Here is a 57,671-nt window from a genome sequence, read left to right as displayed (position 1 = left end):
TGGTCGACGATGATCGCGCCTTGCTGGACGACCCGTCAGCTTTGGCGCGCGCCAACCGACGGTTCCACAAGCAGATACATCTGGCGTCGCATAACCGGTTTCTAGTGCAGCAACTAGATTTGGTGCACCGCTCCATGGCGCTGATGGCGACCACGTCACTGGCAGCAGATGGCCGGGGAGAGATTGCCTTGGCAGAGCATCAGGCAATCGTGGACGCGATCGCCGCGCGCGACGAAGACGCGGCTTACCAAGCGCTGCGTGACCACATTTCTGTGGCCTTTGTGACCCGTTTGAAGCTGGATTCGCAAACGTCAGATTAGGGTTCGTGCGTCGTGTGAATGTCGCCGCCGATAACGTCGGGTTCTGACACGCCGTGTTGGGTCTTGTCCCAGTAGAATGGCTTTATCACCAGTTCTGACAGGGCTTTGTAGACAGCAAAGACCCCGAGCGGAAAATAGAACATCATCATTGGCACCCACTGCATCAGCTTGTCATGCTGCGTGCGGGCGACGGCCACAAATCCGATCAGCAAGGAAACCAGTTCGGCAAAAAGAAAGAGGCCCAGAAGGCCTCCTGTCACCCCGTTTGGCAGGATTTCGGTAAAGGGCGTCGCGATGCCGAAACAGACCAACCAGAAAGACCAGAGCGCCGGCGCCAGGGTGAATTGCAAAATCGTGGTCAGGAAGAAGAACTGAAACCCCAGAAACTTGCGTGGGCCAAGATCCTTAAGCAAGCGCCAGGGTCGCCGCATGTGGACACGGTAGGTGATCATATACCCCTTGAGCCAGCGGGACCGTTGCTTGATCCACGGGATCACGCGGTTGTTGGCTTCTTCGCGGGTGACGGTCGGCAAGAGGATCGTTTTATACCCGAACCGCGCCAGCCGGATGCCGAGATCAGCGTCTTCCGTGACGTTGTGAGCGTCCCAGCCGCCGACATGCTGAAGCGCAAACCTGCGGATGAACACGGTTGTGCCGCCAAGCGGGATGGGAAAGCCAAGGCGCGCAGCCCCGGCCAGCACGATGCGGAACCATGTGGCGTATTCGATGGTAAAGCACCTGGAGACCCAGTTTGCGTGCGGGTTGTAGAAATCAAGAATGCCCTGCGCGCAGACCACGTCCTTGGGGGCCGCGTGAAAGGCATCGACCACGCGTTCGATCTGGTCGGTGGCGGGGGCATCTTCGGCATCCAGAATGCCAATGATATCGCCGCGCGTGTATTTCAGTGCATAGTTCAGCGCCCGAGGTTTGGTTTTCAGATCGGCATCCGGCACTTCGATCACGCGCATCCAGCTTGGCAAAGATTGCGCGGCCAACATTTGTCTGGTTTGCGTGTCCTTGGTTTCGAGCACAAGAACCACGTCCAGCAAGGACTTGGGATAGGTCAGGCGCGACAGGCGCTGGACCAGCGTATTGGCGATGGCCGCTTCGCGGAACATCGGCACCATGAGGCTGACCACCGGTCGCTCTGACAAGGGGACATCAACGACGATCTTCGGAGGTTTCTTGTAGCCCGCCAGAAAAACGCAGATTTTGAAGATCAGGCAGGCAATCAGGTTGGTGACAGCGACGGCTGTGATGCCGACAAAAAACGCATTCGGAAAGACGTAGAAGATGCCGATGCACACGCCAAAGAACAGGCTGGCCATGATCCCGCGCCGCCAGGTGAGCTTGTTGATGTCCCGGCAGCTCAGATCATCGGGCACCTGGCGTTCCGCCAATTCGGCCAGCCTGTCGGCGTGGCGCGCGGTGACAAAGTCATGGATATCCGCTTCGCTTGCATCGCCAAACAGGATCGGGCCCAGTTGATGTTCCAACATATCCCGCAATTGGGTGCGGTCACCTTCATGGGCTGTACCAACAAGCAGCGCCTGTCCCAGCCGTCCCCATGGCAGGACCCGGTGTTCGATGCAGAATTCTGGTGGCAAGCGATCGCACACATCAGGATCAGGCGGGTTGGTGATCGGATCAAGCCGTCGGGCCTTGACGGCCAGACGTGTTGCGCTTTGCACCGTGCGTTCGGTGGGGTCGCTTGCAGGTGTAGACCGACGCGGTTGCACGAAGGGCAAATCAGCGATCGGTGATGTGTTCTGCGCCATAAGCCCCTCGGATGCGGTCCGGGGGTAATAAACCGTTAAACGGTTAAGCGGTTGTTAACGCGGGTCAGGCGGACACGGCTTTCGCGTCGGCCATCGACGCGGCGAAGCGTTCAAACAGGTAATAGCTGTCCTGCGGACCGGGGCTGGCTTCGGGGTGTTGCTGAACCGAAAACACCGGGCGGTCCGACATGCGGATCCCGCAATTGGACCCGTCAAACAGCGACACATGGGTCTCCACAACGCCGTCAGGCAGGGTTTGGCTGTCGACCGCAAAGCCATGGTTCATCGACGTGATCTCGACCTTGCCGGTGTCCATGTCCTTGACCGGATGGTTCGCCCCGTGGTGGCCGTGGTTCATCTTGATTGTCTTTGCGCCCAAAGCAAGCGCCAGCATCTGGTGGCCCAGGCAAATGCCGAACATCGGCAGGTTGGTTTCGGTCAGGATGTGCTGGATCATCGGCACCGCATACGCGCCGGTTGCGGCCGGGTCGCCTGGGCCGTTGGACAGGAATACACCGTCCGGGTTGTGGGCCAAAACCTCTTCCGCCGTCGCGGAGGCGGGCAGAACCGTGACATCACATCCGGCGCTGGCAAGGCAGCGCAGGATGTTGCGTTTCGCACCATAGTCGATGGCGACGACCTTGTGCTGCGGGTTTGTCTGGCGGCTGTAGCCTTCAGGCCAGGCCCACCGCATTTCGTCCCAGCGATAGGACTGCGCGCAGGTGACGTCCTTGGCAAGGTCCAGGCCTTCCAGCCCAGGGAATCCGCGGGCTTTTTCGACCAACGCGGCGATGTCGAATTTACCGTCCGGATTGTGCTCCAACGCGACATGCGGCGCGCCCTGCTGCCGGATTGCGCGGGTCAGGCGGCGCGTGTCGATCCCCCCGATTGCGATCCGTCCACGGGCGGCCAGCCAATCGCTCAGTTCCTGCACGGCGCGCCAGTTCGAACTTTGCGTCGGCATCCATTTCACCACCATGCCTTCGGCCACAGGATCGGCCGTTTCATCGTCGTCCGGATTGACGCCAACATTGCCGATATGGGGGAATGTGAAGGTGACGATCTGTCCGGCGTAGGACGGGTCGGTCATGATTTCCTGATAGCCGGTCATCGCGGTGTTGAAGCACAGTTCGGCCACCGATGTGCCCGTGGCCCCGAAGCCCTGACCGTAGAAAACCGTGCCATCCGCCAGCGCGAGGCATGCCGTCGGTGTGTCGTTTGAAAGCTGGGACATGGCGCGACTCCGATGGGTAAAATCTGCCGGAACCTACGGCTGTGTCGGCCTGCGGTCAAGGGAAGGTTGAAATTGCGTTATTGTTTGAATTCAGTGGTTTAGCTGTTCCTGCAAGAGCTTGCGTCTTGCAGCCAGCTTTCGTACTGTGCCCGCTCGTTTAACCATGAGGATGGGACATCATGGACCTTCGCACTCGGATCACTTCGTCGATCAAACAGGCCATGCGCGACAAGGACAGCGCGCGTCTCTCGACGCTTCGGCTGATCAATGCGGCGATCAAGGACCGCGACATTGCCGCCCGCGGGGAGGGCGTTGAGGATGGTGTCGGCGACGATGAAGTGCTTGGTATTCTTGGCAAAATGGTAAAGCAGCGCAAGGACACGGCCAAGACCTATGAAGAGGCGGGGCGGCTTGATCTGGCAGAACGCGAACTGTCCGAGATCACCATCATAGAAGAGTTTCTGCCGCGAAAACTGTCGGATGACGAGGTCGTCAGTGCCATCGACACGGCTGTGTCGGAAACGGGCGCGTCTTCGATCCGCGACATGGGCCGCGTGATGGGCGCGCTCAAGGCGAAATACACTGGTCAGATGGATTTCGGGGCCGTGGGCCCGATGGTCAAGGACCGGTTGGCGAACGCCTAGCGGAGCCTAAGGCGCAAGCGCGAAATCGGCTCGAATGGTGTGTAGCCGGTCGTCATCGGTGATCTTGTAACGTTGGACAAACCGCGTCTTGTATCCCACGCGCCCACGCCGCGCGCCAAAGTTTTCGCCGTGGTTCAGCATGTAAAGCACACTGGGTTGCGAGAGCGGAGCAAGCGATTGCCCGGCCAATTTGGCCAGATAGGGAAACATCCTGTGTTCGTGCTGGGTCATCTCGGTGAGGAACCGGGTTGAGGCGTGTTCATTTGGCGCATGGTAGAGCGCGGCACAGCTTCCGCAGAGCTTCCAGAACGGTTTGCGCATCGGCGCGCTGAAACTGCGCCTATCGGCAAGAGCGATGTCACCGGTGCTGACATCCATCACAAGCCCGGATTGCACAAGGTACCCCCCCGGTTTTTGCCGCCGGAGCATTTCGGACACGACGCCTTGCCGCAACAGATCGTCGGCATCAAAGGACATCACGTAACCCGGACGCTGAACCAAACGTCGGAGCGTTTCGCCCAGGACCCGCAGCTTGCGCCACTTGTCATTTCCGGGCGCAGGGTCGTCAAACGGGACAAACACGATACGCGGATCGTCGGGAAGATCCGGTTTCTCCTGACAACACACCGCCGCGATCCAGTTCGGATTGTCCTGCATGATAAAGGTTTGAAGCGTGGTTGCCAGCCGTGCCACGACGGCGGGCCAGTCGCCCACATGATGCGGTCCGACAAGCGGAATGAGGAAGGTGACCTGCTCGGACGTTTGCTGTTCGATGCCGATTGCGCGCAGTGCAAGCGCGGTTTTTTCAGACGCGACCATATCCGGGGTTGGGGCATGATTGCCGAACACGGAGGCCCGCAGCAAATGCTGCGCGCGTTTGAGCTTTGGAACGGCGGGTACCTGTGCCATGGGGCCTCGGATCAGGGGCGGGCGATGCGCCGAACCTTTTCATCGAGCTCTGCGTAAAGCGACTTACGTTCGTCTTCGCTCAGAAACGCGCCGATCTCAACCTCTCTTCCGGCACCGGACAGCGTGACATAATGGGGCACGGGGCCGCCCTTTTGATGCATGTTCACCTGCGTCCAATAGGGGTTGCACCGCCATTCCTGCGCGTCGCCTTTGCGGGTCTGACGGGTCAGGTGCAGATCGTCAGGTGTCAGGGTAAGCACCTCGATGATGTCCAGATCGCGGTTGTTGCGTTGCAGCGCGTACCACATCGCACCCAAGGCAAGCAGCATGAAAGGCAGCACCCCCCACAGCAGAACCGTCCCAATCAAACCATAAAGCGGGATCGTGGAGAGCGTGAAGATGCCCAGAATGGTCGCGGCGAACCCGTGGGCGGGCAGAGATCTGTGAGGCCACAGCCGAAGTTCGGACGTATCGGCCGCGTCTTTGGTCCAGGTGTAGGGCATGTGCATATCGGTGTTGACGGGTGAACAGGATGGTAATGCGCCTGGCGATGAAAAAAAGGCCCCAGAACTGTGCTGGGGCCTTTTTCGGAGTTCAGATCACGCCGTTTAGTGCGCGTGTGTCTTTTCCCAGTCTTCGCGCTTTGGAAGCTGCTCGAAGGTGTGCTCCGGGGGAGGGGACGGCAGGGTCCACTCCAGCGTGTCCGCGTACTCATTCCATGGGTTCTTCGCGGTTTCCGCACGACCCTTGGCAAGGCTCCAGATGATCACACCGATGAAGAACAGGAACGATGCAAAGGACAGGAACGCACCCCAGCTTGAGACATAGTTCCAGAAGGCAAATGCTTCAGGGTAGTCAATATAGCGCCGTGGCATACCCTGACGGCCCAGGAAGTGCTGCGGGAAGAACGTGATGTTTGTGCCGATGAAGAAGGTCCAGAAGTGCAGCTTGCCTGCCCATTCCGGGTACATCTTGCCGGTCATCTTCGGGAAGTAGAAGTAGATCCCCGCAAAGATCGCAAACACCGCACCCAGGCTCATCACGTAGTGGAAGTGGGCAACCACGTAGTACGTGTCGTGGTATGCACGGTCCACGCCAGCCTGTGACAGAACGATGCCGGTCACACCACCAACGGTGAAGAGGAAGAGGAACCCAAAGGCCCAGAGCATCGGCGTTTTGAACTCGATCGAGCCGCCCCACATGGTGGCGATCCAGCTGAAGATCTTCACCCCTGTTGGCACCGCGATCACCATGGTGGCCAACATGAAGTAGGACTGCTGTGTCAGCGACATACCCACGGTGTACATGTGGTGCGCCCACACGACGAAGCCCAGAGCACCAATCGCGATGATCGCCCAGACCATTGGCAGGTAGCCAAAGACCGGCTTGCGGCTGAAGGTTGCGATCACGTGGCTGATGATGCCAAAGCCCGGCAGGATCACGATGTACACTTCCGGGTGGCCAAAGAACCACAGGATGTGCTGGTAGAGAACCGGGTCACCACCGCCTGCGGGGTCAAAGAAGGTTGTCCCGAAGTTACGGTCGGTGAGCAGCATGGTGATCGCACCCGCCAGAACCGGCAGAGCCAGAAGGATCAGCCAGGCTGTGACAAAGATCGACCATGCGAACAGCGGCACCTTGAACAGCGTCATGCCCGGTGCGCGCATGTTCAGGAAGGTGGTGATGACGTTGATCGCACCAAGGATCGAAGAGGCACCCGACACGTGGACCGCGAAGATCGCAAGGTCCATCGACATGCCGCCTTCATTGGTCGACAGCGGCGGATAGAGCACCCAGCCCACCCCAGAGCCAAGCTGACCGTTGCCGCCCGGTGCAAAAACCGAACAGATCGCCAGCGTCGTACCCGCAACAAAGAGCCAGAAAGACAGGTTGTTCAGACGCGGGAACGCCATGTCCGGCGCGCCGATCTGCAAGGGCATGAAGTAGTTGCCGAAACCCCCGAACAGGGCCGGGATCACCACGAAGAACATCATCAGGATGCCGTGACCGGTGATCAAAACGTTCCAAAGGTGGCCGTTCGGCGTACAATCGCCAACCGCAGCGGCGGTCAAACGTGCACCTTCCATACACATGTACTGAACCCCGGGGTTCATCAGCTCCATGCGCATGTAAACGGTGAAGGCAACCGAGATGAAACCGGCAAGACCGGCTGCAATCAGGTACAAAATCCCGATGTCTTTGTGGTTTGTGGACATGAACCAGCGCGTAAAGAACCCGCGGTTGTCCTCGTGTTCGTGGCCGTGAATGGCGGCGTCTGCCATATCTGCCTCCTGAATGTGACTGTCGATAAGGCACAGCTCTTACAGGCTGCACCTTTGTTCCCACGCCGTTGTAAGAGGTCGGCGTGTTGTCAGCAACGGATGTAATTGACGTAGATCAAACTTTATTGTCGCAGTTCGAAAGTTGCAGCAGGCGACTACTTGTAGGAATTGTTCGAACTATTTCAATTATTTGACTATGATTATTCATGCAAAATCGTGAATTTGACCAAAATTTTGTGGGTCTGGCAGGAGCAATTTTTCTGCCCTTTACGGGGCCATCCACGTCCTGCCGCAACATCTTTTCTTGCGGTGATTCAAAGCGTCAGGCGCCCCTCCGTTCCATGCCCGGAGGCTTTTTCGACCCTTACGGGACCCACGTCGCGTCGCAAATCTGTGAAGGGCTAAGCTGGTGGAGACGTGTCACACGCCAGTGGCTGACCAGTGGTCCTGCGCATGGTTGTGTCGAAACTGCGCTTGAGGGCGACGTCCACATCCGCCATCGTCACGGGCATGCCCAGATCGACCAATGATGTTACGCCGTAGTCGGTGATTCCACAGGGCACGATCCCGTCGAAGTGGCTCAGATCCGGTTCGACATTGATCGACAGGCCATGAAAGCTTACCCAGCGGCGCATCCGGATGCCAATTGCTGCGATTTTATCTTCGGCAACCTGACCGTTTGGAAGTTTGGGCCGATCAGGGCGTTCGATCCAGACACCCACGCGACCATCTCGGATATGGCCGGTCAGGCCGAACTCTCCCAAGGTGGCAATCACCCAGTTTTCCAGATCCTGCACGAAGCACCGTACATCATGCCCGCGTTCGCGGACGTTCAAGAGCGTGTACACCACCCGCTGGCCGGGCCCGTGATAGGTGTATTGCCCACCGCGTTTCGTGGCGTGAACGGGAAAACGGTCGGGGTCTTTGAGGTCCTGCGGGTCTGCACTGGTGCCCGCAGTGTACAGCGGCGGATGTTCAAGCAACCAGATCAGCTCGTCCGCCTCACCTGCCGCAATCGCGTTGACTCGCGCCTCCATCGTTGCGACCGCGTCGTCGTAATCCGTCAGACCGTCAGAGATTCGCCATTCAACCATGTCATTCAGGGCAAAAGCCCTGCCTCTTTCAATTTCGGTAGGTTTGACCGGCTGACCGGCACATCAAGCCCGGTTTTCATCGTTAGCGTCGCGCGGTCATTGTGTTTCGTGACTTTGGCGATCTGGTCGAACGCCGCCCAATGCGACCGGTGCACTTGTGTGCCGGGGGTTGTGCCCACTTCCCGGATCGCATCGGCCAGTCGCATCAATAGCATGTCTTCGCCGTTTGTCGTCCGCACGCGGACGTAGTGATCTTCTACAGACAGCGCCACCAGCGCCCCGCGTTTGTCAAAGGGCAGCCGATCAAGAAGCGGGGGCACCTCGTCGCGGGCCGGGGGCGGTGTCGGGGCGACGGACAGGTGGCGGTTAAACAGATCAATCACCGCCATGACGATCATCGAGATCGCAACCGTGGTTCCAACACTGATCGGCAGGTCAGGCAACGTGGGCCGCAATCCGAAGACAACCGCGTTCAGAAGGATGACCAGTGTGCTCATTGCGATGCCGGTCAACACGCCGGCGATGCACACGCGCATGATCCGGGCAAAAGAATCGGTGGAATTGCGCAGCAAGGCGTAGCTGATCGCGTATCCGACCACATAGCCCGCCACCACGAGCAGGCCCCAATAGGCAGCGCGTTCCGGCAAGGACAGCGACAGGAGTGTTCCGAAAGGGCCCACCAATGCCAGCACAGCGGTGACCCCGGCCTGCGCCGTAAGCGTCAGCGGATGCAATAAATGCTGCCGCCATTCACGAAGCGTGAGCTGCAATGGGCCGTTGGTCACGAACGCATTCCTGTCACTGGCGCATCTCCTCTGTTCGCCGTCTGCGTTTTGAAAAAGGTGGTGCCGTATCCCCGGCAAAACAACAAGAGGACGCCATGACGCTTACACCGTTTCTTTCCGCACCGTTCGAGATTCAGGTTCATATGGTCTGTGCCATTATAGGGTTAAGCCTTGGACCGTTCGTTTTGTACCGCAGTCGGCGCGATAGGGTCCACAAGGTCCTGGGCTATGTCTGGGTCAGCGCGATGGCGGTGCTTGCGATCAGCTCTTTCGCCATCCCTTCGTTTTTCACGCCCATCGGGATCGGGCCGCTGCATCTATTTGCGATGATCACGCTCTGGTCGCTTTGGACAGGGGTGCGCTATGCGATACAGCGCGATTTCGATGCGCATCAGGCGGTCTTTCGCAGCCTGTATACCAACGGGTTGATCATCGCGGGCGCGTTCACGTTTCTTCCCGGGCGCACGATCAATCAGATGGTCTTTGGTGAGCCGTCACACCTTGGCTGGCTGGTGATCGCGGGGCTTCTTGGTTTGGTTGCCATACGTGTCTTCGGACCGCGCATCGGGTTTGGTCTGCGCACATGAGAGAACCCGCATTTTTGTGCTTGCCCCTGTTTGTCCCATTCGCTAATGAGCCGCGTACCAAGTCAAGACAGTGCGGTCGTGGCGGAATTGGTAGACGCGCAGCGTTGAGGTCGCTGTGGGGTAACTCCCGTGGAAGTTCGAGTCTTCTCGACCGCACCATTTTCCTGAAAAGCTGGCTAAGATTGCGGCGTTACCATCTGTCGAAGATGCGTGCGGCCAATGGTGCGCCGATGATGACTGCGAAGATCCGCAGGATGTGATGGGCCACAACAAACGCGATGTCCGCACCGACGATCAGCGCCAGAACGGTGAGCTCTGCTTGCCCGCCGGGCGCGAAGGCCAGCAGGGCCTCCATGCCCGACGCGAGACCCAAGGCATAAATCGCTTCGACGAAAATCAATGTCAGGACGATCAGGATCAGGCAGAAGCCCAATCCCGCCGTCAGGTCTCGGCGGACCTCGTCTAGCGTGATTCCTGCGTATTTTGTGCCGATGCTCATGCCAATGAAGAACTGCGCGGCCCAAATGGCCTCGGCAGGCGGGCGATGATGCAGGCCATCGGCGAGGGTCAACAGCGCGGTCAGGATCAGCGGGCCTAGTATGGACGCTCCGAACAAGCCAATGCGTTTCGCGACGCGCCAGCCAACAAGGCCGCAGATGCACATCAAGCCCAGTTCGTGCAACGGGATGTCCGTTACCGGTTCGCCCGGAGGATTGGACAAATCCGCGTCCCAGACGCCAATGAGCAGAAAGGGGAGGGCCACAACGATCACCATCACCCGTGTCGCGTGGATCAGGCTGATGGCGCGGACATCGCCACCGGCTTCTTCGCCAAAGACGATCATGTCCTGCAGACCGCCTGGCATGGTGGAATAGTAGGCGGTGGGAAAATCAAAGCCGCAGATGCGCTGGAAATAGGGCACGCCGATGACGCCAATGCAGGCGATCATGACCGGAACCAGCATCAGGGTTGGCCACATCGCCGGAAAGGTTGCCAGAACGGCAGGAGTGAGCGTGGCACCCACCGCTACACCAAGGATGGTGCGCATGCTTTCGTTCAAGAGCCGGATTCCGCCCATGTCGAACCCGGCCAGTGCCGTGATCAGGCACGCGGCGATGGGGCCCAGCAACCACGGCAGCGGCAGTGCCAAAACGTGAAACACAGCGACACCGAAGGCAGCGCTTGCAAACGTGGTGGCGACGGGGATCAACGCGACTGGCCCCGCAGTCGGTAGCGCAGGGATGTTTGCAAATGCGCTTCGGCAGCGGCTTCTGCGGCGGCGCCATCGCGATTGCGCAGCGCGGTGATGATGTCGTTGTGCTGGTCCACCACAACGGACATTCGGTCCGGGTCCAGATAGGTCGTGCGCCCCAGCAAAAGCAACGCGCTGTTGATGGTCTGGGCGGATGACAGCAGGAACCTGTTGCGCGCCGCCAGATACAGCGTGCGATGGAAATCCTGATTGATCGCTGCTCCGACGGACGGTGCATCGCGGCGGGTGTCGATTTCCCGGTTCATGGCGTCGAGCGTGTCGAATTCGGCGTCCGATCCGTGCTGCGCCGCCATGCGGGCGGCGGTCCGCTCCAGCACGATCCGCATCTCGTAAAGCTCGACGATTTCGGTGTGCGACAGGCTTCGGATCACGGCGCCGATGCGGGGGCGATGTTCAACGATGCCACCTGCTTCCAGCTTGCGCAGCGCTTCGCGGACCGGCGTGCGCGACAGGTTCAACTGCTGGGCAACATCCTCTTCCCGCAGGCGGTCCCCGGGGGATATCGCCCCGCTGCGTAGCAAATCAAGCAACGCATCGTAGGCGGCATTGCCGCTGGATTTCGCGGATAGGGAAGAGTGTGTCATTTTGTATCCGTTTGGATACAATCCTTTAGGCCAGTATGGTCCGGCTGTCAAAGTGCAGGATACGAGGAATCAGGGAAGCGTTCCCAGCCACAGCCACGCAGTGACAATCGACAGGGCGCTTGCCAAAAGAACCGAGGAGGCGGCGACACGTTTGGCCCGACCGTACATGCTTGCAAACACGTAACAATTTACGCCGGGTGCCATTGAGGCCGTGATGACAGCACTGCGAAAGGCGTCGTCATCCAGCGCAAACTGGGTGCCCAGTGTCCATGTGATCGTTGGGTGCAGCACAAGGCTGATTGCACAGACAAAAAGAATGACGCGCATGTCACCTTCGGGCCGGTAACGATACAGAACCCCACCCAAAGCAAACAACGCGGCAGGCAAAGCCGTGCGCACCATCATGTCCAGCGCCGTGCCAAATGGGGTTGGAAGGGTCACCCCGAACACGTTGAACACTGCGCCCAGGACAATGCCAATGACCAACGCGTTGCGGAACATGGCCTTGATCACGATCAGCGGCACATCACGATCCGATGTGCCGGAACTGCGCGCACGCACGAATTCCATCACGGTGATGCCAAGCCCATAGCAGAAGGGCGAATGCAGAGCGATCAGCGCATAATTCGCCGTCAGCGCGTCAGGACCATAGGCGCGTTCGGTGATGGCAAGCCCCAGCAGAACGGCATTTGCGAAGAGGCAGCAAAAGCCAATGGCAACCGAATCTTCCCAGCATCGCTTGAACAGGTATCGGGCCCCAAACAGGCCGCAGCAGAAACAGGTCAGCGACCCGGTGTAAAAGCTGATCAAAAGCGGGATCGAAAAGCTGTCGCCAAGATCCAGCATCCAGATCGCGCGGAAGAGCAGGCAGGGGATGGCGATTTTTTGCGTAAAAACCATCACCCCGTCGACAACGGACTCACTTACCAAACCGCGCCACGCCACGAGATAGCCAAAGCCGATGACGATAAAAACGGGCAGGATGACGTCAATCAGCGCCTGCATGTCAAAGGGATCGGCGGAAGTAAGAAATCGGGCGCATACCGGCAGACTGTATTAGAATGGGAGCCGGGCGCAAACACATCCTGTCAGGCGGGCAGGGTGATCACCATGCCGTCATATGCAGGTGTGATGTGGTCCGGCGTTTCGGCATCCACGGTGGCATAATCAAGGTCAACATGCATATTCGTCAGCACGCCACGTCGCGGCTTGGCGCGCTCCATCCATTCCAGCGACTTGGCAAGATGCGCATGGGTGGGGTGGGGGTCGCGGCGCAGAGCGTCCAGCACCCAGACATCAAGATCCTGCAAATGGGTGTTCCAGACCTCGTTCGGGATCGTGGCGACATCGGGCAGGTAGACCAGGCCGCCAATACGGAACCCCAGCGCGTCAATGCTGCCGTGGTTCACTTCAAACGGGGTCAGCGTCAGCGTGCCCCCGGCGCCGTCTACGGTGAACGAGCCACGGATCGTGTTCATTTCGCAGATTGGCGGGTAGGGGCTGTCGGAGGGTTGCACAAAGGCATAGCCGAACCGCGAGAACAGATCGTTTTGCGTATCGCCATCGGCCCAAACCTGAAGCCGTTTCTTCATGTTGAAAACGATCATCCGCAGGTCGTCCAGACCGTGAACATGGTCTGCGTGGCTGTGGGTGTAGACCACCGCGTCCAGTTCTCCGACACCCGTGCTCAAAAGCTGGGCCCGCATGTCTGGCGATGTGTCAATCAGAACCCGTGTGGTGCCGCTATCCGTCACCCGTTCGACCAGCATGGAACAGCGGCGTCGCACGTTCTTGGGATTGTTGGGATCACATGCACCCCAGATGCCTCCCAGACGTGGCACGCCGCCGGATGACCCGCAGCCCAGGATTGTGAAGCGCAGTTCAGCCATTACGCCGCAGCCTTGTACTGGGCGGCCTTGGAGAACAGGCGGTCGAAATTGGCTTCAGTCTGACGGGCGAACGCCTCGTAGTCCATGCCAAACACGTCGGCCCCAACGCGTGCGGTATGTGCGGTATAGGCCGGTTCATTGCGTTTGCCGCGATGGGGCGGCGGGGCAAGGTACGGGCTGTCGGTTTCCACCAGGATCCGGTCGACCGGGGCGTCGGCAAAGATATCGCGCAGGTCCTGGCTTTTGGGAAACGCGGCGATGCCGGACATGGACAGGTAAAACCCAAGGTCTAATGCGGCACGGGCAAGGTCGGCTGACGACGAAAAGCAGTGCATCACGCAAGAATAGGGTTGGGTCGCGTAGCCGTCACGCAGGATGGTCGCCATGTCATCATCCGCCGCACGCGCGTGGATGATGAGCGGCAGCCCGGTGGCTTGCGCCGCTTCGATATGAACCCGAAGGGACTGTTTCTGAATATCGGCGCTTTCGGCGGTGTAGTGATAATCCAGCCCGGTTTCGCCGATGCCCACGAATTTCGGATGCTGCGCCAGCGCAATCAATTCATCCACGGTGGCCAGCGGTTCGTCTGCGGCACTCATCGGGTGGGTTCCGGCGGCATAGAAAACCGGGTCATGCGCTTCGGCAATCGCACGGACCTGGGGTTCGAGGCGCAGCCGGGTGCAGATTGTGACCATGCGATGCACGCCTGCCTCCAGCGCACGGCTGACAACGTCCGGGCGTTCTTCGTCGAAGTCCGGGAAATCCAGATGACAATGGCTGTCGGTGATCCGAGGTATAGACATGCGCGTGGTATCGGGGATGCGGGCAGGGGCGTCAAGACATCCCGGCGTCAGCGCGGGCAGCCGTCCCGCAGGGCAAGGAAACTGGACAGCAACAGCGATCCCGCTTCCACGTTCACCGCGCGACCATGGCGCAGCTTGTCGCCTTCGGTTTGGGCAAGGTGCGCCCATTTTTGCGCCGCGTGTTGCGACGGGCACAACCGCAAAAAGGTCTCGGCTTCGGCGGGGGATGTGGGCGGCTCTGGCGCGGCACCCATTGCGCCCGTGCGGGCCAAACGGGCAAGCGCCCGATCAAGCAGCGTCAGCACAAGATCCAACCGGTTTTCCTTGCCGCGCCCCGCCGCGCTTTCGGCGAGGGCGATGGCGTGCGGGCGGCTCAGGTCGGGTAGGGTGGAGAAGAGCTTGACGATATCTTCGTAGAGTTCCAGCCCATCCTGCTGCAATAGCCGGACGGCCTCGCCAATGGACCCGCCCGACAACGCGGCGAGCGCGTTGGGGTCTGCGTCAGACGCGTCGATCCCGGCTGCCTGCAAAGCGCGGGACAAATCCTCACTGCTTAAGGGATCCAGACGCAATTCGCGGCAGCGCGACCGGATGGTCGGCAACAGGCGCGACGGTTGATGGCTGACCAGCAGCAGGGTTGTCCGGGCAGGGGGTTCTTCCAGCAGTTTCAGGATCGCATTGGCGGCGTTGACGTTCATGTCGTCGGCCGCATCCACAATCACCACGCGACGTCCCCCGTCAGTCGCGGACAGCGCGAAGAAATTCTTGAGCTTGCGCACTTCGTCCACCGTGATCTGCGCCTTGAGCCGCTTTGCCTTGTCGTCATAGGGACGTTTCAGTGCAAACAGGCCCGGTTCGGACCCGGCCAGAAGGCGATGCGCCACGGGATGTTCGGGATCAATCTCCAGATCCGTTGGCGGCGGGGGCGCGCCGAACAGGCCATCATCCTGATCCAGTGGTGTCGCCAGCAGAAACCGCGCGATGCGCCAGGACAGTGTGGCCTTGCCCACGCCACGCGGGCCGGTAATCAGCCAACCGTGATGCAACCGATCCGAGGTGAAGGCCTGCAGAAAATCTGCCTGCGCCGCGTCCTGTCCAAACAGCTGGGCTGTTTCGCGCGGATGTGGGGCACCATCAAGACGATCTGGTTCTGGAAGCTGTGTGTCGCTCATTTCAGATGAGGGCTTATCGCAGCCCAGACATCCTCTGCAACACTGTCTGGGGGCTGCGCACCGTCGATCACGCGAAACCGGTCTTTGAATTCATCGGCCAGAGACAGGAATCCGTTGCGCATGGCGACCTGCAGGTCCTGACCGAAATCTTCGAACCGTTCTTCCACCGTGTTGCGCGATTTCGCCCGGCGCAGCCCGGTTTCCGGGTCCATATCGATCAGGATCGTCACATCCGGTTCGATGCCGATCATCAACGCGTGCAACTTGTCCACCTGCGCCCGTAGATCGCCCCGCGACAATCCCTGATACATCCGCGTGCTGTCAGCGAAGCGGTCGCAGATCACAACTTTTCCGGCGTCAAGCGCCGGGCGGATCGTGCGTTCCAGATGATCCCGGCGCGCCGCGGTGAACAGCAAAAGCTCGGTTTCGGCAGACCAGCGATCCGGATCGCCTTGCAACACCAAGGCGCGGATTTCTTCGGCCCCGGGGCTGCCACCGGGTTCCCGCGTGGCGATCACGTCGTGGTTCAATGCGCGCAGGCGGTCTTCCAGAAGACGCGCTTGTGTGGACTTGCCCGATCCGTCGATGCCCTCGAAACTGATGAACAGCCCGGTTTGGCTCACATCGTATCCTCGGGGGATGTTTGCATCCGTCCCAACAAAACCTGAGAGACATTCATCATGCGGGCCACAAAGCCGCTTGCCGGAACTTCCGTTGCCGCAAAAAGCGGGATGCGGTGTTCGGGCAGCCCTTCGGGGCTGATGATCAGTTCAGCCAGTTGGCGGCCTTGCACAATCGGTGCCTCAATCGGGCCGGTATAAACCACTTCTGCCTTGACGGAGCTTCCCGGCGTGTTGGGCAACAGCAAGGTGACGTCGTCTTTTGCGGCCAGTCCAACCGTGTCTTGCGCCCCCATCCAGACATCGGCCTCGGCGATCACAGCACCGGCCTTGGTGACGGTACGTTCGGCGAATTGCCGGAACGCCCAGTTGACGATCGACTCCGATTCCTGCGCGCGCGCGGCGGCTGTGCCCAGGCCGGTGATCGTGAAGATCACGCGCCGGTCGCCCTGTTTTGCGGACCCGACCAACCCGTAACCGGCCTCTTGGGTATGGCCGGTTTTCAGACCGTCGGCGCCGATGCCCAGTCCCAGCAATGGGTTGCGGTTGAAGCGGTTCTGAGATTCCTGTTCATCGAACAGAAACTCTTTTTCCGCAAACATCGGGTAGAACTCGGGGAAGTCCTCAATGATGCGCTGCGCCAACAGCGTCAGATCGCGCATCGACATGCGGTGCCCATCCGCGGGCCAACCGCTGGAGTTCTTGAAGGTCGAATTTGTCATGCCGAGCTGTTGTGCGCGTTGTGTCATCATGCGCGCAAAGCCCCGTTCGCTGCCATCCGGCGACAACGCTTCGGCCAACACAACGCAGGCGTCGTTGCCCGACAAAACAATGACGCCGCGAATAAGGTCTTCCACCGACACGCGTTCGCCTTCTCGCAGGAACAGCGTTGACCCGCCAAATGAATTTGCATGCGCGGACACGGGCAGCCGTTCGTCCAGCTTCAGCCGCCCGTCGCGGACCGCCTCAAACGCGATGTACAACGTCATCAGCTTGGACATGGACGCGGGCGGCAACGCCATGTCCGCGTTCTTGGCCAGCAGCACGGTGCCGGTCTTTTCATCCAGCACAAAGGCAGCGGTTGCATCTGTGTCAAAGGCTGCAAGCGGGTTGGCCGCAAGCAGCAGGGCCGCAGCACTGGCGGCAATCAGGGAACGGGAGTGGCGGAACATGGCAGGTCTCCTGTCATACCTCGTCCGGAGGATCAGTTCGTGACGGCGTAGGCGTCTGTAAAGCCCGTCTCTTTGACCTTCGCAAGAAGCGAACTGCGCTCTGCGCGGGTCTGCGCCGGTCCGACAACCACGCGCCAGAATTTCTTGCCGCTGGAGGATTGCTCAAGCACCGTAGGGATCATGCCGGCCTGGCGCATCGCGGTCGCCGTGTTGTTGGCGTTCTGCTCAACGCTGAAGATGCCGATCTGGATAAAGGGCTTCTCCAAGGACGACGTCGCAGGCCGCGCCGGTGGGGCCGCCGCGGGCGTGTCGTTCAGTGCGGCGGCGGCAGTTTCGGCAATCGGGTCCAGCGTTGCCTCGGCCACGTCTGCTGGCGCGGCCAGCGTTGTGTCTGTCGTCGGCGCATCCTGGGTCGGGGCCGCGACCGCGTCGTCGGGCACCTCTTCGCGGCGCAACGCCACCACATTCAGGTCGGTTGGCGCACCGGCCAAAACCCCCAAAGCCGCCGCAGCGTCCGACGAGATCTGAAGGCGCGGGCCGGGCGTTTCACGCTCCTTGCGGAACAACGCACCAATCACGAACTTTCCGTTCGCGTCATTGCGGATGATCACGCGCTCTGGTTCCGATACTGTCGGATGTGCCGCCCAGACCCCGCCCAGAGAGGGGCGACCATCCCACAAACCGGGCTCGGCAATCTGGAAGACTTCCGGCGCTTCGACATCGCGTTCGACCAGCCGGGTCGCCCGTTGCGTGCCCGCCGCTGCCCCATCCGCGCTTGCAGATGCGCCGCCCCCTTGCAGAAATGCAGGAAGGTTCGCGCCTTCGCACCCTGACAGCGCGAGGATTGCCGCGCCAGCCGCCAGTGCCGAAACGGAGCGCCGCCATGCTTGCGGAGTCGTCATTCTAAAATCCATTGCCTGCTTACCTTCTGCTTCGCCACATCCGGTGCCGACTTGGCCAAAAGGCCCACCGCCACTCTTGTTTTGCAGCGAAGCTTACAGTCTTGAGGGTCACAAGAAAAGTCCGACGACAGGTCTGCGCAGATTTTCCCAATCTGACGCTTTCAGAATCGCAAAACTGCGGCTATTTGGCAGGAACCGGAGGTTTGGCAGAGTGGTCGAATGCGGCGGTCTTGAAAACCGTTGGGCGTGAGAGCGTCCCCAGGGTTCGAATCCCTGAGCCTCCGCCACTAACACCATAGAAAACGATGATATTCGACCGCGCCCTTCGCTGCGGAGCGATGGTTGTCATGGTCGACCAGACAAAGAAGTCTTGCTTGGTTTGAAATGTTGTTCTACCAATTTTGGAACGATCCAAATTTGGAGGTGAGTCGTGAATTGGGCATTTGTCGGAGCCAGTACCATCGCGTCTCAATATGTGCTTGAGGCGGTCAGAGCGCAGGACGGGAATGATGTCACATGGGTTGTGAGCGGTTCGGCCGAGCGGGGTCGGGGCTGGGCAGATGCGCATGGCATTGCCAATGCGACCACGGATTTGGCTCAGGCGCTGGCGGATGACAGGGTCTCTGCGGTTTACATCTCGTCGACCAATGAAAAACACCACCCACAGGCGCTGGCGGCGATTTCGGCGGGCAAGCATGTCTTGTGTGAAAAGCCGTTGGGTATGTCGGTTGCCGAAGCTCAGGACATGATGAGCGCGGCGCAGACCGCCGGTCTGGTGTTCGGGACAAATCATCACCTTCGGTGTTCAGGTGCGCATCGCGCGATGCGGGACGTCATTGCCGACGGACGGATCGGGCGGGTTTTGTCTCTGCGCATTTTTCATGCGGTGCATTTGCCGCCACATCTTCAGGGCTGGCGCATCAATGATGCGAGTGCGGGGGGTGGTGTTATTCCCGATATCACCGTCCACGATGCCGATGTCGCACGGTTCCTTCTGGGGGAGGACCCCGTTGATGTGGTCGCGCAGATGGGGGTGTCAGGTATGGGCGATGGTGTTGAGGATTCCGCCATGTCGGTCTGGTCCATGCCATCCGGCGCGATGGTTATGTCACATGAAAGCTTTACCCATCCCTATGCGGGCAGCGGTGTCGAGGTTCATGGCGACAAGGGCTCTATTTTCGCGCGCGGTGTCATGACACAGGAGCCCGTCGGCGAGATTGAATTGGTGACAGATGTGGGTCGCGAAGCGCTCTCGTTTTCGGATCATTCGCTTTACGAGCAGGGCGTGGCGGATTTCGTCGCGGCCATTGCGGGGCAGGGACGGCCCGCAGCGGATGGTTTGGACGGAGTGAAGTCGCTGGCCGTTGCCTTGGCTGTTCGCGAGGCGGCGCAGACGGGGAGGCGGGTCACAGTCGATTACGGGGATGTGACGTGAGCAAGGTCGTATCCGCCGCCGACGCCGCTGCGCGAATCCCGGACGGAGCGGTGGTGACCGTTTCGTCGTCTTCGTCTCTTGGGTGCCCGGATTTCGTGCTGAAGGCCATTGGAGAGCGGTTCGCTGCAGAAGGTCATCCCAGGAACATCACATCGCTTCATCCGATTGCGGCAGGTGATATGTACGGTGTGAAAGGTATGGACCACCTTGCGCAGGACGGGCTTTTGTCGCGCGTTCTTGCGGGGTCATACCCGTCCGGTCCGTCCAGCCTTGAAATGCCGGAAATCTGGAAGATGATCGTTGATGACCGTGTGGCCGCCTACAACGTGCCGTCCGGCATCCTGTTCGACATGCATCGCGAAGCGGCGGCGCGTCGGCCGGGGGTGTTGACGCAGATCGGGTTGGAGACCTTTGTCGATCCGCTGCGCGAGGGCTGTGCCATGAATGCGCGCGGCGCGGCAGCGCCGATTGTGTCGCGGGTCGAGTTTGCCGGGGATACTTGGCTTCATTTCCCGAATGTTGTGCCAAATGTGTGCATTCTGCGCGCGACGACGGCAGATGACCGTGGAAATCTGACCTATGAACACGAAGGCGCGTATCTGGGCGGGTTGGAACAGGCGATTTGCGTGCGCAACCACGGTGGGGTGGTGATCGCGCAGGTCGAACGGGTCACCGCGACCGGGAGTTTGCGGCCCCATGATGTGCGGGTGCCCGGCCATTTGGTGGACGTGGTTGTGATCGACCCGGACCAGAAACAGACCTGCGAAACACCGTACGATCCTGCGATCTCTGGTCAGGTCATGCGGCCTTGGGACAGTTTTGCCCTGGCCGAACACGGCGTCGAAAAGGTGATCGCGCGTCGCGCTGCGCAAGAGTTGAAAGCGGGCATGACCGCCAATCTGGGTTTTGGCATCAGCGCGATGGTCCCGCGTATTCTGCTTGAGGAAGGGCATCGCGATGCCGTGACCTGGGCGATTGAGCAAGGTGCCGTGGGTGGCGTGCCACTGACCGGGTTTGCCTTCGGATGTGCTTCGAATGCGGACGCGTTTGTGCCGTCGCCACAGCAGTTCATCTACTTCCAGGGCGCAGGGTTTGACGTGTCCTTCCTGTCGTTCCTTGAGGTCGACATCGAGGGTAATGTGAACGTGTCAAAGCTTGGCAAGAAACCGTATCTGACTGCCGGATGCGGCGGGTTTGTCGACATCACGGCACGCGCCAGGAACATCGTGTTTTCCGGCTGGTTCGAAGCCGGGGCGAAGATCGATCTGACCGAAGACGGCATCACCGTGGCCGAACCGGGCCGCTTTACCAAGATGGTGGAGGCGGTCGAGCACGTGACCTTTGCGGGCAGTCGGGCGCGGCAACTGGGCCAGAATGTGCTTTATGTCACCGAGCGATGTGTGATGCGATCAACCGATGACGGGCTGGTCGCGACCGAAATCATGCCGGGCATCCGACCGGCCGAGGACATCGTGGCGGCCTCGGACGGGCGTGTGCGGGTGGCCGAGACTGCAAGCCTGATGGACAGGTCGTTGTTGTCCGAAGGCCCAATGGGGTTGGTGTTATGAGCCATGTGTCATTGCGGGTTGCGTCGGGTATTGCCCAGATCACCCTTGAGAACGAAGCCAAGCTGAATGCGCTGACGGTGGGCATGCTGGATCAGCTTGCGGCGCATCTGGATGCGATTGAGGTCAATCCAGAGGTTCGCAGTGTGCTTGTGACCGGGGCTGGACCAAAAGCGTTTTGCTGTGGTGCGGATATCTCCGAATGGGGGCCCTTGTCACCGGCTGATTTCGCCCGTCATTGGGTGCGCAAAGGGCACCGGGTCTTTGACCGGCTTGCGCGGTTGCATCTTCCCACGCTGGCAGCCGTGAACGGCCATGCCTTTGGCGGTGGGTTTGAACTGGCAGCGGCTTGCGACATGCGGATCATGGCCCCGCGTGCCACGCTGGCCTTGCCCGAGGCGCGGGTTGGCATTGTCCCCGGTTGGTCCGGGACGCAACGGGCGTTGCGCCTGATGCCGGAGCCCGTTGTCAAGGAAATGGCCCTGTTCGGACGACGCATCAGCGCGGAACGGGCCTTTGGTCTTGGTTGCGTGGCCGAGGTTTCCGAAGACGTGACAGCCAGCGGAACCAGCATTCTTGCAGACCTGACTGCATTGTCGCCGCGCGCGACGGAAACGGCCAAAGCGATGATCCACGCCGCCCAAGACGAAGACCGCGCCGCAATGATCGAAGCGCTGGGCAGTGCGGCGATCGCTGCATCAGAGGACCGCGCGGAAGGCGTCGCCGCCTTCCTGAACAAACGACCAGCAGAATTTTCGGGGCGCTGAAACTATGAAAGACCTGACCATCACCGGTTCGATCAATGCGGAACTGCCCGACCTGTTCACGGGGCGTCATTTGATCGACGGACAATGGGTGACGAGCCCCGGATCGTTCGAGCGTGTTTCGCCGTCGCATGGCGTGGTCGTCAGCAAGTCGGCCGAAGGTGGAGCAGACGAAACCATCGCCGCCATCGGCGCAGCGCGCCGGTCATTCGATACCGGTGTCTGGAGCCGCATTTCCGGTAAAGAGCGGGCGACGCTGCTGCTTCGGGTTGCGGATCTTATTGAGGCCAATGTCGACCGGATTGCGGTTCTCGAGACGCTGGAAAGCGGCAAACCGATTTCCCAATCGCGGGGCGAGGTTGGCGGGGCGGCCGATCTTTGGCGCTATGCGGCGTCTTTGGCGCGCAGCACACATGGCGACAGCCACAACACGCTTGGCCAAGATATGCTGGGTGTCGTGCTTAAGCAGCCAATCGGCGTCGTGTCGATCATCACGCCGTGGAATTTCCCGTTCTGGATTTTAAGCCAGAAACTGCCGTTTGCTTTGGCGGCGGGATGCAGCGTGGTTGTCAAACCCTCCGAGGTCACGCCGTCGTCGACCGTGATGATGGGAGAACTTCTGGTAGAGGCCGAATTGCCCGCGGGCGTGTGCAATATCGTGCTGGGCTACGGTGATCCCGTGGGAAGCCTTATGTCGACACATGACGATGTCGACATGGTGACGTTCACCGGCTCAACGACCGTGGGCAAAAAGATCACCGAGGCCTCTGCCGGGACTCTCAAGAAGGTCGCATTGGAGCTTGGGGGCAAGAACGCGCAAGTGATCTTTCCCGATGCCGATATCGACAGTGCCGTCGATGCGGTGGTGTTTGGCGTCTATTTCAACGTCGGTCAGTGCTGCAACGCCTCCAGCCGGATCATCGTACACGCCGACATTGCCGATGACTTTGTGGCGCGCGTTGTCACGCTTTCGCGGAAGGTAAAGTTCGGCGATCCGCTTGACCCTGAAACGCAGGTCGGCGCGATCGTCACTCCAGATCACAACGCCAAGATTGATGGATATGTCAAAGCCGCACAAGCCGAAGGCGCCAGTGTTGTGTTGGGGGGCGACAGGCTGGCAGTGCCCGGTTTGGGAGACCAGTTCTACCAGCCGACCATCGTGACGGATGTGACCCCGGACATGGCGATTGCAACCGACGAGGTGTTCGGGCCCGTGCTGAGCGTTCTGCGCTTTGACAGCATGGAGGACGCCATCGCGTTGACCAATGCGTCCACCTACGGGCTGTCCGCCGGTGTCTGGAGCGAGAACGTGCACACCTGCCTTGAGTTTGCGCGCCGCGCCGAAGTGGGCACGGTCTGGACAAATACCTGGATGGACGGGTTCCCCGAACTGGCCTTTGGCGGAATGAAGCAATCCGGGCAGGGGCGCGAGATCGGGAAATATGGGTTTGAAGAGTACTTCGAGGTCAAATCGGTTGTCATGCGCGTTGGACGCAGTCGTGAAAACTGGGTGAAAGATCGCGGATGACCGGCCTAGCCAGATATTCGGAAAACCGGGTCGGGCTGCATCAGCGCATGCAGACCTTCCGGGGATTCGCCATTGATCTGGCGCAGCAGCAAAGCCCCGAGATGCCGCCCCGTTTCGCGCAGGTCCTCGGACACTGTCTCGATCCGCGGACGTACGTGTTTAAAGGTTGGAGACGCCTGTTTGGCCAGAACCGTCGCGTCCAGTCCGGGCGTCAGTCCGCTGTCATAGAGTGCGGACAAGGTCGCCATTGCGACCACTTCACCCACGCAAACATGCCCATCAGGCGGATTGTCGGTGCTGTAACGGGTCTTCAGAAATTCCGCGATCTGCTCGGACGGGGATTCAAGGTTGACCGCCTCTGGGATCTCGAAGGCCAGTCCGGCGTCGCGGGCGGCGCTCTGGAACCCGTAGCGCAGGTGTTGGGCGAAGGTGTACCGCGTGTCCGGCATCACCATGAGCACGCGCTTGCACCCTTTTTCGGCCAGCCTTTGAACGGCGTTTCGCGCGAACATCTCGTTGTCGAAGTCCACCCAGGCATGCGGGGTGGTGAATTCGGTCCGCCCGTGGGTGACAAACGGCAATCCTGCCTCGTGCAGCAGCCGTACGCGGTCGTCGAACGGTTCCGTTCGGGTCAGAATCACGCCGTCCGCCAGCTTGTTGCGATGGACATTGCGAATCGTGTCCAGACGGTCGGGATTGTTGAGGTCGGGATTGATGCTGATGGCGAAATCGGTGCCGTGAAGGGATTCGATGATCCCGCCCAGAAGCTCGTCTGCAAACCCGATGAATTCATGTTCGAGATTCAAAAGAACGCTGATCACCTTGGTGCGCCCGGTGCGCAGGCGCTGCGCCGCGCGATCCGGAACATAGGCCAGCTTTTCAGCAGCTTCGGCAACGGCTTTCCGCGTTTTGGCTGCAATTCTTGGGTCATCCTTCAGCGCACGCGACACCGTTGTGACGGCGAAACCGGTTTCTTCGGCAATGGTGCGAAGGGTCGGTCTTTCACGGGTGCGTTGGGGTGACATTCGACACAAGATCCAGTGTTTGTTGGTTCGGGCATGCAGTATTGCGACAATTTAAAACGTTGCAACACTTTTGTTTGATTGCGGAGTTTTGCCTTGAAGGCGCAGTGGTGAATCGTAAAAATATATGCAATTACAGATGCTTGATGTGGTGGTCGTAATTGCGAGTTGACAAGATGATTATTTATAACGTTTTAATTTGACCAGTCCGAAAAGGGACACTTTGCTAGGGAGGCAACAATGACAATTATGAAATCGCTCAAGATGACGGCTGCTGCTGTAGCCCTGTCCGCAGGTGCGGCGCAGGCGGCGGATGTCGAAGTTCTGCACTGGTGGACATCAGGTGGCGAAGCGGCTGCCTTGAATGTTCTGAAGCAGGATTTGGAAGGTCAGGGCGTTGGCTGGACGGATATGCCGGTTGCAGGTGGCGGCGGTGAACAGGCGATGACTGTTCTGCGCGCGCGTGTGACGGCAGGCAACGCGCCAACCGCGGTGCAGGGTCTTGGGTTTGATATTCTGGACTGGGCCAATCAGGGCGCACTGGCAGACCTGAACGCAGTGGCCGCGCAAGAGGGCTGGGACGAGGTGGTTCCAGATGCGCTCAAGGCGTTTGCCAAAGTTGACGGCAAATGGGTGTCCGCGCCTGTGAACGTCCACTCCACAAACTGGGTCTGGGCCAACAAGGCTGTTCTGGATGCCAATGGAATCGGTGTGCCGGGAACCTGGGAAGAGTTCACGGCCGCGCTGGAAACGCTTAAGGCGGCAGGCGTGACGCCCATCGCACATGGTGGTCAGGCGTGGCAGGACGCAACCGTGTTTGATGCCGTCGCGATGTCGGTGCTTGGCCCGGATGGGTACAAGGCCGCATTTGTCGATCTTGACGAAGACACGCTTGGCTCTGATGCCATGAAAGAAGCGTTTGATCGCATGGCGGTGATCCGTGCCAATGTGGACGACAACTTCTCGGGTCGCGATTGGAACCTTGCCACCGCGATGGTGATCAATGGTGAAGCCGGTTTCCAGATGATGGGTGACTGGGCCAAAGGCGAATTCCTGAACGCGAACAAGGTGCCGGGCGAAGATTTCCTGTGCTTCCGGTTCCCCGGGACACAGGACCAGGTGACCTTTAACGCCGACCAGTTTATGATGTTCGATCAGGGCGGATCGGTGTCAGACGAGCAGGCCAAGCTGGCTTCTGCGATCCTGTCGCCGTCCTTCCAGTCCGCGTTTAACGTGGTCAAGGGCTCTGTCCCGGCACGGACAGATGTGAGCGATGCGGATTTCGACGCCTGCGGTAAGCAAGGTATGAAAGACCTTGCGGCAGCAGCTGCATCCGGCAACCTGTTCGGGTCAATGGCGCACGGCCACGCAGCCCCCGCATCGGTGAAGAACGCGGTCTATGACGTTGTCACCGCACATTTTAACGGCGAGTACGACAGCGAAACCGCTGTGCAGGAACTTGTCGACGCGGTGTCGATCGCAAAGTGATCCTCCCCTCGGTGGGGCGGCATGTGCTGCCCCACCATCTTGCGCATCGCCGCGTATATCTTGTCCAGCGAATGAGGAGGACACGCGATGGCTCGCACAGCCGACGCGGATTTCAAGACACGTCTGCAGAACTGGATTCCCAAGCTCGTCCTGTCGCCCACCATCGCCATGATGGCGGTGTTCGTGTACGGCTTTATCCTATTCTCTGTGTATCTGTCCTTTACCGACAGTCGATTGCTGCCCAGCTTTGGGTGGGTCGGGTTCGAAAACTACTCAAAGCTTTGGCGCCTCAGCCATTGGGAGGTGTCGCTGACGAATATGGGCATATTCGCAGCGCTTTATATCCTGATCTGCACCGCAATCGGACTGACGCTGGCAATTTTCCTTGATCAGAAAATTCGTGGCGAGGGCTTTCTGCGTCCGATCTATCTCTATCCGATGGCGCTCAGCTTTATTGTTACCGGGACCGCCTGGAAATGGTTTCTGGATCCCGGCATCGGGCTTGAGAACATCATGCAAAGCTGGGGTTGGGTGAATTTCAGCTTTGATTGGATCAAGAACCGCGACTACGCGATTTACACCATCGTTCTGGCGGCGGTCTGGCAAACCAGCGGGTTTGTCATGGCGATGTTCCTTGCGGGTCTGCGGGGCATCGACAATGAAATTCTGAAGGCGGCGCAAATGGACGGGGCCAGCAACTGGAACCTCTATCGCCGGATCATCATCCCGCAATTGCGTCCCGCTTTCCTGTCAGCCTTTGTGATCCTGTCACATCTGGCCATCAAGACCTTTGACCTTGTCATCGCAATGACCGGTGGCGGGCCGGGGCGGGCAACCGAACTGCCCGCGACGTTTATGTATTCCTATACCTTCACCCGGAACCAGATGGGGATCGGTGCTGCGTCGGCAACAATCATGCTGATGACAATAGCCGCGATCATGATCCCCTATCTGTATTCCGAACTGCGGGAGAAGAAGTGATGTCCGCAGCCACTCAGGATACCGCCATCCGCACCGGTCGCGTGACGCGCACGCTGATCTATCTGGTGCTGATCCTGTTCGCCCTGTTCTACATGTTGCCGCTCTACGTGATGCTGGTGAACTCGGTGAAACCGCTGGATGAAATCACCGGCGGCGGCATGATGAACCTGCCGCAGGAGTTCACCATAGAGCCATGGCTCAAGGCGTGGTCGACGGCGCAAATCGGCGTCGATCCGACCGGGCTTGCGCCGTATTTCTGGAATTCGATCAAGATGGTCGTTCCGGCGGTGATCATTTCGACGGTTCTTGGTGCCCTCAACGGATATGTTCTGACCAAGTGGCGGTTCAAATATGACACGATCATCTTTGGCCTGATGCTGTTTGCCTGCTTTATCCCGTTTCAGATCGTGCTCATCCCAATGGCACGGATGCTGGGACTGATGGGCTTGGCGGGCACGACATGGGGGCTGGCGCTGGTGCATATCGTCTACGGGATCGGATTCACCACGCTGTATTTCCGCAACTACTATGCGGTGTTTCCGACCGAACTCATCCGCGCCGCGCAGATCGACGGGGCCGGGTTTTTCCAGATTTTCTGGCGTATCCTGCTGCCATCCTCCGGCCCGATCGCCGTGGTGTCGGTGATCTGGCAGTTTACCAATATCTGGAATGACTTCCTGTTCGGCGCGTCGTTTGCCGGGGCGGACAGTCAGCCGATGACGGTGGCGCTGAACAACCTTGTTCAGTCATCCACAGGCGTCAAAGAATACAACGTTCATTTTGCCGGCGCGATCCTAGCCGCCATGCCAACTCTGCTCGTCTACATCGTCGCGGGGCGTTACTTCGTCCGCGGCCTGATGGCGGGTTCCGTGAAGGGATAATCGCAATGGGTTTTCTTGATATCGACAACACGACCAAGGCCTACGGATCGGTTCAGGTCCTGCACAATGTCGACATCTCGGTCGAAGAAGGTGAATTTCTTGTGCTGGTTGGTCCGTCCGGCTGCGGCAAGTCCACGTTGCTCAATATGATCGCCGGGCTTGAGGAAATCACCAGCGGAGAGATCCGGATCAAGGGCGACGTGATGAACGGTGTCCATCCGTCAAAGCGCAACATCGCCATGGTGTTTCAAAGCTACGCGCTTTACCCGAATATGACGGTCGGAAAGAACATCACCTTCGGCCTTGAGATGCATGGCGTGCCGAAACCCGAACGCGACAAGGCGATGCAGGAGGTGGCCACGCTTCTTCAGATCGAACAGTTGCTGGACCGCAAACCGGGCCAATTGTCCGGTGGTCAACGGCAACGGGTGGCGATGGGGCGCGCGCTTGTGCGCAATCCGGATGTATTTCTGTTTGACGAACCGTTGTCCAATCTTGATGCGAAGCTGCGCGTCGACATGCGGACCGAGATCAAGAAACTGCACCAGAAGCTGGGCACCACAATCGTCTACGTGACTCACGACCAGATCGAAGCAATGACGCTGTCGACACGCATCGCGGTCATGAACGGCGGGTATGTTCAGCAACTGGGCACGCCGCAAGAAATCTACGACAGCCCGGCAAACATCTTTGTGGCCACCTTTATGGGCTCCCCTGCAATGAACGTGATCCCGGCGATAGTGCGCCTGCAAAGCGGGGTCCCACAGGCCGAGATCACGCGGCATGACGGATCATTGGCGCATCTTCCTTTCAGTCAGGCAAATCTGGCCGCATGGGACGGGCGCGAGATTCTGCTCGGTATCCGCCCCGAAACCATCACCGACACCGATGGTGCGGATCGCAAATCCGCCAATATCGCGCCGCTCAACAACCGCATCGTCGTGACCGAACCGGCCGGATCGGACACGTTTGTGTCGATGTCGTTGGGAGGCAAGGACGTCATTGCGCGAATGCGGTCAGACGCAGAGGTGCGCCCGGGTCAGGATTTCGACTTCATGGTCAATATGGAAAAAGCCGTGGCGTTCGATCCTGAAACCGAAGCCCGCATCCTTCCCTGATGGCCCCCGACGTCGTCATCATCGGCTCGGGGATGGGCGGCGCTACACTGGCGGCGGCGCTTGCGCCGTCTGGCCGTAAGATCCTGATCCTTGAACGCGGGGAGGCCTTGTATCCAACGGTTCACGATCGCGACCCACAGGCGATTTTCCGCGATGGCGTCTTCCGACCCGACGAGATTTGGCTGGATGGCTGTGATCGTCCGTTCAATCCGGGCAATTACTACAATGTCGGGGGGAATTCAAAATTCTACGGCGCGGTGTTGCTTCGGTATCGGGCAGAGGACTTCTCACCCATCCAGCACAAGGGGGGCCGCACGCCGGGGTGGCCAATCTCCTATGATGACCTTGAAGCAGATTACGTTGCGGCAGAGCAACTTTACCAGGTGCGCGGTGTTCCGGGCGAAGACCCGACCGATCCACCCAGATCAGGGGGTTTTGCGTTTCCACCGGTTCCGGATGAACCCGATATCGTGGATTTGCGGCGGCGTTTGCAGAAGGCCGGCCTGACCCCCGCATCCTTGCCGCTGGGCGTTGATCTTGATCGTTGGCTCGGTGCAGGCCATCACCCGTGGGACGCGCATCCCGATACATGTGGCGGCAAAATGGATGCCGAAACGATTGGGATCAAAACGGCTTTGGCGTTTCCGAATGTTGAACTGATGACCGGCTGCCGCGCGACGCAGCTGCTATCTGATGCTGACGGGCGCATCACCGAAATCCGGTGCGCGCGCGGGCAGGAAACGTTCACGGTGAACGCTCCGCTGGTCATCCTGTCCGCCGGAGCGGTGCAATCCGCCGCGCTTTTGCTCAGCTCAGCGAATGACAATTGCCCAACAGGGCTGGCCAATCGCTCTGATCAGGTGGGACGCAATTTCATGAACCACAATTGCTCGGCCGTGCTGGCGCTTCATCCGCTGCGTCGAAACCGGGCGGTCTATCAGAAAACGTTGATGATCAACGATTTCTATCTGTCGGACGGGGCAGGTGGGCCACCTTTGGGCAACGTTCAATTGCTGGGCAAGATTTCTGGACCGATCCTTGCGGCAACTTCGGCTGTGCCGGAATGGCTGGCCGGGTTGATTGCCGCCCGGTCTTTTGATTTCTACGCAATGTCCGAAGACCTGCCCAACCCCGACAGTCGCGTGACGGTGTCAGACGGGCAGATCCGGCTGGATTGGAAGCGGTCAAACTGGGATGCCCATGATGGGCTGGTTCGAAAGTTGAAAGCCTGCCTTAAAAAGGCGGGCTTTCCCATTGTTTTCTCACGCCCTTTCGACCGTCGCACCCCGTCACATCAATGTGGCACGGCGCGTATGGGGCAGGATCGCAGCACAAGCGTTGTGGACACGTTTTGCCGTGCGCATGATCACCCCAACCTCTTTGTCGTCGACGCGTCGGTGTTGCCCACATCCGCAGCGGTCAATCCGGCGCTGACGATTGCTGCGCTGGCCATCCGAACGGCGCGGCACATTCAAGAGACGGAGTTCGCCGCATGAGCCGGGTTGCGCTTGTCACAGGGGGGCAGCAAGGGATCGGACTTGCCATTGCCAGCGCGTTACAGTCCGAAGGATTTGCCGTGGCGATAGCTTCTTTGCCCAAGGCAGACGACACTTCGGTTGCAAAAGCCTTGGCCCATCTTGGCCCGAATACCCGATACTATCAGCATGACGTGACCGACATCGAAGACCACTCTGCCGTGCTCGATCAAATCGAGGCCGACCTGGGCCCGGTCACGACCTTGATCAACAACGCAGGCATCGGCGCGCCGGAGCGGGGGGATCTTCTGGACGTGACACCGGGCAATTGGGATCATGTCCACAACGTCAACCTGCGCGGTGCGTTTTTCCTGACCCAAGCAGTCGCGCGCCGGATGCTGGAACACAGCAGCCCGCATTACCGTTCGATTCAGTTCGTAACCTCGGTGAGCGCGGAGATGGTCTCCATCTCCCGCGCCGAGTATTGCGTTTCCAAAGCGGGCGCGGCGATGATGGCCAGCCTGTTCGCGGTACGTCTCGCCGAGAGCGGCATCGGTGTTTTTGAACTGCGCCCGGGCATCATCGCAACCGATATGACCAAGCCGGTGCAGGACACATATGCGCCCCGCATCAAGGAGGGTCTTGTCCCCGCCAAACGCTGGGGGGAACCCAGCGACATTGGACAGGTGTCCGCAGCTTTGGCAAACGGTCACATGCAGTTCGCCACCGGCGCGACCATTCCAGTTGACGGCGGCCTCTCAATCCCCCGCCTTTAGGATCACATGATGCGTGACGGGTACGATTTCATCATCATTGGCGGCGGATCGGCCGGATCGGTTCTGGCCGGGCGGTTGAGCGAAATCGACAGCGCGCGTGTGCTGTTGTTGGAAGCCGGTGGTCGCGACTGGCATCCCTTCTACCACTTGCCCGCAGGCTTTGCCAAAATGACCAAGGGGATCGGTAGCTGGGGCTGGAGCACCGTCCCGCAGCGCAACATGCAGAACAAAGTGTTCACCTACACGCAAGCCAAGGTCATCGGTGGTGGGTCGTCGATCAATGCACAGATCTACACACGCGGCACGCCGCAGGATTACGATGACTGGCGGCAGATGGGCTGCACGGGCTGGGGGTATGAGGACGTTCTGCCCTATTTCAAAAAAACCGAGGATAACGACACCTACGACAATGACTATCATGCCAAAGGAGGCCCCCTTGGCGTCAGCCAACCCGCCGCCCCATTGCCGATCTGTGACGCCTATATCGAGGCCGCGGGTCAGTTGGGCATTCCCCGGATGGGAGACTACAACGGCCGGGTGCAAGAGGGTGCAGGCTACTACCAACTCACCCAACGCAAGGCCCGCCGCTCCTCGGCGGCGATGGCCTTTGTCGCGCCGAACAAGGCACGCCCGAACCTGACCGTGCATACCAATGCGCAGGTCAGGCGTATCGTGGTGCAGGCGGGGCGGGCTACGGGTGTCGAACTGGCCGATGGCCGTGTGATATCCGCTGATTGCGACGTGATCCTGTCGTCGGGTGCCATCGGGTCACCACGATTGTTGCAGCTATCCGGGATCGGACCGGCGGACGAACTGTCCAGGCTCGGCATCGACGTCGTGCTGGACCAGCCGAATGTCGGTGCCAATCTTCAGGACCACCTTGACCTTTACGCCATCAGCGAGGTGTCGGGGCCTTACACCTATGACCGCTTTGCCAAGCTGCATCTGTCGGGTCTCGCCGCGCTTCAATATGTGCTGACGCGCAAAGGGCCCGTCGCCTCCAGCCTGTTTGAAACCGGCGGGTTCTGGTACGCGGATGACACTGCACAGTCACCGGACATCCAGATGCATTTGGGCCTTGGCACCGGGATCGAAGCCGGTGTCGCGGCGATGCCAAACGGGGGGGTGACGCTCAACGCCTGTTTCCTGCGTCCCCGGTCGCGTGGCACCGTGCGTCTCCAATCCGACAATCCTGCTGATATGCCGTTGATTGATCCGAACTATCTGGAGGATCCGTACGACCGCGAAATGTCCATTCGGGGCTTGAAGCTGGTTCAAACGATCCTGTCACAGGACGCGCTCAAACCGTACATTCTGGCCGAACGTCTGCCGGGACCGGATGTGCACACAGAGGACGACTATTTCAACTTTATCTGCCAGCATTCCAAGACATCCCATCATTGCGCAGGCACGTGCCGAATGGGCACTGATCCCGGCGCCGTCCTGGACCCTCGCCTACGGTTCAACGGCATCGACAATCTGCGGGTCGTGGACGCGTCCATCATGCCCAAGGTTGTGTCATCGAACACCAATGCCCCCACCATCATGATCGGTGAAAAAGCCGCCGACATGATCAAACAGGACCAAGGATATCACATATGATCCGCCATATCGTACTCACGCGGTTTCGTCCGGACGTGTCCGAGGACACAATCGCCCAGATTTACGCGGGTCTGGCCCGTTTGACCGCCACCATGCCAGGGGCGAATGGGTTTGTCGGGGGGCGATCCCAAAGCCCCGAGCAGATCGAACGCGGGTATCTGCACGGGTTCACGATGGACTTTGACACGTGGTCTGACCTGCAAAGCTACTCTGAAAATGAAGATCACAAGGCGCTGGGCGGCCAGATCGTCGCACATGCCGAAGGCGGATTAGACGGGGTGCTGGTCCTCGATATCGACTGTTCAGTTCCGGGATAATGCCATGTTGAAACTTCCAACCGATGACGGGCAGATCGTTCCCTACAGCCTGACAGGGGACCCTTTGGTCCCCCGTGCGCCAAAAGGGGTTTTGACGCGGACGGCATTTGCGGCGGCGCATGTCGTGTCGGACCCTTTGCGCGAACGCGATCCATGGAATTCCCGTCCTGCGGTGGATTGGGATGCGACACTGTCTTTCCGGCAGGGTTTATGGGATCAGGGCCTTGATCTGGCCGAAGCGATGGATACCGCGCAGCGCGGGATGGGCGTGGATTGGCCGACCGCGCGTGAATTGATCGAACGCACAATGCAGGCGGCCAAGGCGCATCCGCGCAAACCAAGGGTGGCCTGCGGGGCCGGGACGGATCACACGTCTCCCGAAACGCTCTTGACGCCGGACGCCATTTTTCACGCCTACGAGGAACAGGCCGAGGCAATCGAGGCCGCTGACGGGCAATTGATCCTCATGGCCTCCCGGGCGTTTCCTGCCACCCAAGCCACACCCGACCTTTACCATCGTGTCTATCGCAAGCTGATCGACGGGGCGGCTCGACCCGTCATTTTGCATTGGCTGGGGGACATGTTTGACCCGGCATTGACGGGGTATTGGGGGCACAGCAAGTTAGAGGGCGCAAGCGATTTTGTGCTGGATTTGATTGCCGAAAACCCCGGCAAAGTGGACGGGATCAAGATTTCCCTGCTGGATCAGGCACATGAAGAAGCGTTTCGCAAGCGGCTACCAACGGGGGTTCGGCTCTATACCGGGGATGACTTCAATTATGCGGACCTGATTGCCGGAGACGGTACGCATTATTCCCACGCCCTGCTTGGGATCTTTGCCGCCATCGCCCCGGCCGCGTCACAGGCGCTGGACGCGCTGGCGCAAGACGACACAGAGACGTTTCATGCGCTTTTGGCGCCCACCGTTCCGTTAAGCCGAGAGATCTTCAAGGCGCCAACCCGGTATTACAAGGCGGGGATTGCGTTTCTCGCCTGGCTGAACGGGTCGCAGTCTCATTTCATCATGCCTGGTGGGTTTCACTCCAGTCGAGACATCACACACTACGCCAACGTATATCGCCTGGCCGATCAGGCGCGTCTGCTGTCCCAGCCTGATCTTGCCGAAGCGCGTATGAGCGCGCTGCTGGCCTGCCACGGGATTGCGTGACGGCTGATGGACCGCCGACCCACGATCAAGGATGTGGCCAAAGAGGCCGGGGTGTCAAAATCCACGGTCAGTTTGGTGTTGCAACGCAGCGCGCTGGTCAAAGACAGCACGCGCCAACAGGTGCAGGACGCGATGACGCGGATTGGTTATGTGTATAACCGGTCCGCCGCGAACCTCAGGTCAACGTCGACAGGGCTGATCGGCCTGATCATCAATGACTTGCGCAATCCGTTTTTCACTGAATTTGCCGCGCGTCTGCAGATGGCTCTGGCCGATCAGGGCTACGCCGTTGTCCTTGCCAATATCAACGAAGACCCGGCGCTTCAGTCCAACATGATCAATGCGTTGATCGAACATGGTGTGTCCGGGTTCATTGTCTCCCCGGCTTACGGTCCTGATGAAGCGCCGCTTCAATTGATCGCAAACGCGGGATTGCCCGCGCTGCAGGTGTTCCGAAAAGTCGATCCACGAAGCGACCTGTTTCCGTTTCTGGCACCGGATTACCTCGCTGGTAGCTGTTTGGCGATGGAGCATCTGAGGGGCCGTGGCTGCAAGAAGATCGCCTTTGTCGGTGGTCTTGACGGACGGGCGGTCACCCGCGAACGCATGTCCGGATATCTCGAGATGACCGATAGGGCAGCGCAGGACCCGATCCTGTTGACCGGTGAAGCCAGCCACCGCTTCGGAGTGGAGGCTGCGGAGACTTTGGTTCTGCATCACCCGGATGTTGATGGTGTGCTCTGCTTCAATGACCTCGTTGCGCTGGGTCTTGTGGCGGGCAGCACGGCGCGAGGCCGACAAGTTGGGTCCGGACTTCGGGTTGTTGGATTTGATGACATCGAAGGATGTCAGCAAAGCTTTCCATCCCTCTCGTCCATCAGCTGCGCAATCCCGGATTTTGCGCAGACCGTGTCCCAAAACATGTTGCATTGGCTGCAAGACGGGATTGTGCCGCCACCTGAACGGCGCACGCCGGTGTCGCTGGTCAAACGCGACTCCAGCTAGCGCCGTTTCAAAGCGATCTGTTGAGGATAACGTTCCGCTTTCCGGGGGTTACGACCCGAAATCGGATAGCGATCCCGAAACGAAAACATCCTCCGATGACACACCGTCCGGCAGTGAAGGCACGCCCGAAATTTCAGGGACACGCGGGCCAAAGAAGCCGCCGAACAGGCCTTCGCGGCTGGCAACGAACTCACGCAGGGCTTCGGCCAGCGGATCGATTCCGACCATCACCTCTGGATTTGCGTTGATAAAGGCAAGCACGCCTTGCGTGTCGCCCGCTTCGACCAGGTTTTGCAGGGTCGTCAGGTCATCCTGCGAATAGACCGCGTGAGCCGCTTGTCCCAATCCGATGGCAAGGACAGAGGATAGCAGGACGATTTTCAGCTTCTTCATGTGAGAGCGCTCCAAACATTTTCGATGAAGCGGGTATAGGCGCAGCCGTTTTAATGAACCGTAAACGAATACGATTTAGGTCATATTCAAATCACTTCCGACACGCGGAAAGCCGTGCGCAGTGATCGAACAGGAACTGATACGAAGGAAGGTACTTGATGCTCATGTCCCTTGATCAGGTGATCGGGTTAAGCCAGGCGTACCGCGCCGTTTGGGCCCAGGACGCAGAGGCGCGTCAGGGGTTTGCGTCGCTTTTGACCGAACGGATCTTATCGCGGCTAGACGACCAGTCGCGCGCGCTTCTCAAGCTTTCGGTGGATCTGTCCCGATACGTGTCCGACCCGAATTTGAGCCCGTTTCTGCAATGTGAAACGCAAACAGCAATGGCGCTTTTGCCGGAAGACACCCGCAACGCCCTGCATGAGTTTGGATACGATCTCGCCCAGACGGACGGTACGGGCACTTCGTCTGTACAAGAGAGTGACGAGACGCTCAGCCACTACGGACTGCGATACCTGAGCGATGCACAGACGCGCAAACTGCGTCACACGGATATTGTGGATGCAGGCAGTTACGACGGCGCATCCGCGCAGTTCTTTCTAAAGACGTACTCTCCGTCATGCGTTTTTTGCTTTGAGCCGGATCCGGTCAATTACCAGATGCTGCGCGTCAACACGCAGGCCGAGAGGGACTCGGGCGCAATCCTAGATGCAAACATTGCCCTGTCAGATCACGAGGGGCTGGCCACCATGCAATCTGCGGGCGTAGGCACATCACGGGCAAAAGCAGAGTTGGCGTTCGAGCCGAAAATCGTTGTGGAAACCGCGACACTCGATGCGGTGATGCAGGCGCATCCGCAGGCCAATATCGGCCTGATCAAGCTTGACGTTGAAGGCGATGCGGTGCCGGTCTTGCGCGGAGCGCTCCGGACAATCCGCGCGCACCAACCGGTGCTGATCGTTTCGTTCTACCATACCCCGGACGAATTTCGCGACACGCTTCCATTCATGATCGAAACGCTGCCCGGTTATGAATTTCAGGTCCGCAAAGTCGCACCGAACCTGTTCAAAGAACATGCCGTGATCGCTTTGCCAAAAACGCACTGATGACGGCTTCCACCCCGCTTCTTTCCCTTTGAAATCGGATTTTCACAATGACGCTGAGTTATCGCTCCTATGCCGATATGTCCCGGATCATTTCGGAGAACATTCATCACCTTCCGGATGTCGACTACGTGGTGGGCATCCCGAAATCGGGCATAGTGCCAGCCACCATGATCGCCACGATCAAGAACGTCACCTTTCTAGATCTGGATTCGTTTCTCTTCACCCAATCGCGGCGAAAGGGCCGCAGGGCGCAGTCGGATCGGTCACTGGCAGAAATCCAAAAGGTGCTGATTGTCGACGACTCGGTCAATACCGGCGCAGAGTTTCGCCGCGTGCAGCGGCGGTTGGGCACGTTGGAGCAGGATTTCGATGTCACCTTCTGCGCCATTTTCGGCCTGCCGGACCGGACAAAGAACGCCCCCAGGCATGTGGTGCTTGACCGGATTGCGCAGCCTCGGGTGTTCCAGTGGAATTACCGGAACCACATCATCGCCGAAAGCGCGTGTTTTGATATGGACGGCGTCTTGTGCGTCGATCCCACCGCCGAAGACAATGACGACGGACCGCGCTATCTGGAGTTTCTGCGCACGGCGCAGCCGCTGTTCATCCCGCAAAAACAGATCAGCGCCATTGTCACGTCCCGGCTTGAGAAATACCGCGCGCCAACGGTTGAATGGCTCGACGCGCATGGGGTCGCCTATAAAGAGCTGATCATGCTGGACTTGCCGTCAGCCGAAGAACGGCGGCGCCTGAAAGCGCATGCGCCGTTCAAGGCAAGCGTCTTTGCCGGGCGTGACGATATTCTCTTTGTTGAAAGCAATCATCGTCAGGCCTGTGACATTGCTTTGGAAACCGACAAATGTACGATCTGCACGGACACGGACACGTTTTTCTACGGAAAGTCGGACGCCGCGAACAGTCTGACGAATGTGCACAGTGCCACGTTGCTGGCGAACGAAAATCACATTCTGCGGCGACAGTTGAAAGACGCCGCCGTGCTGTTGAGCGAAACTCAGTTTGACCCGATTAACTGGGTCGACACGTATTTGCCGAACAAACCCAAGCCCAAGCCGGTAAAAACCCCGTTTCAACAGGCGCGGTTGGTTGAAGGGGCGCATCGGGCTCCTCGGTCGAACGTGATCAGCTTGCCAACAAGCGGGCAAACCAAACCGCTGCGCATTGCCATGATCGGCACCAGTTTCAATGTCAAACGCGGTGCCGGGGCGGCGGCCTCGTCTTCCCGGCTCAGAGACCTGTTCAAATCACGCGGGTATGACATTCGGACGTTTTCGCTTGATGATTATCCGGTTGTTGGAACGGAATCGAGTGATCAGCCAATCAAGGGCGTACATCTGCCCACCTGGGTGTCCCTGGGCAGCACCAGTATTTCCGAAAATGTGGTCGAGGATGTCACGCGCTATCGCCCCGACTGCATCGTGATGGGCGCAATCGACCGAAGCATTCTGACCATTCCAGACTTGCTGAAACTGAAGTTTCCGATCGTCTGGATAGCGCGGGACAATTGGCTGCATACCGGCGGGTGTTTGTTCAAGCTCGATGACACACAAATTGATGAATACCCCGACCATCAGAAAGAGTTTCTGGCCTCGCTGACCTGCGACCAGTTCAAGCTGGGATGTGGAGATTGCCCGTCTGTGATCGACAAGCGGGAAAACTCAAAGGTTTCGGCCTCTTACATGTTGCGCCAGATGGTTTACCGACGACGTCCGGACATCGTGTTTTGCGGCATATCGGAGTGGATTTCACAGATGCTTCGGGATGCGCCTTTGACGCGGGACCATGCGATCTTTACCGTAAACAACCCGATCCCCACTGCATCTGTGCCGCCACGGGCAACGTGCCGCGAAGAGCTTGGCATCGACCCGCAGACCAAGGTCATTCTGCTTGCGGTGCACAAGGCGTCAAACAAGCGAAAAGGGTTTTCTCTGGCCGCACAGGCGCTGGCAAAACTGGCGGTGTCACATGCCGACCGGGCGGATATCTGTGTCGCGATACTTGGGAGTGTCGACAAGAACGCGCTGTCGGACTTGGCGCTTCCGTTCAAGGTCGTCCCCCTGGGGTTCATTTCGGATGAAGAGCAGAAAGCGAAAATCTACAAGGCGGCGGATGTGTGTCTTGTCCCGTCGCTTCAGGAATCGCTGTCCGTGATCGCGTCTGACGCCATTCGCAACGGCACGCCGGTAACCTGTTTCAAAACCAGCGGTCTGGCTTGTTTTATCCATCACAAGGTCAATGGATACACCGCCCGGGCGTTTGACACCGATGATCTTGCCGACGGTCTGGCATGGACATTGTTCGACTGTGATCAAAGGGCGACGCGCACCGCGGCGGCAACCATCGCGCAGGACATGTTTGCGCCGGAAAACACGATCGCAGGCTACGAGCGGGCGATCAGCCATGCGATGCGCGCCTTCAAAGAGCAGGAGTTTGACGACACCAGTTTCGATGAAATCGCGGGCCTGTTGGCAAATCTGGGGCAGGATTCCCGGTATCGTCATGTTGTTCGTCGGCACCTGGAGAAGTCGTTGAAGAAGGCAAAAGCTGGCTGAGATGTCAGCGCGCTTGGCTGCAAATCCAAGCGCGCTGACGATCTCAAAGCGGGGCTGCTTATCGCAAAGGCGGTCCCCATCAACCGCCCTTGGACACCGGCGGCGCGGTGCGATGACCGACACGGGCCTTGTGCTGGGATTCGACCGAAGGAGACGAAGACTCCGTGCGATACAAGTCCAGCGGATCACCGAACCCGTCAAACACGTCCCGACCGGCGGCGGCATTGCACACCATGATCCGCGCGGCGCTGGGTGCGGCGCAACTGGTGCCCACCAGACGGGCGCGGGCACCCGACAGCACTCCGATTGAGGAAATTCCCGGTAGAGTGGGGCTGTGATCCGAAACTGCGGTAAGATCTGCCTGCGCGCCCCAGACCTCGACCGTGCCATCGACCCGTGTACGCAGACCGCCCGCCCCGGAATAGGGGGATATGCGTCCGGTTTGCGCGGTGTAGCCGGCCACACGGGTTGTGCTTGGCGTGGACGCCACAGCATTCAGAGCGCCATATCCGGCGACTTGTGCAATATTTTCCGGGATGTCCTGAACCGGTGATTGCGGCGGTTTAGGTAAGAGCACGGCAGCGTCCTGAATTTCGACCAGGTAGCTTTGCCGTCCGTTGGATTTCAGATCGCTTGGGTCATCATCGCGCTGCACCCAGATCAGGATATCCTGATCGTCACTCAGGGGCATCGCGTTCTCTGAGCGCGACAGAGTGACGGTCCAGGCCCCGGATGCCAACCGCCGGTCCTGATGGCGGGTGTAGACGGTCGGGATCACCGCGATCATGCCGCGCCATCGGTCGCGGCGGTGTTTGTCGACTGACATCTGACCGATGATCTTGCCGCCTGATATCACCTCGACAAAGCGGCGCGGATCGCCGTCATCGTCGAGAGCGGGATCCGCCACAAAGGCGATGTCGACCGGTTGGTCCAGTGACGTGCCAGCCGGAGGGGTCAGAGACAGATGGTAATCGGACGGATCAAACCCTGCAGGAAACCACAGTTCCAGATAGCTCGAAGTCTGGTCATCCGGCTGGATCTGCCAATGGATCCGCGCACTGTGATCATGAAACGATGTTTCGTCCATCCGGGCGTGCATGTCAGATGCGAAGTTATTGCCCGTGGGCATGACGATTTCTGTCACCGGTTGTATGGCCTGCCGCGCGTCAAGCAAATCGCGCACCGCGATCTCCATTTCGGACGCGCCATCGTGGCGGCCTGCGCTCCAGCCATAGGAGAAATTCAGGATCAGAGGGAGTTCGCCGATGCCAAACGCGCAGGCAATTCGGCTGGCACGCTCAAAAACGTAGTGCATGGCCGACAGCATATACATCTCTTTGCCAAACCCGGACGTGTCCCAGGCAATCGTATTGGGCAACTGCACCGCAATGATCTGGATGTCATCACCCAAAATGTGATCCAGAAACAGGCTGTCATTCCCGGCTGCAAGGCCAAGGATGTGCGACCCGTGGGTGGCGCTCCGACGCAAGTGATCCCCCAGTTCGGAAACGCCTGAATCGATGGCGGCCGCCGCGCGATACAGCGCGGTTTCGTCCCGACCATATGTGCGGCGCAACTGGTCGATTTCAGCGTTGGTGTATTCACGTCCGAACGGCACGTTTGCCGTATCCGCCGCGATGCCCGATTGCAGCCAGCAATAGCTCATCCGGCTGTGTCCGTGGCTGTCAAGAAAGGCGCGATGCGCAAAGGGGAGGCCGTCATCAATGACCGCAATGATTGCTTTGGGCTGTGTCAGCGGTTTGGACCAAGATGTATTTGTGCCGTCCGGATCGTAGTTCTGGACCCAGGTTTCATCCACCACCGGAAAGTTGACGCGAAACCGGGCGGGCAGGGTGGATGCGGCGTCTTGTGACGCTGCCATGCACGTGCGCAGCGACCCCAGACAGCGCGCAAGGCTGGTGTCTTCGTGTGCGTCCGTATCGTTCTGCGGTGCGTCGTCTTCAAAGACAAACGGTGTGATGTGTCGGGTCGTTTTGTCGGGCTCCCACAGGGGCGGCACGCGCACGTTTACCACGCCGTTCAGCGCGGACACCGCGCCGCCCTCCATCAAGGCGGTGTAGCGCTTGGACGGTCCCCGCGCGATCAGTGGGAATGCGTAGGGGCGGCCCAGTTCCTTGGTGAACACCCATCGTTCGTAGGGGCCAGCGTAGCGGTCAATGCAGTGTTGCTCAACATGTGCCATGATCACACGCTCTGCGTGTCTTTTAACGCTTTTTTCCAGATCCAGCTGAAATGATCGGTCTTCGGGACGTTCACGGTGCCGGTGATCTGCACGCCCTTGTCCGACGCGGAATGCACCAGATCGTAGTCGTTGAAATCGTGGTCGGCAGGCTCGTACTTGATGGCTTGCGCGACCGTGGCACTGTGACCGCACATTTTCAGGATCACTTGGCCAAGCGCCACGCCGAGGCTGGCCCCGGCCCAGCTGTCAATCGGATAGTGGACGCCCGCAACGGTGCGGTTGACCGTGATGCGTTCCGCCAGACCGCGCAACATCGCCAGCCTGTTGTCCAGATCGTTAAATCCGCCCCATTCGGTGGCCAACCCAGATAACAGCGTGGCAACAGCGTAGGCTTCGGTTGCATGGGCGGATGGGAAACTGCCATGGCCCGGCGTCGGGATCATCGGCAGGATGCGTCCGTCAATCTGGTCCGGGCGGCGAACGGCCAGGGCGTGTTTCACGATCATTGCGACATGCGCGGCCATCACCTGCGTCGCCGTGATCAGTTCGAACGTATTCTTGTGCTGACCCAGATGCATCCCGAGGATCATCGCGAAGTATTCGGTTGGGAAGCCAAGCTGCGACGTGATTTCTGCGGTGCGGTCGGCGCGCAGGTCGGCGTAATTCCTGACCAGGGTGCATTGGCTGGCCAACAGATCATTGCCGGGCAGCACGATATGGGCCAGCGCGTCGCCCCCGAACGTCAGGCGCACGGATTTCTCGTGTGCGCTTTTTACCGCTTCATAGCCGATGCAGGTCAGGAACTCTGACAGGTATAATGAGCCCCGGACCCAACTGGCCCACCGGTCGTTGTTCGACGTGTCATTGAAGGGCAGTGCCGTCCCAGCCGGGGCCGGGCCCGTGCTGTTGAGGTGTTGCAGGCCGTCCGCCGTGGTTTGCAGCCCGTAGGTTGTGGTGCCGTCATATCCGCCGGTGTCTTCTGCGCCCAGGAAACCGCCCAGACCGGTGAAACCCCCGATCCCGCCTATCCCGCCTATGCCTCCGATGCCACCAATACCGCCGATCCCTCCGATGCCGCCAATTCCCCCAATGCCGCCGATCCCGCCGTACTGTGCCATATAATGTCCTTTTGAGTTGAGCTGTTAGTCGATCCCGGATGCAGACAGGGCCGCAATGGCCTGTTGTCCAAGCTTGTAATTGGTGGCCGGGTGGCTCTTGCGATATTGCGCAAGGCTGAATGTGGGGAAATTCTTCATCAACATCTGCGCCGCTTTGCGCGCGTCTTCGCCGCGTCCCAAATGGTGCAAAGCAACGATGCGGGCGCGGTGTGTCGACAAGTGGCGATCATTTGTGCGCAGGGACTTGTCGGCGTAATCCAGCGCGTTCTGGTAATTCTCGGCCGCCAGATGCGCGGTGCTGGCGAGACTGTCATAGTAGTACCCAAACGGATCAATCGGCGACAACCGGCGCGCGCGGGTGGTGGCATCAACTGCCGCCGCGCCGTCATCGGTAAATGCCTTGAGCGATCCTTTCAACAGCCAGGCAAGGCTTTCATTGGGGTTGATCTGAAGGGCCGTATCAAACCGTCGCTCTGCCGTTTCGACGTTGTGGTCTAGGATCGTGTGAACGAACCCGTCAATTGTCAGGGCGAGGCTGGATTCCGGGTCAATGTCGAGCGCGCGGGCGCAACACTCAACGGCCATCTGCGCGTCGCGCGCACGGTCAAGCGAATAGCCTTTCATCACGTTCAGCACGTACCATTTGCCAAGCCACGTCAAAGGTTCGGCAATCCCGTCCATGCGCGTTTGCGCCTCGATCAGATAATCGCGGGACTTCAGGAAATCGCGCAACGTGCGCCGGTGCATCAGGGTCGCCCCGGCGATGGTCAGGTTGTGATCCTCGATATCATCCATTTGCTGCGCCTGCACGGCGGCCACTGCCGAATGGGCGATGGACCGAGCGATGGAAAAGGCAATCGCATTGAGGGACTCGTTGAGTTTGTCGAGATGGTTCGCATCCTCAAGATACAGCTCCCGGGTCCAGAGCACCTGACCGGTTGCCGCAGCGATAAAATCAATATCGCAGACAACACCCTTGCCTGACCGCCGGATCGTGCCATTGGCCAGATAATCCACATCCAGCGTCTGTCGCACGTCAGAAATGACAATGGGGTTCTGGACCATCGCACGGCCAGACAGATGCGAGATCACACTCAACAGTTTTGAGCGCGACAGGATGCGACAGGTCTGTTCTCCAATCCAGTCGCCCAAGGCACGCAAGACCGGATCATCCCCCAGATAATTCAGGGGAAGAACCACAACCCGGGGCCGCGGGCGGCGCACAGCGCTTGCCGCAGGGGAGCGGTGCAATGCTGCGATCTGCGCGGGATTTGCCCGGATCGAGGCCACCCAATCTTCGAAATCGCGTTGTTTGACGTTCAGATCTTCCAGAAACAGGCCGGCGTTCACATCGCCGACAAACCGGACATGTTCGAGATCCAGTTCGACGTCGGAATTGGTGGTATGAAAGAAGAAATCGAAATCGCGACCGAACTGTTTGCGCAGGTCGGCCAGCGCACGACGCAAATTCTGATGTCCGCAATCGTATCCGGAATACCCCCACAGCGTGTTCTGCAGATAGGTGCGGGTCCGCCGCCCCAACGGCGCGGTGGCCAGCATGCAAATCAACGCCCGGTGTTTCGCGCCGCGCACATCCAGAGGGTCGTCCCCGCTAAGCCGGACCGAGCATGTGCCGAACAAATTGATTTCCAAACTGGCTTGCATGAGCGCCTTTCCTAACGTCAACGCTAGCACCGGGCCTTTGCTCCGCCAAGGGATTCACACTGATTTCACAGTACCCGTCGGCGTCGGACGGGTAGCCTGAGACCAGTGTATCGGACCGGGAAAGGCGTGACATGGCATCAGGTAAGGGGTTTCTCGATCTTGTTGATTTTTTTGATCGTTGGCCGGAGGAACGGCAAAAACTGATGGCCGTTGTCAAAACCAAATCCCTGACGGACGAGGAAGCCGAACTGCTTGAAACGATGATCCTGATCATGGATCGGGTGGGTCCCGCAGATCTGCAAAACTGATCCGGTTTTCACGGTGCCTTCACATGGATTGGGTGCCACGGGATTAAAGCGCGGCACCACACCGCGACGGGCAATACGCGGCGCGCGGTGGCTTGAGCATCGTCAAGTTTCTTGACCAATTGCGCGTTTCCATCTTTGGAAGCGCTTTGAGAGTCGCTACAAGATCGTATGAAAATTCTTGCGACACCCAAACCCGTTCCAGACAGCCTGCAAACGGCTCTGCGCGATGTTCCGGAGCCCAGCGTTGATGCGGACCGTCCTGCAACTCTCTTGCAGCGATGTCCCGCGGCGTCCCCGACACCCTTGGTCACGGCGGATGCCCTGGCGGCCCATCTCGGGGTGGCGCATCTGCACATCAAAGACGAACGGCAACGCATGGGGCTTGGCAGTTTCAAGGCGCTGGGCGCGGCCTATGTCATCGCGCAGGACGCCGAACAGGGCCGCGCCAAGGGACAGACCTACGTGACGGCCAGTGCGGGCAATCACGGCTTGTCGGTCGCTGCAGGGGCACAAGCGTTCGGCGCACATGCGGTTGTGTTTCTGGCCGATACCGTTCCCGAAAGTTTTGCGGACCGTCTTCGCGGGATCGGGGCAGAGGTCCGGCGCGACGGCGCGATCTACGAAGAGGCGATGGCCGGCGCGGCTAGGGCGGCGGAAGACCACGGGTGGGTCTTGCTGTCGGACAGTTCCTGGCCCGGGTATTTCGACCGGCCCCACACGCTGATGGAGGGGTATCTTGTTCTGATGCAGGAAGCGGTCGACCAGATGCCGCATGTCCCCACACATATCTTCTTGCAAGCCGGAGTCGGTGGGCTGGCCGCATCTTGTGCCGCCTACGCACGGAAGGCGTGGGGGTCCGAGCCGCGGATCGTCGTTGTCGAACCCGAAGTGGCCCCGGCGCTTTTTGCGTCGGTTCAAGCAGGTACACCCCAGGTCACCGAAGGGCCAAGTTCCGCGATGGGACGGCTGGACTGCAAGGAACCGTCGCTGATTGCCCTGAAGGGTCTGGCGCTGGATGCAGATGACTTCATGCTGATCACAGAAGACGAAGGGGCTGCGGGCAGCGAGATCTGTGCGCGTTTTGATATGCCCACCACACCGTCCGGTGCCGGGGGGCTGTCCGGGCTGATCTGCGCGACGCAATCGGGACTGCAACTGGGTTTGACCAGTGACTCAAGAGTGCTGGTTGTCCTGAGCGAGGCTGCCACGTGACACCGCCGATGCGTGGATTTCCTGATGAGGAGTTCCAGCGCCGGACCCGGTCTGCCCAACACATGATGGAAAACGCAGGCCTTGCGGCCCTGCTTCTGACCACCGAACCGGAGGTCCGGTATTACACCGGGTTTCTGACGCGGTTCTGGGAAAGTCCGACGCGCCCCTGGTTTGTTGTTGTGCCATTGTCCGGTGATCCGATCGCCGTCATCCCGTCCATCGGAGCGCATTTGATGGGGCAGACCTGGGTGCGCGATATCCGGACATGGGCGGCCCCGGATTATGACGATGACGGGGTGGGCCTGCTGGCCGAAACGCTGTGCGCATGCGTGCCGGATGGCGGGCGCATCGGGCTTGCCGATCAGATGGAAAGCCACGCCCGGATGCCGCTTGCGCATCTGCGGGATCTGACGTCGCGCTTGGCGAAACGTCAAATCGTGGGGGATGCGACGATCACCCGGCGCTTGCGGATGATCAAATCGGCAGCCGAGATCGACAAGATCCGTTTCGCCGCCGACATCGCGGGCCGGGCCTTTGATCGGGTGCCTGAGATTGCCATGCCCGGCACATCGCTGTCTCAGGTGTTTCGGTCGTTCCAGATGGTGTGTCTTGAGGAAGGTGCGGATTGGGTGCCTTATCTTGCCGGTGCGGCAGAGCAGGGGGGATATGCCGATGTCATCTCGCCCGCGTCCGATGCGCCGCTGGCGGCCGGTGATGTGCTGATGCTGGACACCGGGTTGGTGTGGGATGGCTACTTTTGCGACTACGACCGCAATTTTTCAATCGCGACACCCAGCAACGATGTGCGGTCCGCGCATGCGCGGCTGGTTGAGGCGACGCAGGCAGCCTTGGACATGGCAAAGCCGGGTGTTTTGATCTCTGACCTGTTTCACGCCATGGATGCTATTGTTAACCCAGAGCGCACGGCGATGGACGCAGGTCGATTGGGGCATGGACTGGGACTGCAACTTACCGAATGGCCGTCGATCATCCCGACGGATCACACAGTGCTGGAACCGGGTATGGTTCTGACGTTGGAGCCGTCTGTGCAGGTGCGCGAGGGGAAGATCATGGTGCACGAAGAAAACATCGTCATCCAAGCCGAAGGCGCGGCGCTTTTGTCACCCGCGCAAGGCCCGGATATCCGTGTGATCTGATGCGATTGTCTTATGAATTCGAAGCGGATCGACCCACCCAGATTGGTATGATTGTTCTGCAATCAGATGAAACGCTAGAACCCGACTTTCGTGTCTTGATGCCGCCCAAGCTGGAATACCTTGTGGCGCGGGTGGCATCGTCCAGCGTCGTGTCATCGAACAGCCTCCGTGCGATGGAAATGCGCTTGACCGAGGCGGCACAGCTTCTGCCGCGCGGTGCCGCGTTTTCGGCAGTGGGGTACGGTTGCACCTCTGCCAGTGCGGAAATTGGGCCGGACAGGATTGCCGAGCTGATCAAAGTGGGGGTCGAGACGCCCCATGTGACCGAGCCTGTCAGCGCTCTGATTGCTGCCTGTCGGCATCTTGGCGTGACGCGGCTGGCGGTGATCAGTCCTTATGTCGAAGAGGTATCGCAAAAGCTGTTCGCGGTTCTGGTAGACGCGGGCATTTCCGTTCCCGCGTTTTCGAGCTTTGAAGAACCGGTCGAGGCCAAGGTTGTGCGGATCGCGCAAGATTCGGTCGCTGCGGCTGCGATTGAGATCGGGCGCACGACGTCTTGTGACGCGGTCTTCCTGTCCTGCACAAACCTGAGGACCTTGCGCGTTCTGCGCGCCGTAGAGGCGGACATCAACAAGCCGGTTTTGTCGAGCAATCAGGTGCTGGCATGGCACCTGGTCAGGCTTGCGGGGCAGCCCCTGAGGCGAGCGGGTTTAGGTCGTCTGCTCGAGCCGTGCTGACCTGTCCTGCGAAGTGCCCGAAGCGTCACATCAGCTAAAGATTACTGACAACCCCCAGCCGCCCACTGACGCAGATTGCGCTTGAGCGCGCCGTCGAACGGATGCGGCTTTTCTAGTGACTTCTGCCCGCTCAGCGTCAGGTAGTTGTTGGATTGCTCGCACAGGCGGTCCCGGTTCCATTCATGGCAGCTTGCGCAGGTCGCGGATTTCCAAAGTTCCTCCGGCAGTTCCGGGATGGGCGGAAATTGTGGAGACATATCAAACAGGTCGGCGATTGAGACTCCGTCAATCGGGGATCCGGGCGCTTGCAGCGGTCCGCCAAACGTGACGGCATTTGGTGCTGCGGCACGTTCCTGTACGGCGGCCACTTCGATGTTTTCTTCCTCTTCGGTGACCCCTTCACCTACCGGATCGGCGCCTGTGTTTGTTGAAAGCGCGGCGATTTCCTGTTTGGCGAATTCGGCAAATGTCCCGGTGGGATAGCTGTCCAGATAGGCTTGGTAGCCTGCGACCGTCGGGTTTGATTGCGCGGTCTCGAAAAGTTGCTGTTCCTCGGCAGAGGGGCCCGCGGTCACAGCGGCCGGGGCCTGCGGTTCCGGCGATGTCAGCTCTTCCTCGATCACCGCCGCCAGCAACTCGCGCGCCTCATTGGCGTGCACGCTCCCGGGGTAGCCCCTCAGGAACAACATGATCTGGACCGGGTCACGGGTGGCCTGCACCGATTCCCAAAGCTGGCGCGCGGCCAGCGCTTCGGGATCTTCTGCGGGCGCGTTTACGAACTGGAAATTGCTGGTCAGGGACGAGGTGTCCCATGGTGTCTGCTGGCCTGCAGTTTTGTCCAGAACCGACACCCGCACCTGTTTGAACACCTGCTCCACGGCAAGACCGGGCTTGACCATTTCCTGCGCCAACGCGGTGGTGAACGGGCTGTTTTGTCCGGTTCCATCAAGCGCCACCGCGCCGGGAGCGGTCGCATAGGCCAAGAAAGTGCCGGTTGGGGCTTTCATCTCGGCCAGGCCGGGATCATCGAATTCAGCGATATTCTCGAAGGGGTTGTTCCGACAGGCATCCAGGATCACAAAGTTTGTCCGGTTGCGGGCAGACGCCATCTGGCGCAACACCGACTGCGCCTCGACCCCTTCAAGGTCAAGGTCCGCCGCATCCCGCAAGGACACATCGACCGGCAGCAGGTAGTTGCTGCCAAAACTTTGAACACCGTGGCCCGCGTAATAGAACAGGCCGGTTGTATCGGGGCCTTTCTCGCGCAGGCTCCGCCCGAACTGCGACAAGGCGCGGTTCATCTGTTCCTGTGTGGCGTCGATCAGCAGGGTCACTTCGAAATCAATGCTTTGAAGCGTTGTTGCGATAAGCTGCGCATCGCGCGTCGGATTGTCGAGCGGCGACACCGAACTGTAATTCGAATTGCCAATCACAAGCGCAAGGCGATCTTGGGCATGGGCGACCGTCACCCAAAGCAGCGACATTGCCAGAAACAAAAAAGTGCTCATTGAGAAGGATTTACGCGACGTCTTAAACGGTCCCAACACGGACGGCTCCTCTAAAACTTCACCAGATCGGACACGCGCCGAACGTGGCGCGTCAAAATGTGTTTTTAGTACTAATCTTTTTTTATCGCTTTTCATGGTCAGCCATGCAAGTTTTCTGCTATTAATAACTATCACCGTATCCGAATTTAGCGCGGTCAACCGACTAATCTTGTATTTTAAACAGCGAGGTGACAATGAGAACTGCAGTTATCCACATTTTTTTCCTCTGTGCCTTTTTGCTTCCATGGGTCAGCACGCCCGCATCTGCACAAAGCGCCGACCCGTTCGAGTATGGCTGGAATTTGGATGCCGACGCGTCTGAATTGAGGTTTTTGTCAGTCAAAAAGTCAAAAATTGCTGAATCCAGCTCTTTCGCGACGCTGTCGGGCGTGATCACCGAAGAGGGACAAGCGCAAGTCCGGGTTTTGCTCGACTCGGTCGACACCAAGGTGGACCTGCGCAACGTGCGGATGCGTTTTCTTTTCTTTGAAACCTTTCAGTACCCCGAAGCCATCATCACGGCGCAGCTGGATCCAGCACTGCTGACAGATCTGCACGTGACACGGCGCAAGGAAATTGATCTGTCCTACACCTTCACGCTGCGAGGTGTGACACTTGAAAAAACCACTGATGTGGCCGTGACCCTGATCGACAATGACCGGGTTGTTGTGTCGTCGATCACGCCGCTGGCGTTTACGCTCGAAGAACTTGACCTTGAAGAAGGGCGCATGAAGCTTCAGGAAGCCGCAAATGTCGACATTACGCCTTTGGGTGTGGTGAGCTTCAATTTCGTGTTTGACCGCGCCCAGCAGGGCACACCGCCGGATATGCCCGAAGCGATGCTCCTGCCAGCTTCGGTCGCGTTGGAAACCCAGGGCGAAATGTCGGAAGAAGCCTGCCTTGGCCGGTTCGAGATCCTGTCCAAGACCGGCAACATCTTCTTTGCGTCCGGCAGTGCACGTCTGGATGACAAAAGCGTTCCGTTGCTTGAAAACATCTACGACATTGTCAATCGCTGCCCCGGTTTCCGGCTTGAAATCGCGGGTCACACGGACTCGATTGGCAGCAACCAGCAAAATCAGGTGATCAGCGAACGTCGGGCCTCATCAGTGCGCAAATGGCTGAGTGACAAGGGCATTTCGCCGGACCGTCTGCGCGCGGTTGGCTATGGCGAAACGCGTCCCATCGTCGACAACGACACCGCCGAGAACCGTGCGCGGAACCGTCGGATCGAATTCACAGCGGTGAATTAAGGCCACAGCAAAACGGTGCAGACAATGCGCCGAAACGATTAAGGCATCCCGCTTTGGGATGCCTTTTTCGTTTGTGTTTCTGGGCTGATGACGGGTGGTGTCAGCCCGCGAACGGATCGTCCAGCACCCCGACCAAAGGCATGAGGAACTCACCGTTATTCGGGTTCAGCGCCGCATCATGGAAGGTGTCAATCGCCGCGACCGCGCTGTTGATGCTTCCTTGTGAGCCGTCAAAGAGCGCCATCGCAGCCGCCGCGTTGTCTGTGTCGGACATGCCCTTGTGGACGGCAAAATAGGCCCCAAGATCGGTCTTGTTCTCCAGATATGCGCGGTCCGCCAGTTGTTGATCGACAAAGGCCTGACCCTCTTCGGGTTTCAGATCTGACTTGGCACCCCTGAGCACATCAAGGATAAACTGGTCCCGCGTCACGCGCCCTGTATCCAGTGCGTTGACCCAGAAATCGATCCCGGCCTGATCCGGGGTGCGGCCCAATACGTTGTTATAGACCGTCTCTGCAAACACGACCGAAGACGTGCCCGCCGGATAAGCGGCTTGCGTTTCAGGTTGGCCGACAAACTGGGTTGCGATCTGCTCCAATGAGGTGCCCTTGGAAAAGGCCGTGCCCCAGAAATACAAACCCACGGCATCTGGCGCGCGATTGAAATACGCGATGTAAAGCTCAATGAAGCTTTCGAATTCCGACACGCCCAAACCGGTCGGCCCGCCGAAGATCTGAAGATTGAAGGCTCCGCCGCCGCCAAAGTTTGTATCGAAGTCGAGGAATTCGATATTGGCCAGCGTGTCGGTGCCGTTCTCGCCGCCCCGACGGTCCGCGATGACCGTGGATTGTGGGCTTAGCGTCAGCGTGTAAGAGGATTGTGCGCCCGAGAACTGCGCCGTATCCGTGCCACCGCCGCCATTGACAAGGTCATTGCCGCGACCGCCTTCCAGCACGTCGTTGCCACTTTCGCCGATCAACGTGTCATTTCCAGCCTCACCCTGAAGGCTGTCATTGTTGGCACCGCCATTGATGAATTCGGCAGTTTCTCCGCCGCGCACATAGTCGTCGCTTGCGCCTGTGAAGATGCGGCTGGCGTCTGGTGATCCACCGTTTGGATTGATCCGGGCGGATGCGCCGTCCAACGTGTCGACAATGATCACGTTCTCGCCGTCCATCGGATAGTTTGGCCATTGCGACATCACCTGGCCCACCGGGACGGGGCTTTGCGAATAGTCCACACTAAAGAGCAACAGGCCCGTCAATGAGTAAACATCCATCGAGTCCACGGTCCCCGACAATTGATTGACGGATGTGGGGTTGTTCTTGGTGAAAGTTCCCTTGAGTTCGACGCTTAGGCCTTCGCCCGTGACGCCTTCAAGGAAGACAGCGTTTGTCCCTGTCGCGATCAACAACTCGCTATTGCCATTGTTGATGGCAAAGCTTGCCGGGTTTTCCGATAGTGAATTTGGTCGGACATAGATGAGCGCCGCGCCGTTCGGGATCTCTTCGCTGTCGGCGAGATCCGCAACCACCCGTTTCGCGGAGGCGGCGGATGCTTCTTGCGATGGCTGGTCAGACGCATTGATGTTTGCGGCTTTGCGCGTCAAAGGGCCGGGCGGCAGAAAGAACGCGTCTGCCTCGTCGTAGTCGACCTGGTAGCCAAGGTCCTGCATCGCCGCGATGGTCAGTGCGCTGATGGGGTTGTCCGGACGGCCGAATTGCGCAGGCCCGTCTTCCGGGCGACGCGATTCAATGCGCGGCGTCATAAGCTCTGCGTTAAGGTTTGCTTCGCTCCAATACTCTGCCGCCAGCGCGCCATCTTCGCCGTCTTCAAGAACGTTCTGGCCATTGAGGTCGTCCGAAAGCTCCTCGATTTCGCGCAGCCCGTTCGGTCCGGTGTAGGTTGCGATCCCGTCAATATCACGGACCAACCCGAATTCTTCCCAAAGCGAGCCGAACCCAAGCGCCCGACCGATGGTGTTCTGCGCAAGTTCATCGAGGTTGAGAAGGGTGCCGATTTCCTCTGAATTCAGCACGATCCGCGAATAGGTCGGAAGCGCGCCGGTGCCGATCAGAGCATCCGATCGCTGATCAAGAACGCTCGAAATGGCAAAGATGGTCTGTTCCACCCCGGCAAACAGAAGTTCGATGTCCTGCACCGACACTTCGATCAGAACGTCGTCGACAAACCCGTAGCCTTGGACAAATCCGTAATCGAGATCGCCGGTTATTACGTCTTCCCACCGTTCGACCGCATCCTCGAACGCGTTCACATACGCGCTCGGCGTGTCGTCAGAGGTGAATTCAATCGTGATGTCGAACCGGCCGTCATCCAACGGGCCAAGATCATTCAGTTCAAGCCGATATTGCCCTGTCGTGTCTCCGAAGCCGCCAGCGGCAAGATAAAACGTGCCGGGAACGTCGGTCACGAATTGCAGCGCGCTGCTGGTGCCCGGACCGCCATCATCGTTTTCCGTGTTCTGGATCAGGATGCCATCGCTGTCATACACGCCGCGGAAGAACGGATCAGCCAGCGCGTTGCCGCCACCGGTGGGCACGAGTTCGATTTCATAGAGCCGGTTCGCAGCCAGATTGACCTCGAACCAGTCCTCATCCTGAATAAAGTCGATGCGACCCGCAGCTGTTCCGCCAGACGTGATTGACCCGGTTGTCTCGATGTCCGCCGAAAAATCATCCCGGATCCCGATATCGTTCACCGTCACGGCGTAAGTGCCGACACCGCCGAACTGATCCTGAACGCCGATAAAGAAGTCTCCGGCAGATCGTGGTGTGAAATAGGAGGTGCTGTCGTCGCCAACAAACTGTACGTCCAGCGTCTGAACGGACGACAATGGCGTGCCGTTCAGAAGGCTCGATCCAAAAATCCCGACCAGATCCGGATCAACCAATGTGCCATTGTTTGAGTCGCGTCCAAGGATGTTGATTTCGTAGGTCGTATTGGCCTGCAATGACACACGAAACGCATCAAGATCGCCCGATGTTTCAATCTCACCCGTGGCGCGCCCGCCCACGGAAACCGTGCCAACCCCGCCGGCAACACCCGGTAGGAAGTCATCGACGAAACCGGCGGATTCAACCGTCAGCGTGTAATCCCCGATATTGAGATCCCGCGCGCCCGCAACCTCGATCTGGTAGATACCATCGCTGGCAACCGTCAGGCCATCGACAAACGCGTTTGTTCCGGCACCGCCATTGTTGTCCGCGCTGTTGGCGACGAATTGGCCGGTCTCTGAAAAGACACCGATGATTTCCGGGTTGGGATTCGATCCGCCCCCGGTTTCCAGACCTTCAAGCGAGATGTCGTAAAAAATCCCGGCCTGAAGCGACACGTCAAAGCGGTCACGATCACCTTCGGATTCGATGACACCCGTGGTTGGGACATTCACCACCGCGCTGCCAAAATCGGACGCAAAGGTGCCGGGCAAGAAGTCGTCGGCCGCACCCAGAGAATTGACCGACAGAGAATAGCCACCGATGCCAAATGGCGTGTGACTGCCCACCTCGATTTCGTAAAAACCGCTTGCTGTGATCGCGAAGGGCGCGACGAGGGCGCTTAGACCTGGTCCGCCATTGTTGTCGGACGTTCCTGCAACAAGTGTGTTTTCGTCATCAAAGAGCCCGAAAATTTCCGGGTCCGCTAATGTGCCGCTCGCCGTTGCAATCGGGTCCAAAGCGATTGAATAAAGCTGGCCGGCCTCCAGTTCGACAACAAACCGATCCCGATCTTCAGCCCGTTCAATATTTCCGATTTCCGGTGTACCGGGAAGAATACTACCGAACTCAAGCGCTGTGTCGCCCGGAAGATAATCATCCGCCAAGGCACCGAAGCGGATTTCCTGTTCGCCTTGCGTAATTGCGCCACGTTCGTCGATGACGTCAAACCTGAGGATGATTGTCTGGCCGGGTGCGGCACTTGACGCCGTAATCGACAAATCACCGTTTTCCAGAATTTCGCCGCTAAGGAGCTCTTCCGAAAATGAGAAAGGTATGGCTGTGAAAGATTCTAAGCTGCCATCGCTGAACGTATCCAAGACATTGCCGATAATCTCGGGACCGCTGAAGCTATAGTCCACAATAGGCAGTGGTGCCCCTTCCGGCGCTGAGTTGATTTCGACGTTGAGAATGAAATTTTCAGAGGTTCTGAATGTTTCGCCCAGAACGATATCACCGGACAAATTCTCAATTGGGGAGCCGCTGCTCCCTGATTCAGGAGGGACGATCCAGTCTATGTATCCTGAGATTTCAATCGAAAATTCTTCGTCATCTTCAACGATGTCATCATTGAGAATTTCGACCGACAGAATTTCACTCTCACCGAAGTAACTGTAGGTAAACGTAAAGTCTTCGCCTTCAATCGCATCGTTCGAGGTGGCGACAGCGGTAATGTTAAAATCGGAAATGACTGCATCCGGGTCCGATGGGAAACCTCCATCGTTTGCCGACAAGATGCTGGGAAATGTTTGACCCAAAAAAAGTTCGAATACCTGACCCTCGTTCAGTGCTTCATCACGGATAATGGGCGGGTTTGGAACCCCGACTACGGGACCAAGATCAGTATACTCAATTTGATAAAAGCCTGTATTTGGCAATTGGGTCCCAAATGAACCAGCTGCGGCACCTGCGCCGAAATAATGTGTTCCAGAGTAGTCGGCAAGGTAGATCAGTTCCGCGCTCAAGCCCGGACCGCTGTTGTCATCGCGGGTTCCCGACTGGAGGAAGCCTTGGTCGTCATACACGCCGACAAGTAGGGGGTCTGTCAACTCGCCAATATCGTTCCCGAAATCCGGTCGGACTTCGATCCGGTACTCATGTCCTTCGACCAAGATCGCTTCAAACCAATCCTCGTCGCCGCCAAACTCTATGCGGCCAAATGAGGCGACACCGTTCAGAAGGTTTCCGTAAACGGCGTTGAACCCTATAAAGTCGTCAAAATCGTCCATGATAAATCCAATATCCCCATTGGTGCTGCGCTTAAGGCGTCAGTCTCTTTAAGTATGTTCGTCTTGGCGGCAGACAGGTGGTGCGTGATGTGCCGCCCAATGGACAGGCTTTGGGTCTGCCGCGCGGAAATTGAGTAAGCAGAGTAGGTTTCCAGTATCAGCTTGGCGCTTGCCCTGACGTTGAGTCAAGCTGCGTGTTGAATTGCTTTGCAAAAATCGCGTCCAGCCTGGGTATCGAACTGTGTTCCGGCACGGCTGTAAGTGCTGTCGGCTGCGGCCTGCGTACGAAATAGTGAATGCTTCAAGGCGCAGTTCTGGCTATGATGATTGTGTTACGCGCAATGTATTCCGGAGCTCAAAAGATGCTGACTCATTTCGGCCGACTGCTTTTTCTTCCGCTCATTATCATGCTGTCCTCAACCGTGATCGCAGTTGCAGGCCCCGAAAGGGTGGCCTTGGTGCTTGGGATGGCGGACTACGAGGCGATTACGCCACTGACCAACACCCGCAACGATGCCGAGGATCTGGCCGAAACGCTGACGGAGATCGGGTTTGATGTCACCCTTGGGATCGACCTCACCGAAGCCGAGCTTCGGGCAATGATGAAGGATTTTTCGTTCCGGTCCGAAACCGCCGATCTGGCCCTGATTTATTTTGCAGGCCATGGGATCGAAGTGCAGGGCGAAAACTTCCTCATTCCGATTGATGCGCGTCCAAGATCGAACCTTGATGTCCAGCGGCAGTCGGTGTCGCTGAAAGAACTGCTGAAGGTTGTCGAAAAAGCCCGTGTGATGCGGATCGTGATCCTCGACAGTTGCCGCGATAATCCGCTTGGCGGAAATATCGACACCGAAGCTGTCGTGGCCGAAGCGCTCGCGCAAACCGATCAGGCCACACGCGGGGCAGGGGGGCTGGCGCCTGCCAACCCGGATCGCGGTACGCTGGTGGCGTTTGCGGCGCGCGACGGGCAGGTTGCCTTGGATGGGACACGCGGCAACAGCCCATATGCGCGGGCGCTGATGGAAAAGATGTCCAAGCCGGGGTTGGAAATCAGCCTGATGTTCCGGCAAGTGCGCGATGCGGTCCTGCAGGAGACAGGCAACCTTCAGGAGCCTTACACCTATGGATCGCTGACCGGAAAGCCGTTTTACCTGAACGCGTCGCTTGAGGGCGAGCCGGATATCTCTGGCGGAGAGCCGTCGAAGACGTGGTCGAAGCTGCGCCCGGACCAGGAATCGCAACTGATGGCGCTGGCCAATCTGGGCGATACACGCTCGATGATCGGCTTGGCTTATATTCGGCTGAACCCCGATGATCAGCGCTTTGATCCCGCCAAGGCGGTTGAATTTCTGGAACGTGCGGTGGCGAAGGGATCGCCCGAGGCACAGATGGAATTGGCCAAGCTTTATGAGCAGGGCATCGGTGTCCAGGTCGATGAGGCGCGGGCGCTTGAGCTTTATCAGGCCGCTGCCGCGCAGGACTTCGCGGATGCGATCAATGATCTGGGATTTTTGCATTATCAGGGCGGGCTTGGCTTGCGTCCGAACCCGACCAAAGCCCTAGAGTTTTTTGAACGTGCGGCAGAACTTCGGCATCCTGAGGCGCAGTTCAATTTTGCCGCTTTGATCGACGATGGCCTGATTGCGGATAAAGGCCCGAAAGACGCGGCACGGTATCTTTACGAGGCGTTGCGCAGTGGCAGTCAGGATGTGTTGAACCTGCTGCTGGAACGGCCAACCATGTTTGCCCCGGAGACCCGGCGCGAGCTGCAAGCCCAACTTCAGGCCTACAACTTCTATGACGGATCGCTGGACGGCGACATCGGCCCGGGCACCAAGCGGGGCATTCGCGCGGCCTACGGATTGGAATAGATACGGATTGGAATAGAAAAGGCGCGCGGACAGCGGGTGCCTTGATCCGATCTTCTGCGTTTCGGCTGTTACCCCGAGCGCAGCAAGACTTTGTTTGATCCGACCGCCGCTGCGATGCGCTGGTAGTGAATCGCACGCGCCGCGTCCGAACTTGCGGAGCGCAGCAAGACGGTTTCTGCCTCTTCCAGAATATTGGCGGCCTGGCGGTTGATCTGCGGTGCCGCAGGGGCACGGACCGCAGCAATTGGTGGCGTGGAGACCGCCTGTCCACTGTCGGTTGTCAAACGGGCGCGCAACGATGGTTTCTGACGGTCAATGTTCTGACGGGTCAACCGATCCAGCTTTTTCGCGGCGTCCAACAGCGCATCGCGCGCCTCTTTGTAATCGCCATTGTT

Annotated in this window: 49 protein-coding genes and 2 tRNA genes (2 of these 51 cut by a window edge); 27 read left to right on the top strand and 24 right to left on the bottom strand. The window is 59.0% G+C overall.

Annotated features, from left to right (window positions below; translation table 11 throughout):
- On the top strand, positions 1 to 320 hold the 3' end of the coding sequence (locus MWU54_RS04920; protein WP_247081202.1) for a GntR family transcriptional regulator. Its footprint begins 325 nt before the window's first position; 320 of the gene's 645 nt are visible here — the last part of the coding sequence; its start codon lies beyond the left edge, outside the window; the stop codon is at positions 318 to 320.
- Here MWU54_RS04920 and MWU54_RS04915 read toward each other — a convergent pair.
- A complete protein-coding gene (locus MWU54_RS04915) occupies positions 317 to 2,098 on the bottom strand; it encodes a glycosyltransferase family 2 protein (protein WP_247081200.1) in 1,782 nt (593 codons plus the stop codon). The genes MWU54_RS04920 and MWU54_RS04915 overlap by 4 nt on opposite strands.
- A 64-nt stretch (positions 2,099 to 2,162) precedes the next feature.
- Entirely contained in the window at positions 2,163 to 3,332 is a 1,170-nt protein-coding gene (gene carA / locus MWU54_RS04910) for a glutamine-hydrolyzing carbamoyl-phosphate synthase small subunit (protein WP_247081198.1), read from the bottom strand.
- A gap of 179 nt (positions 3,333 to 3,511) precedes the next feature.
- On the opposite strand from carA, the gene MWU54_RS04905 reads away from it, so the two are divergent.
- Positions 3,512 to 3,976 (top strand): GatB/YqeY domain-containing protein, encoded by a 465-nt coding sequence (locus tag MWU54_RS04905; protein ID WP_247081196.1) that lies wholly within the window; start codon positions 3,512 to 3,514, stop codon positions 3,974 to 3,976.
- 6 nt (positions 3,977 to 3,982) lie between these two features.
- On the opposite strand, the gene MWU54_RS04900 is transcribed toward MWU54_RS04905, so the two are convergent.
- From MWU54_RS04900 to MWU54_RS18825, 5 genes are all read right to left on the bottom strand, one after another.
- A complete protein-coding gene (locus MWU54_RS04900; protein WP_247081194.1) occupies positions 3,983 to 4,885 on the bottom strand; it encodes a hypothetical protein in 903 nt (300 codons plus the stop codon).
- An 11-nt stretch (positions 4,886 to 4,896) separates the two neighbouring features.
- On the bottom strand, positions 4,897 to 5,388 hold the full coding sequence (locus tag MWU54_RS04895) for a DUF2244 domain-containing protein (RefSeq protein WP_247081192.1): 492 nt from the start codon (positions 5,386 to 5,388) through the stop codon (positions 4,897 to 4,899).
- Between the two features lie 105 nt (positions 5,389 to 5,493).
- Positions 5,494 to 7,167, bottom strand: coding sequence for a cytochrome c oxidase subunit I (ctaD, locus tag MWU54_RS04890; protein ID WP_247081190.1), 1,674 nt, complete (start codon positions 7,165 to 7,167; stop codon positions 5,494 to 5,496).
- Between the two features lie 401 nt (positions 7,168 to 7,568).
- A complete protein-coding gene (gene lipB / locus MWU54_RS04885; RefSeq protein ID WP_247081188.1) occupies positions 7,569 to 8,261 on the bottom strand; it encodes a lipoyl(octanoyl) transferase LipB in 693 nt (230 codons plus the stop codon).
- Between the two features lie 5 nt (positions 8,262 to 8,266).
- Positions 8,267 to 9,046: a LytTR family DNA-binding domain-containing protein gene (locus MWU54_RS18825; RefSeq protein WP_247081186.1), complete on the bottom strand. Its 780-nt coding sequence runs from the start codon at positions 9,044 to 9,046 to the stop codon at positions 8,267 to 8,269.
- A 95-nt stretch (positions 9,047 to 9,141) separates the two neighbouring features.
- Between MWU54_RS18825 and MWU54_RS04875 the strand changes: the two genes are divergently transcribed.
- On the top strand, positions 9,142 to 9,633 hold the full coding sequence (locus MWU54_RS04875) for a DUF2306 domain-containing protein (RefSeq protein WP_247081184.1): 492 nt from the start codon (positions 9,142 to 9,144) through the stop codon (positions 9,631 to 9,633).
- Between the two features lie 72 nt (positions 9,634 to 9,705).
- Positions 9,706 to 9,792: transfer RNA gene (locus MWU54_RS04870), tRNA-Leu, on the top strand.
- A gap of 31 nt (positions 9,793 to 9,823) precedes the next feature.
- Here MWU54_RS04870 and MWU54_RS04865 read toward each other — a convergent pair.
- The 9 genes from MWU54_RS04865 to MWU54_RS04825 form a co-directional block, all read right to left on the bottom strand.
- The gene (locus tag MWU54_RS04865) at positions 9,824 to 10,843 is read right to left on the bottom strand and encodes an AbrB family transcriptional regulator (RefSeq protein ID WP_247081182.1); all 1,020 of its coding nucleotides are present in this window, start codon (positions 10,841 to 10,843) and stop codon (positions 9,824 to 9,826) included.
- Entirely contained in the window at positions 10,840 to 11,490 is a 651-nt protein-coding gene (locus MWU54_RS04860) for a GntR family transcriptional regulator (protein ID WP_247081180.1), read from the bottom strand. Before MWU54_RS04860 ends, MWU54_RS04865 begins: the two co-directional genes overlap by 4 nt.
- Positions 11,491 to 11,559: 69 nt before the next feature.
- Positions 11,560 to 12,495 (bottom strand): AEC family transporter, encoded by a 936-nt coding sequence (locus MWU54_RS04855; protein ID WP_247081177.1) that lies wholly within the window; start codon positions 12,493 to 12,495, stop codon positions 11,560 to 11,562.
- A gap of 83 nt (positions 12,496 to 12,578) precedes the next feature.
- Complete coding sequence (locus MWU54_RS04850) at positions 12,579 to 13,379, bottom strand: MBL fold metallo-hydrolase (RefSeq protein ID WP_247081175.1); 801 nt, start codon at positions 13,377 to 13,379, stop codon at positions 12,579 to 12,581.
- A complete protein-coding gene (locus MWU54_RS04845) occupies positions 13,379 to 14,182 on the bottom strand; it encodes a TatD family hydrolase (protein WP_247081173.1) in 804 nt (267 codons plus the stop codon). The genes MWU54_RS04850 and MWU54_RS04845 overlap by 1 nt, the downstream gene beginning before the upstream one ends.
- 47 nt (positions 14,183 to 14,229) lie before the next feature.
- Positions 14,230 to 15,354 carry a DNA polymerase III subunit delta' gene (locus tag MWU54_RS04840; RefSeq protein WP_247081171.1) on the bottom strand — a complete coding sequence of 375 codons (1,125 nt, stop codon included), beginning with the start codon at positions 15,352 to 15,354 and terminating at the stop codon, positions 14,230 to 14,232.
- Positions 15,351 to 15,977 (bottom strand): dTMP kinase, encoded by a 627-nt coding sequence (gene tmk / locus MWU54_RS04835; RefSeq protein WP_247081170.1) that lies wholly within the window; start codon positions 15,975 to 15,977, stop codon positions 15,351 to 15,353. The genes MWU54_RS04840 and tmk overlap by 4 nt, the downstream gene beginning before the upstream one ends.
- On the bottom strand, positions 15,974 to 17,146 hold the full coding sequence (locus tag MWU54_RS04830; RefSeq protein WP_247081168.1) for a D-alanyl-D-alanine carboxypeptidase family protein: 1,173 nt from the start codon (positions 17,144 to 17,146) through the stop codon (positions 15,974 to 15,976). The genes tmk and MWU54_RS04830 overlap by 4 nt, the downstream gene beginning before the upstream one ends.
- Before the next feature lie 32 nt (positions 17,147 to 17,178).
- Positions 17,179 to 18,048: an SPOR domain-containing protein gene (locus tag MWU54_RS04825; protein WP_247081166.1), complete on the bottom strand. Its 870-nt coding sequence runs from the start codon at positions 18,046 to 18,048 to the stop codon at positions 17,179 to 17,181.
- A gap of 197 nt (positions 18,049 to 18,245) precedes the next feature.
- Here MWU54_RS04825 and MWU54_RS04820 point away from each other — a divergent pair.
- The 5 genes from MWU54_RS04820 (at position 18,246) to MWU54_RS04800 (ending at position 23,340) form a co-directional block, all read left to right on the top strand.
- Positions 18,246 to 18,335: transfer RNA gene (locus tag MWU54_RS04820), tRNA-Ser, on the top strand.
- Between the two features lie 143 nt (positions 18,336 to 18,478).
- The gene (locus MWU54_RS18820; RefSeq protein WP_247081164.1) at positions 18,479 to 19,483 is read left to right on the top strand and encodes a Gfo/Idh/MocA family oxidoreductase; all 1,005 of its coding nucleotides are present in this window, start codon (positions 18,479 to 18,481) and stop codon (positions 19,481 to 19,483) included.
- Complete coding sequence (locus tag MWU54_RS04810; protein ID WP_247081163.1) at positions 19,480 to 21,051, top strand: CoA-transferase; 1,572 nt, start codon at positions 19,480 to 19,482, stop codon at positions 21,049 to 21,051. Before MWU54_RS18820 ends, MWU54_RS04810 begins: the two co-directional genes overlap by 4 nt.
- Entirely contained in the window at positions 21,048 to 21,815 is a 768-nt protein-coding gene (locus MWU54_RS04805; protein WP_247081161.1) for an enoyl-CoA hydratase/isomerase family protein, read from the top strand. The genes MWU54_RS04810 and MWU54_RS04805 overlap by 4 nt, the downstream gene beginning before the upstream one ends.
- A 4-nt stretch (positions 21,816 to 21,819) precedes the next feature.
- Positions 21,820 to 23,340, top strand: a complete 1,521-nt coding sequence (locus MWU54_RS04800; protein WP_247081159.1) for an aldehyde dehydrogenase family protein — start codon at positions 21,820 to 21,822, stop codon at positions 23,338 to 23,340.
- Between the two features lie 5 nt (positions 23,341 to 23,345).
- Here MWU54_RS04800 and MWU54_RS04795 read toward each other — a convergent pair whose 3' ends face one another.
- Positions 23,346 to 24,365, bottom strand: a complete 1,020-nt coding sequence (locus tag MWU54_RS04795; protein WP_247081157.1) for a LacI family transcriptional regulator — start codon at positions 24,363 to 24,365, stop codon at positions 23,346 to 23,348.
- Positions 24,366 to 24,602: 237 nt separating this feature from the next.
- Between MWU54_RS04795 and MWU54_RS04790 the strand changes: the two genes are divergently transcribed.
- From MWU54_RS04790 to MWU54_RS04745, 10 genes are all read left to right on the top strand, one after another.
- Positions 24,603 to 25,850, top strand: coding sequence for an ABC transporter substrate-binding protein (locus MWU54_RS04790; protein WP_247081155.1), 1,248 nt, complete (start codon positions 24,603 to 24,605; stop codon positions 25,848 to 25,850).
- Positions 25,851 to 25,937: 87 nt separating this feature from the next.
- On the top strand, positions 25,938 to 26,831 hold the full coding sequence (locus MWU54_RS04785) for a sugar ABC transporter permease (protein WP_247081153.1): 894 nt from the start codon (positions 25,938 to 25,940) through the stop codon (positions 26,829 to 26,831).
- Positions 26,831 to 27,712 (top strand): carbohydrate ABC transporter permease, encoded by an 882-nt coding sequence (locus MWU54_RS04780; protein WP_247081151.1) that lies wholly within the window; start codon positions 26,831 to 26,833, stop codon positions 27,710 to 27,712. Before MWU54_RS04785 ends, MWU54_RS04780 begins: the two co-directional genes overlap by 1 nt.
- Before the next feature lie 5 nt (positions 27,713 to 27,717).
- Positions 27,718 to 28,830 (top strand): sn-glycerol-3-phosphate ABC transporter ATP-binding protein UgpC, encoded by a 1,113-nt coding sequence (ugpC, locus tag MWU54_RS04775; RefSeq protein WP_247081149.1) that lies wholly within the window; start codon positions 27,718 to 27,720, stop codon positions 28,828 to 28,830.
- Complete coding sequence (locus MWU54_RS04770; RefSeq protein ID WP_247081147.1) at positions 28,830 to 30,326, top strand: GMC family oxidoreductase; 1,497 nt, start codon at positions 28,830 to 28,832, stop codon at positions 30,324 to 30,326. The genes ugpC and MWU54_RS04770 overlap by 1 nt, the downstream gene beginning before the upstream one ends.
- Positions 30,323 to 31,081 (top strand): 3-ketoacyl-ACP reductase, encoded by a 759-nt coding sequence (locus MWU54_RS04765; RefSeq protein ID WP_247081146.1) that lies wholly within the window; start codon positions 30,323 to 30,325, stop codon positions 31,079 to 31,081. The genes MWU54_RS04770 and MWU54_RS04765 overlap by 4 nt, the downstream gene beginning before the upstream one ends.
- Before the next feature lie 9 nt (positions 31,082 to 31,090).
- Entirely contained in the window at positions 31,091 to 32,683 is a 1,593-nt protein-coding gene (locus tag MWU54_RS04760; RefSeq protein WP_247081144.1) for a GMC family oxidoreductase N-terminal domain-containing protein, read from the top strand.
- Positions 32,680 to 33,000 carry a Dabb family protein gene (locus MWU54_RS04755; protein ID WP_247081142.1) on the top strand — a complete coding sequence of 107 codons (321 nt, stop codon included), beginning with the start codon at positions 32,680 to 32,682 and terminating at the stop codon, positions 32,998 to 33,000. Before MWU54_RS04760 ends, MWU54_RS04755 begins: the two co-directional genes overlap by 4 nt.
- 4 nt (positions 33,001 to 33,004) lie before the next feature.
- Entirely contained in the window at positions 33,005 to 34,168 is a 1,164-nt protein-coding gene (locus MWU54_RS04750; protein ID WP_247081140.1) for a dihydrodipicolinate synthase family protein, read from the top strand.
- A gap of 6 nt (positions 34,169 to 34,174) precedes the next feature.
- Positions 34,175 to 35,173: a LacI family DNA-binding transcriptional regulator gene (locus MWU54_RS04745; protein WP_247081137.1), complete on the top strand. Its 999-nt coding sequence runs from the start codon at positions 34,175 to 34,177 to the stop codon at positions 35,171 to 35,173.
- 48 nt (positions 35,174 to 35,221) lie between these two features.
- On the opposite strand, the gene MWU54_RS04740 is transcribed toward MWU54_RS04745, so the two are convergent.
- Complete coding sequence (locus MWU54_RS04740) at positions 35,222 to 35,566, bottom strand: hypothetical protein (RefSeq protein ID WP_247081135.1); 345 nt, start codon at positions 35,564 to 35,566, stop codon at positions 35,222 to 35,224.
- Between the two features lie 158 nt (positions 35,567 to 35,724).
- Between MWU54_RS04740 and MWU54_RS04735 the strand changes: the two genes are divergently transcribed.
- Both MWU54_RS04735 and MWU54_RS04730 read left to right on the top strand, forming a co-directional pair.
- Positions 35,725 to 36,672: an FkbM family methyltransferase gene (locus MWU54_RS04735; protein ID WP_247081134.1), complete on the top strand. Its 948-nt coding sequence runs from the start codon at positions 35,725 to 35,727 to the stop codon at positions 36,670 to 36,672.
- A gap of 47 nt (positions 36,673 to 36,719) precedes the next feature.
- A complete protein-coding gene (locus MWU54_RS04730) occupies positions 36,720 to 39,242 on the top strand; it encodes a glycosyltransferase (protein WP_247081133.1) in 2,523 nt (840 codons plus the stop codon).
- 79 nt (positions 39,243 to 39,321) lie between these two features.
- On the opposite strand, the gene MWU54_RS04725 is transcribed toward MWU54_RS04730, so the two are convergent.
- From MWU54_RS04725 to MWU54_RS04715, 3 genes are read right to left on the bottom strand one after another with little or no spacing between them, the layout of a single operon-like run.
- Entirely contained in the window at positions 39,322 to 41,445 is a 2,124-nt protein-coding gene (locus MWU54_RS04725) for a hypothetical protein (protein WP_247081132.1), read from the bottom strand.
- A gap of 2 nt (positions 41,446 to 41,447) precedes the next feature.
- The gene (locus MWU54_RS04720) at positions 41,448 to 42,563 is read right to left on the bottom strand and encodes a phosphatase PAP2 family protein (protein WP_247081131.1); all 1,116 of its coding nucleotides are present in this window, start codon (positions 42,561 to 42,563) and stop codon (positions 41,448 to 41,450) included.
- Between the two features lie 24 nt (positions 42,564 to 42,587).
- A complete protein-coding gene (locus MWU54_RS04715; RefSeq protein ID WP_247081130.1) occupies positions 42,588 to 44,228 on the bottom strand; it encodes a hypothetical protein in 1,641 nt (546 codons plus the stop codon).
- 131 nt (positions 44,229 to 44,359) lie between these two features.
- On the opposite strand from MWU54_RS04715, the gene MWU54_RS04710 reads away from it, so the two are divergent.
- The 4 genes from MWU54_RS04710 (at position 44,360) to MWU54_RS04695 (ending at position 47,642) form a co-directional block, all read left to right on the top strand.
- Positions 44,360 to 44,536 carry a hypothetical protein gene (locus tag MWU54_RS04710; RefSeq protein ID WP_247081129.1) on the top strand — a complete coding sequence of 59 codons (177 nt, stop codon included), beginning with the start codon at positions 44,360 to 44,362 and terminating at the stop codon, positions 44,534 to 44,536.
- 168 nt (positions 44,537 to 44,704) lie between these two features.
- The gene (locus MWU54_RS04705) at positions 44,705 to 45,748 is read left to right on the top strand and encodes a pyridoxal-phosphate dependent enzyme (protein ID WP_247081128.1); all 1,044 of its coding nucleotides are present in this window, start codon (positions 44,705 to 44,707) and stop codon (positions 45,746 to 45,748) included.
- An 8-nt stretch (positions 45,749 to 45,756) separates the two neighbouring features.
- On the top strand, positions 45,757 to 46,905 hold the full coding sequence (locus tag MWU54_RS04700) for a Xaa-Pro peptidase family protein (RefSeq protein ID WP_247081126.1): 1,149 nt from the start codon (positions 45,757 to 45,759) through the stop codon (positions 46,903 to 46,905).
- Positions 46,905 to 47,642 (top strand): Asp/Glu racemase, encoded by a 738-nt coding sequence (locus MWU54_RS04695; RefSeq protein ID WP_247081124.1) that lies wholly within the window; start codon positions 46,905 to 46,907, stop codon positions 47,640 to 47,642. Before MWU54_RS04700 ends, MWU54_RS04695 begins: the two co-directional genes overlap by 1 nt.
- Positions 47,643 to 47,683: 41 nt before the next feature.
- Here the strand turns inward: MWU54_RS04695 and MWU54_RS04690 are convergent, their stop codons facing one another.
- Positions 47,684 to 49,150, bottom strand: a complete 1,467-nt coding sequence (locus MWU54_RS04690; protein ID WP_247081122.1) for a caspase family protein — start codon at positions 49,148 to 49,150, stop codon at positions 47,684 to 47,686.
- Positions 49,151 to 49,383: 233 nt separating this feature from the next.
- Here MWU54_RS04690 and MWU54_RS04685 point away from each other — a divergent pair, with 233 nt between their 5' ends.
- Positions 49,384 to 50,442, top strand: coding sequence for an OmpA family protein (locus MWU54_RS04685; RefSeq protein ID WP_247081120.1), 1,059 nt, complete (start codon positions 49,384 to 49,386; stop codon positions 50,440 to 50,442).
- Between the two features lie 100 nt (positions 50,443 to 50,542).
- On the opposite strand, the gene MWU54_RS04680 is transcribed toward MWU54_RS04685, so the two are convergent.
- Positions 50,543 to 55,405 carry a DUF4214 domain-containing protein gene (locus MWU54_RS04680; RefSeq protein ID WP_247081119.1) on the bottom strand — a complete coding sequence of 1,621 codons (4,863 nt, stop codon included), beginning with the start codon at positions 55,403 to 55,405 and terminating at the stop codon, positions 50,543 to 50,545.
- Between the two features lie 296 nt (positions 55,406 to 55,701).
- On the opposite strand from MWU54_RS04680, the gene MWU54_RS04675 reads away from it, so the two are divergent.
- Positions 55,702 to 57,276 (top strand): caspase family protein, encoded by a 1,575-nt coding sequence (locus tag MWU54_RS04675; RefSeq protein ID WP_348647603.1) that lies wholly within the window; start codon positions 55,702 to 55,704, stop codon positions 57,274 to 57,276.
- Between the two features lie 68 nt (positions 57,277 to 57,344).
- On the opposite strand, the gene MWU54_RS04670 is transcribed toward MWU54_RS04675, so the two are convergent.
- Positions 57,345 to 57,671, bottom strand: partial view of a hypothetical protein gene (locus MWU54_RS04670; protein WP_247081117.1) — the final stretch only. The gene runs 381 nt beyond the window's last position; 327 of the gene's 708 nt are visible here — the last part of the coding sequence; its start codon lies off the right edge, out of view; it ends in the stop codon at positions 57,345 to 57,347.

This window comes from Marivita sp. S6314 (genome assembly GCF_023015985.1).
Taxonomy (GTDB): Bacteria; Pseudomonadota; Alphaproteobacteria; order Rhodobacterales; family Rhodobacteraceae; genus Marivita.
The sequence above is the reverse complement of the archived record's forward strand: the minus strand, read 5'-3'. Positions and strand labels throughout refer to the sequence as shown.

Coding starts and splice junctions, on each gene's coding strand:
- MWU54_RS04915 (WP_247081200.1), bottom strand. CDS start 2,098: ATGGCGCAGAACACATCACCGATCGCTGATTTGCCCTTCGTGCAACCG.
- carA (WP_247081198.1), bottom strand. CDS start 3,332: ATGTCCCAGCTTTCAAACGACACACCGACGGCATGCCTCGCGCTGGCG.
- MWU54_RS04905 (WP_247081196.1), top strand. CDS start 3,512: ATGGACCTTCGCACTCGGATCACTTCGTCGATCAAACAGGCCATGCGC.
- MWU54_RS04900 (WP_247081194.1), bottom strand. CDS start 4,885: ATGGCACAGGTACCCGCCGTTCCAAAGCTCAAACGCGCGCAGCATTTG.
- MWU54_RS04895 (WP_247081192.1), bottom strand. CDS start 5,388: ATGCCCTACACCTGGACCAAAGACGCGGCCGATACGTCCGAACTTCGG.
- ctaD (WP_247081190.1), bottom strand. CDS start 7,167: ATGGCAGACGCCGCCATTCACGGCCACGAACACGAGGACAACCGCGGG.
- lipB (WP_247081188.1), bottom strand. CDS start 8,261: ATGGTTGAATGGCGAATCTCTGACGGTCTGACGGATTACGACGACGCG.
- MWU54_RS04875 (WP_247081184.1), top strand. CDS start 9,142: ATGACGCTTACACCGTTTCTTTCCGCACCGTTCGAGATTCAGGTTCAT.
- MWU54_RS04860 (WP_247081180.1), bottom strand. CDS start 11,490: ATGACACACTCTTCCCTATCCGCGAAATCCAGCGGCAATGCCGCCTAC.
- MWU54_RS04855 (WP_247081177.1), bottom strand. CDS start 12,495: ATGCAGGCGCTGATTGACGTCATCCTGCCCGTTTTTATCGTCATCGGC.
- MWU54_RS04850 (WP_247081175.1), bottom strand. CDS start 13,379: ATGGCTGAACTGCGCTTCACAATCCTGGGCTGCGGGTCATCCGGCGGC.
- MWU54_RS04845 (WP_247081173.1), bottom strand. CDS start 14,182: ATGTCTATACCTCGGATCACCGACAGCCATTGTCATCTGGATTTCCCG.
- MWU54_RS04840 (WP_247081171.1), bottom strand. CDS start 15,354: ATGAGCGACACACAGCTTCCAGAACCAGATCGTCTTGATGGTGCCCCA.
- MWU54_RS04830 (WP_247081168.1), bottom strand. CDS start 17,146: ATGTTCCGCCACTCCCGTTCCCTGATTGCCGCCAGTGCTGCGGCCCTG.
- MWU54_RS04825 (WP_247081166.1), bottom strand. CDS start 18,048: ATGACGACTCCGCAAGCATGGCGGCGCTCCGTTTCGGCACTGGCGGCT.
- MWU54_RS04805 (WP_247081161.1), top strand. CDS start 21,048: ATGAGCCATGTGTCATTGCGGGTTGCGTCGGGTATTGCCCAGATCACC.
- MWU54_RS04800 (WP_247081159.1), top strand. CDS start 21,820: ATGAAAGACCTGACCATCACCGGTTCGATCAATGCGGAACTGCCCGAC.
- MWU54_RS04795 (WP_247081157.1), bottom strand. CDS start 24,365: ATGTCACCCCAACGCACCCGTGAAAGACCGACCCTTCGCACCATTGCC.
- MWU54_RS04790 (WP_247081155.1), top strand. CDS start 24,603: ATGACAATTATGAAATCGCTCAAGATGACGGCTGCTGCTGTAGCCCTG.
- MWU54_RS04785 (WP_247081153.1), top strand. CDS start 25,938: ATGGCTCGCACAGCCGACGCGGATTTCAAGACACGTCTGCAGAACTGG.
- MWU54_RS04780 (WP_247081151.1), top strand. CDS start 26,831: ATGTCCGCAGCCACTCAGGATACCGCCATCCGCACCGGTCGCGTGACG.
- ugpC (WP_247081149.1), top strand. CDS start 27,718: ATGGGTTTTCTTGATATCGACAACACGACCAAGGCCTACGGATCGGTT.
- MWU54_RS04770 (WP_247081147.1), top strand. CDS start 28,830: ATGGCCCCCGACGTCGTCATCATCGGCTCGGGGATGGGCGGCGCTACA.
- MWU54_RS04765 (WP_247081146.1), top strand. CDS start 30,323: ATGAGCCGGGTTGCGCTTGTCACAGGGGGGCAGCAAGGGATCGGACTT.
- MWU54_RS04760 (WP_247081144.1), top strand. CDS start 31,091: ATGCGTGACGGGTACGATTTCATCATCATTGGCGGCGGATCGGCCGGA.
- MWU54_RS04755 (WP_247081142.1), top strand. CDS start 32,680: ATGATCCGCCATATCGTACTCACGCGGTTTCGTCCGGACGTGTCCGAG.
- MWU54_RS04750 (WP_247081140.1), top strand. CDS start 33,005: ATGTTGAAACTTCCAACCGATGACGGGCAGATCGTTCCCTACAGCCTG.
- MWU54_RS04745 (WP_247081137.1), top strand. CDS start 34,175: ATGGACCGCCGACCCACGATCAAGGATGTGGCCAAAGAGGCCGGGGTG.
- MWU54_RS04740 (WP_247081135.1), bottom strand. CDS start 35,566: ATGAAGAAGCTGAAAATCGTCCTGCTATCCTCTGTCCTTGCCATCGGA.
- MWU54_RS04735 (WP_247081134.1), top strand. CDS start 35,725: ATGCTCATGTCCCTTGATCAGGTGATCGGGTTAAGCCAGGCGTACCGC.
- MWU54_RS04730 (WP_247081133.1), top strand. CDS start 36,720: ATGACGCTGAGTTATCGCTCCTATGCCGATATGTCCCGGATCATTTCG.
- MWU54_RS04725 (WP_247081132.1), bottom strand. CDS start 41,445: ATGGCACATGTTGAGCAACACTGCATTGACCGCTACGCTGGCCCCTAC.
- MWU54_RS04720 (WP_247081131.1), bottom strand. CDS start 42,563: ATGGCACAGTACGGCGGGATCGGCGGCATTGGGGGAATTGGCGGCATC.
- MWU54_RS04715 (WP_247081130.1), bottom strand. CDS start 44,228: ATGCAAGCCAGTTTGGAAATCAATTTGTTCGGCACATGCTCGGTCCGG.
- MWU54_RS04710 (WP_247081129.1), top strand. CDS start 44,360: ATGGCATCAGGTAAGGGGTTTCTCGATCTTGTTGATTTTTTTGATCGT.
- MWU54_RS04705 (WP_247081128.1), top strand. CDS start 44,705: ATGAAAATTCTTGCGACACCCAAACCCGTTCCAGACAGCCTGCAAACG.
- MWU54_RS04700 (WP_247081126.1), top strand. CDS start 45,757: ATGCGTGGATTTCCTGATGAGGAGTTCCAGCGCCGGACCCGGTCTGCC.
- MWU54_RS04695 (WP_247081124.1), top strand. CDS start 46,905: ATGCGATTGTCTTATGAATTCGAAGCGGATCGACCCACCCAGATTGGT.
- MWU54_RS04690 (WP_247081122.1), bottom strand. CDS start 49,150: ATGAGCACTTTTTTGTTTCTGGCAATGTCGCTGCTTTGGGTGACGGTC.
- MWU54_RS04685 (WP_247081120.1), top strand. CDS start 49,384: ATGAGAACTGCAGTTATCCACATTTTTTTCCTCTGTGCCTTTTTGCTT.
- MWU54_RS04680 (WP_247081119.1), bottom strand. CDS start 55,405: ATGGACGATTTTGACGACTTTATAGGGTTCAACGCCGTTTACGGAAAC.
- MWU54_RS04675 (WP_348647603.1), top strand. CDS start 55,702: ATGCTTCAAGGCGCAGTTCTGGCTATGATGATTGTGTTACGCGCAATG.